49 protein-coding genes (1 of these 49 cut by a window edge) are annotated in these 57,094 nt (G+C 65.4%); 17 read left to right on the top strand and 32 right to left on the bottom strand.

The annotated features are described in order from the left end of the window. The 4 genes from E4634_RS19760 to E4634_RS19745 form a co-directional block, all read left to right on the top strand. Window positions 1-615, top strand: partial view of an amidohydrolase family protein gene (locus tag E4634_RS19760; RefSeq protein ID WP_167855001.1) — the 3' portion only. 282 nt of this gene lie to the left of the window's left edge; the window shows 615 of its 897 coding nt (coding positions 283-897); the start codon falls outside the window, past its left edge; it ends in the stop codon at window positions 613-615. Window positions 616-679: 64 nt separating this feature from the next. Beyond that, complete coding sequence (locus E4634_RS19755; protein WP_135446406.1) at window positions 680-874, top strand: CPXCG motif-containing cysteine-rich protein; 195 nt, start codon at window positions 680-682, stop codon at window positions 872-874. 86 nt (window positions 875-960) lie between these two features. Beyond that, window positions 961-2,238, top strand: coding sequence for a hypothetical protein (locus E4634_RS19750; protein WP_135446405.1), 1,278 nt, complete (start codon window positions 961-963; stop codon window positions 2,236-2,238). A 120-nt stretch (window positions 2,239-2,358) separates the two neighbouring features. Continuing rightward, window positions 2,359-2,613 (top strand): FmdB family zinc ribbon protein, encoded by a 255-nt coding sequence (locus E4634_RS19745; protein ID WP_135446404.1) that lies wholly within the window; start codon window positions 2,359-2,361, stop codon window positions 2,611-2,613. A gap of 111 nt (window positions 2,614-2,724) precedes the next feature. Here E4634_RS19745 and E4634_RS19740 read toward each other — a convergent pair whose 3' ends face one another. From E4634_RS19740 to E4634_RS19720, 5 genes are all read right to left on the bottom strand, one after another. Beyond that, on the bottom strand, window positions 2,725-3,165 hold the full coding sequence (locus E4634_RS19740; protein WP_135446403.1) for an ArsI/CadI family heavy metal resistance metalloenzyme: 441 nt from the start codon (window positions 3,163-3,165) through the stop codon (window positions 2,725-2,727). Window positions 3,166-3,188: 23 nt separating this feature from the next. Then, a complete protein-coding gene (locus E4634_RS19735; protein WP_135446402.1) occupies window positions 3,189-3,542 on the bottom strand; it encodes an ArsR/SmtB family transcription factor in 354 nt (117 codons plus the stop codon). A gap of 188 nt (window positions 3,543-3,730) precedes the next feature. Next, complete coding sequence (locus tag E4634_RS19730) at window positions 3,731-4,678, bottom strand: calcium/sodium antiporter (RefSeq protein ID WP_206046959.1); 948 nt, start codon at window positions 4,676-4,678, stop codon at window positions 3,731-3,733. A 66-nt stretch (window positions 4,679-4,744) separates the two neighbouring features. Beyond that, entirely contained in the window at window positions 4,745-5,671 is a 927-nt protein-coding gene (locus tag E4634_RS19725; protein ID WP_135446401.1) for a D-Ala-D-Ala carboxypeptidase family metallohydrolase, read from the bottom strand. Next, entirely contained in the window at window positions 5,668-7,263 is a 1,596-nt protein-coding gene (locus E4634_RS19720; protein WP_135446400.1) for a L,D-transpeptidase family protein, read from the bottom strand. Before E4634_RS19720 ends, E4634_RS19725 begins: the two co-directional genes overlap by 4 nt. 141 nt (window positions 7,264-7,404) lie before the next feature. Between E4634_RS19720 and E4634_RS19715 the strand changes: the two genes are divergently transcribed. Further along, complete coding sequence (locus E4634_RS19715; protein WP_167855000.1) at window positions 7,405-9,768, top strand: patatin-like phospholipase family protein; 2,364 nt, start codon at window positions 7,405-7,407, stop codon at window positions 9,766-9,768. Between the two features lie 166 nt (window positions 9,769-9,934). Here E4634_RS19715 and E4634_RS19710 read toward each other — a convergent pair whose 3' ends face one another. Further along, the gene (locus E4634_RS19710; RefSeq protein WP_135446398.1) at window positions 9,935-11,887 is read right to left on the bottom strand and encodes an acetoacetate--CoA ligase; all 1,953 of its coding nucleotides are present in this window, start codon (window positions 11,885-11,887) and stop codon (window positions 9,935-9,937) included. Between the two features lie 381 nt (window positions 11,888-12,268). On the opposite strand from E4634_RS19710, the gene E4634_RS19705 reads away from it, so the two are divergent. After that, entirely contained in the window at window positions 12,269-13,105 is an 837-nt protein-coding gene (locus E4634_RS19705) for a TauD/TfdA dioxygenase family protein (protein ID WP_135446397.1), read from the top strand. Window positions 13,106-13,119: 14 nt separating this feature from the next. Continuing rightward, a complete protein-coding gene (locus E4634_RS19700) occupies window positions 13,120-14,274 on the top strand; it encodes an oxidoreductase (protein ID WP_135446396.1) in 1,155 nt (384 codons plus the stop codon). A 29-nt stretch (window positions 14,275-14,303) separates the two neighbouring features. On the opposite strand, the gene E4634_RS19695 is transcribed toward E4634_RS19700, so the two are convergent. Continuing rightward, complete coding sequence (locus E4634_RS19695; protein WP_135446395.1) at window positions 14,304-15,098, bottom strand: GntR family transcriptional regulator; 795 nt, start codon at window positions 15,096-15,098, stop codon at window positions 14,304-14,306. Window positions 15,099-15,319: 221 nt separating this feature from the next. On the opposite strand from E4634_RS19695, the gene E4634_RS19690 reads away from it, so the two are divergent. From E4634_RS19690 to E4634_RS19670, 5 genes are all read left to right on the top strand, one after another. Further along, on the top strand, window positions 15,320-16,684 hold the full coding sequence (locus E4634_RS19690) for an aromatic ring-hydroxylating oxygenase subunit alpha (RefSeq protein WP_135446394.1): 1,365 nt from the start codon (window positions 15,320-15,322) through the stop codon (window positions 16,682-16,684). 136 nt (window positions 16,685-16,820) lie between these two features. After that, window positions 16,821-17,993: a CaiB/BaiF CoA transferase family protein gene (locus E4634_RS19685; protein ID WP_206046958.1), complete on the top strand. Its 1,173-nt coding sequence runs from the start codon at window positions 16,821-16,823 to the stop codon at window positions 17,991-17,993. Window positions 17,994-18,039: 46 nt separating this feature from the next. Then, a complete protein-coding gene (locus tag E4634_RS19680) occupies window positions 18,040-19,206 on the top strand; it encodes an acyl-CoA dehydrogenase family protein (RefSeq protein ID WP_135446393.1) in 1,167 nt (388 codons plus the stop codon). Window positions 19,207-19,229: 23 nt separating this feature from the next. Beyond that, window positions 19,230-19,997: an enoyl-CoA hydratase/isomerase family protein gene (locus tag E4634_RS19675; protein WP_135446392.1), complete on the top strand. Its 768-nt coding sequence runs from the start codon at window positions 19,230-19,232 to the stop codon at window positions 19,995-19,997. A 533-nt stretch (window positions 19,998-20,530) separates the two neighbouring features. Then, window positions 20,531-20,995 (top strand): hypothetical protein, encoded by a 465-nt coding sequence (locus E4634_RS19670; RefSeq protein WP_135446391.1) that lies wholly within the window; start codon window positions 20,531-20,533, stop codon window positions 20,993-20,995. A gap of 149 nt (window positions 20,996-21,144) precedes the next feature. Here E4634_RS19670 and E4634_RS19665 read toward each other — a convergent pair whose 3' ends face one another. The 18 genes from E4634_RS19665 to E4634_RS19580 form a co-directional block, all read right to left on the bottom strand. Further along, window positions 21,145-21,984, bottom strand: a complete 840-nt coding sequence (locus E4634_RS19665; protein WP_135446390.1) for a TauD/TfdA dioxygenase family protein — start codon at window positions 21,982-21,984, stop codon at window positions 21,145-21,147. Between the two features lie 62 nt (window positions 21,985-22,046). Next, a complete protein-coding gene (locus E4634_RS19660) occupies window positions 22,047-23,009 on the bottom strand; it encodes a TauD/TfdA dioxygenase family protein (RefSeq protein ID WP_135446389.1) in 963 nt (320 codons plus the stop codon). A gap of 402 nt (window positions 23,010-23,411) precedes the next feature. Next, a complete protein-coding gene (locus tag E4634_RS19655; RefSeq protein ID WP_135446388.1) occupies window positions 23,412-24,098 on the bottom strand; it encodes a TetR/AcrR family transcriptional regulator in 687 nt (228 codons plus the stop codon). 207 nt (window positions 24,099-24,305) lie between these two features. Further along, window positions 24,306-25,166, bottom strand: coding sequence for an alpha/beta fold hydrolase (locus E4634_RS19650; RefSeq protein WP_135446387.1), 861 nt, complete (start codon window positions 25,164-25,166; stop codon window positions 24,306-24,308). A 54-nt stretch (window positions 25,167-25,220) separates the two neighbouring features. Continuing rightward, entirely contained in the window at window positions 25,221-26,180 is a 960-nt protein-coding gene (locus E4634_RS19645; protein WP_135446386.1) for a TauD/TfdA dioxygenase family protein, read from the bottom strand. A gap of 36 nt (window positions 26,181-26,216) precedes the next feature. After that, entirely contained in the window at window positions 26,217-27,080 is an 864-nt protein-coding gene (locus tag E4634_RS19640; RefSeq protein WP_135446385.1) for an SDR family oxidoreductase, read from the bottom strand. A gap of 199 nt (window positions 27,081-27,279) precedes the next feature. After that, entirely contained in the window at window positions 27,280-27,708 is a 429-nt protein-coding gene (locus tag E4634_RS19635; RefSeq protein ID WP_135446384.1) for a nuclear transport factor 2 family protein, read from the bottom strand. Window positions 27,709-27,718: 10 nt separating this feature from the next. After that, window positions 27,719-28,129, bottom strand: coding sequence for a nuclear transport factor 2 family protein (locus E4634_RS19630; protein WP_135446383.1), 411 nt, complete (start codon window positions 28,127-28,129; stop codon window positions 27,719-27,721). Between the two features lie 61 nt (window positions 28,130-28,190). Next, entirely contained in the window at window positions 28,191-29,888 is a 1,698-nt protein-coding gene (locus E4634_RS19625) for an FAD-binding protein (protein WP_135446382.1), read from the bottom strand. Window positions 29,889-30,025: 137 nt separating this feature from the next. Next, a complete protein-coding gene (locus E4634_RS19620; protein ID WP_135446381.1) occupies window positions 30,026-31,456 on the bottom strand; it encodes an aldehyde dehydrogenase family protein in 1,431 nt (476 codons plus the stop codon). A gap of 123 nt (window positions 31,457-31,579) precedes the next feature. Then, complete coding sequence (locus E4634_RS19615) at window positions 31,580-33,358, bottom strand: thiamine pyrophosphate-binding protein (protein WP_135446380.1); 1,779 nt, start codon at window positions 33,356-33,358, stop codon at window positions 31,580-31,582. An 86-nt stretch (window positions 33,359-33,444) separates the two neighbouring features. Next, window positions 33,445-34,839 (bottom strand): aromatic ring-hydroxylating oxygenase subunit alpha, encoded by a 1,395-nt coding sequence (locus E4634_RS19610; protein WP_135446379.1) that lies wholly within the window; start codon window positions 34,837-34,839, stop codon window positions 33,445-33,447. A 90-nt stretch (window positions 34,840-34,929) separates the two neighbouring features. After that, window positions 34,930-36,789 (bottom strand): flavin-containing monooxygenase, encoded by a 1,860-nt coding sequence (locus tag E4634_RS19605; RefSeq protein WP_135446378.1) that lies wholly within the window; start codon window positions 36,787-36,789, stop codon window positions 34,930-34,932. A 133-nt stretch (window positions 36,790-36,922) separates the two neighbouring features. Then, the gene (locus tag E4634_RS19600; protein ID WP_135446377.1) at window positions 36,923-37,423 is read right to left on the bottom strand and encodes a nuclear transport factor 2 family protein; all 501 of its coding nucleotides are present in this window, start codon (window positions 37,421-37,423) and stop codon (window positions 36,923-36,925) included. Window positions 37,424-37,497: 74 nt separating this feature from the next. Continuing rightward, window positions 37,498-38,877 (bottom strand): aromatic ring-hydroxylating oxygenase subunit alpha, encoded by a 1,380-nt coding sequence (locus E4634_RS19595; RefSeq protein WP_135446376.1) that lies wholly within the window; start codon window positions 38,875-38,877, stop codon window positions 37,498-37,500. Between the two features lie 70 nt (window positions 38,878-38,947). Next, window positions 38,948-40,858 carry a flavin-containing monooxygenase gene (locus E4634_RS19590; protein WP_135446375.1) on the bottom strand — a complete coding sequence of 637 codons (1,911 nt, stop codon included), beginning with the start codon at window positions 40,856-40,858 and terminating at the stop codon, window positions 38,948-38,950. Between the two features lie 168 nt (window positions 40,859-41,026). Beyond that, on the bottom strand, window positions 41,027-41,878 hold the full coding sequence (locus tag E4634_RS19585) for a TauD/TfdA dioxygenase family protein (RefSeq protein WP_135446374.1): 852 nt from the start codon (window positions 41,876-41,878) through the stop codon (window positions 41,027-41,029). A gap of 18 nt (window positions 41,879-41,896) precedes the next feature. Further along, window positions 41,897-43,219 carry an amidohydrolase family protein gene (locus E4634_RS19580; protein ID WP_135446373.1) on the bottom strand — a complete coding sequence of 441 codons (1,323 nt, stop codon included), beginning with the start codon at window positions 43,217-43,219 and terminating at the stop codon, window positions 41,897-41,899. A gap of 232 nt (window positions 43,220-43,451) precedes the next feature. Here E4634_RS19580 and E4634_RS19575 point away from each other — a divergent pair, with 232 nt between their 5' ends. Further along, window positions 43,452-44,858: an aromatic ring-hydroxylating oxygenase subunit alpha gene (locus E4634_RS19575; RefSeq protein WP_167854999.1), complete on the top strand. Its 1,407-nt coding sequence runs from the start codon at window positions 43,452-43,454 to the stop codon at window positions 44,856-44,858. 39 nt (window positions 44,859-44,897) lie between these two features. Here the strand turns inward: E4634_RS19575 and E4634_RS21550 are convergent, their stop codons facing one another. The 4 genes from E4634_RS21550 to E4634_RS19560 form a co-directional block, all read right to left on the bottom strand. Continuing rightward, on the bottom strand, window positions 44,898-45,323 hold the full coding sequence (locus E4634_RS21550; protein ID WP_167854998.1) for a PaaI family thioesterase: 426 nt from the start codon (window positions 45,321-45,323) through the stop codon (window positions 44,898-44,900). Then, window positions 45,317-45,943, bottom strand: a complete 627-nt coding sequence (locus E4634_RS21545; protein ID WP_167854997.1) for a TetR/AcrR family transcriptional regulator — start codon at window positions 45,941-45,943, stop codon at window positions 45,317-45,319. The genes E4634_RS21550 and E4634_RS21545 overlap by 7 nt, the downstream gene beginning before the upstream one ends. Window positions 45,944-46,030: 87 nt before the next feature. Beyond that, complete coding sequence (locus E4634_RS19565) at window positions 46,031-47,737, bottom strand: class I adenylate-forming enzyme family protein (RefSeq protein WP_135446370.1); 1,707 nt, start codon at window positions 47,735-47,737, stop codon at window positions 46,031-46,033. A gap of 44 nt (window positions 47,738-47,781) precedes the next feature. After that, complete coding sequence (locus E4634_RS19560) at window positions 47,782-48,693, bottom strand: SDR family NAD(P)-dependent oxidoreductase (RefSeq protein WP_135446369.1); 912 nt, start codon at window positions 48,691-48,693, stop codon at window positions 47,782-47,784. Window positions 48,694-48,990: 297 nt separating this feature from the next. On the opposite strand from E4634_RS19560, the gene E4634_RS19555 reads away from it, so the two are divergent. Continuing rightward, window positions 48,991-50,583: an SMP-30/gluconolactonase/LRE family protein gene (locus tag E4634_RS19555; RefSeq protein WP_135446368.1), complete on the top strand. Its 1,593-nt coding sequence runs from the start codon at window positions 48,991-48,993 to the stop codon at window positions 50,581-50,583. 118 nt (window positions 50,584-50,701) lie between these two features. Here the strand turns inward: E4634_RS19555 and E4634_RS19550 are convergent, their stop codons facing one another. The 3 genes from E4634_RS19550 to E4634_RS19540 all read right to left on the bottom strand — a co-directional run bounded on the left by E4634_RS19550 (window position 50,702) and on the right by E4634_RS19540 (window position 54,742). Continuing rightward, entirely contained in the window at window positions 50,702-51,913 is a 1,212-nt protein-coding gene (locus E4634_RS19550; RefSeq protein ID WP_135446367.1) for a CaiB/BaiF CoA transferase family protein, read from the bottom strand. Between the two features lie 108 nt (window positions 51,914-52,021). Beyond that, on the bottom strand, window positions 52,022-53,152 hold the full coding sequence (locus E4634_RS19545; protein ID WP_135446366.1) for an FAS1-like dehydratase domain-containing protein: 1,131 nt from the start codon (window positions 53,150-53,152) through the stop codon (window positions 52,022-52,024). An 18-nt stretch (window positions 53,153-53,170) separates the two neighbouring features. Continuing rightward, on the bottom strand, window positions 53,171-54,742 hold the full coding sequence (locus E4634_RS19540) for an acetate--CoA ligase (protein ID WP_135446365.1): 1,572 nt from the start codon (window positions 54,740-54,742) through the stop codon (window positions 53,171-53,173). Window positions 54,743-54,963: 221 nt separating this feature from the next. Between E4634_RS19540 and E4634_RS19535 the strand changes: the two genes are divergently transcribed. From E4634_RS19535 to E4634_RS19525, 3 genes are all read left to right on the top strand, one after another. Continuing rightward, window positions 54,964-55,779, top strand: a complete 816-nt coding sequence (locus E4634_RS19535; protein ID WP_135446364.1) for an IclR family transcriptional regulator — start codon at window positions 54,964-54,966, stop codon at window positions 55,777-55,779. Window positions 55,780-55,930: 151 nt separating this feature from the next. Further along, window positions 55,931-56,332, top strand: a complete 402-nt coding sequence (locus tag E4634_RS19530; RefSeq protein WP_135446363.1) for a hypothetical protein — start codon at window positions 55,931-55,933, stop codon at window positions 56,330-56,332. Between the two features lie 134 nt (window positions 56,333-56,466). After that, window positions 56,467-56,796, top strand: a complete 330-nt coding sequence (locus E4634_RS19525) for a hypothetical protein (protein WP_135446362.1) — start codon at window positions 56,467-56,469, stop codon at window positions 56,794-56,796. Window positions 56,797-57,094: the final 298 nt, after the last annotated feature.

Genomic DNA, 57,094 nt, shown 5'->3' with positions numbered 1-57,094 from the left:
GTGCGCATGGCCGGAGAAGCGCCATATGCCAGGGCCGTGCGAGTGACCCCGGGTATTTCTCAGCTGGAGGCAAGCGCCTTCGCGCAGGGCGAGTACGACGCGGTGTGTGCAGCGTGTCTTGCTGCCGCGCTGCCGCTGTTCGTGTTCGCCCCCGGACAGGCGCAGGCCATAGGCCGTTATGCTTCCAAGTTTCCCGACCTGCGTATCGTCATCGATCACTGCGGCTTGACCAGTCCGGCGATGGCGCGCGCCACCGGGCGGGATTCCTCGGTGCAGGACCCCGCGCAATGGCAGCGGAGCTTCGACGATATCCTGGCGCTGTCGGCCTTTCCCAACGTGGCATTCAAGTGGGCCCACGCACCGGCCATGTTCGAATCGCCCGGCTATCCCAGCGACGCTCTTGGGCCTTACCTGCGACGCGTGCTCGATGCCTTCGGAGCGCAACGCGTCATGTGGGCCAGCGATGTCACCGCCAACCAGACCGGCGAAAGCTGGGCCGAACTGTTGTTCGGGCTGCGCGGCCTGGCCGGCGTTTCCCCGTCGGAAAAGCAGGCGCTGCTTGGTGCAACAGCCCGCACCTGGCTCGATTGGAAAGTGGGGTCTGATACGACTTAAACTGATGGATGCGTGTTTGCGATTTCAGCCACCGAAATCCTCCAAGGTATAGATACTGGAAAGCATGGACCAACTTTCGGAAATTGCCGTCTACTGCCCGTACTGCGCCGAGCGTATTGAAGTGCTCGTGGATGTAGAGGAAATCGGGCAGGAGTACATCGAAGACTGCCAGGTCTGCTGCCGACCCATCACGTTCCGTATCGCCACGGACGAACGCGGCGATGTGGCGGTGACCGTGCACGACGAAAACGAAACCTGAGTCCCGCTTTGCCCCCTGCGCATCACTGCTGGATAATGCGACGCGTTTGACGGTTCGTGATTGTTACGGGGGAGAGCACATTGGCGATGCACTGGGTCAGGGGTGAACAATTCGGTATCGACATTCCGGCCGACGCCGAGACGTTGCTCGCCGGCGGCGCCGGGTTTCTCACCCGGGCTTTTCGCGCCGCAGGTAGCTTGAGCGCGGATAACGCCGTCACCGCAATCGATTCGGCCCGGCCGTTTTCCGGCGGCGGCACCGGACACAAGTTACTGCTGGACGTCACCTACGCTTCGCCCGATACCAGTCTTCCGACGCGCCTGTTCGTCAAGTTCTCGCGCAATTTCGAGGACGAACTGCGCGACAGCGCGCGCTTCATGATGCTCTCCGAGACGCGCTTCGCGGTGCTCTCGCGCGCGCCGGGTTTTCCGGTGGCGGTGCCGTTGTGCCTGTTTGCGGATGTGGAGCCGGAATCCTGCTCGGGGCTGACCATTACCGAATGCCTGGACTTCGGCAATAATGGCCTCGAGCCGCACTACCCCAAGTGCATGGACTACCTCGTCCCCGACCCGCTGGCGCACTACCGCGCCATCGTCACCGCGTTGGGCCGGCTCGCCGGTACCCACCGTGCCGGCGGGCTCCCGCCGGAATTCGACCGCTATTTCGTGTACAACGCCGAGCAGGCCGCCGCCGCGCTGCAGGTGCGCAGCCCGCTGGAAAAACTGTTGCCGCGCGCCCAGCGCATGTTTGACTTCATCGACCGCTATCCGCAACTCTTTCCGGAGAATATTCGGGACAGGGCGTTCCAGCAGCAATTCACGGACGACATTCCCCGCGTGGTTGCGGCGCAGGACGGTATCAGGGCAGTGCTCGGCGGCAACCCGGATTTCATCGCCCTTTGCCACTGGAACGCCAACATCGACAACTGCTGGTTCTGGCGCGATGCCGAAGGCGAGTTGCGGTGCGGGATGCTGGACTGGGCGATGGTCGGCCCGATGAGTGTTGCCCAGTCGATCAGCGGTGCGCTCAGCGGTGCCGAGCAGTTTATCTGGAACGATCACCTCGACGAGATCATCGGTGTGTTCATCGAGTCCTACGCCGCCCATGGCGGTCCCCGTCTGCAGGTGGAGGAAGTGCGCACCCACCTGCTGCTGTTGCTGGCGCTGGCTGGCGTGTCCTATTTCATGAGTGCGCCGCTGGCGATCCAGCGGGAAATCGAGGACCTCGATGCGCTGGAAAGTTACCGGGATGTTGCGTTCCAGCAACACGAGAATGCCCGTATCCAACTGCACATGATGACCAAGATGCTCAATGTCTGGCAGACCCGAGACCTCGGCAAGCTGGTCACGACCATTGGCGGGTAGCAATTAGCCGCCGTTGCCTGCCCCTGTGCAGCGCCCCTCGACCCGGGTAAAATCCATGCCTGCTGTGTGGATTAAAGCGCCGAGGAACCGGCGCGCTTGTGTAAATACCAGGTGACGGCAATGCCCAGTTACGATTATCGCTGTGAAGCGGACCAGCAAGTCTATGAAGTCAGCCACTCCATGTCCCAGCGTCTTGGCACCTGGGGCGAACTGTGCGAGATGCTCGGCATGACGCCGGGCGAGATCGACCCCGCAAGCAAGGTCACCCGCCTGATCAGCGGCGGCGGGGTGGTGAAAAGCTCGGCCCTGAAAAACCCCGAGGCCCCGCCCTGCATGACCGGCGGCGGCTGCTCCGGCGGCGGTTGCGGCATCTGAATGCGGACGGGAAGAGTGGTGTCAGAAACCACTTAAACTGAGGTCTGTTTCAGGGCGTCTTCTGTCGCGAGTATCCGCGCGGGCAGCAAGTAGACTTTTTCTGGCCTGCTTTCAGCCGCAGCAGGACTGTGTGGCGTCGGGCGCCGGTACGCAACAGGCCGCATCATCGGCCGTTTGGTTTTCGCCGAACAACTGTACATCTTCCATGGTCTGGTAGGTCTCCCAGGCGACGCCGGCTGGGTCCCTGACCCAGGATTTTTCCGAGCGGGCGTAGCAGCACACGGTTTCGCCTTCATCGAACAGCGCCATATCCGCCTGCTTCAGGCGTTCGCGCACGGCGTCCAGTTCGGTCGTTTCCTCCACCTGCAGGCCGAGGTGATCCACGCCGGCGCCGACGCGGGTTGAAATGGCGAAGTTGATGCAGGGGTCGTCCAGCATCCACTTGGCGTAGTCATCCTTCACTTTCACCGGTTGGGCGCCGAACAGGGCACTGTAGAACCTGACGCCATCGTCGAGTTGCTCGACGCCGACATGAATGTGCATGCGTTTCATGGTGTTACTCCTTCGGGAGTTGGTTAACAGCAGAAGTCGGACAATTCGATCACGCTGCAGCCTTTGCGCTTGTCGGTACGTACCGTCGCCACGCCTGCGCTGCAGCAGTCCTCGACCATGAATGCGATCAGGTCGCGCACCAGTTCGAAGCTGGCGCTGTAGATGACCGAGCGCCCCTCCTTGCGTGAGGCGACGATTCCCGCCCGGGCCAGGTGGCCCAGGTGGAATGACATCGTGTTGTGCGGGATGCCCAGCGCATCGCTGATGGCGCCGGCGGGCAACCCTTCGGGGCCGGCCTTTACCAGCAGGCGAAACGCCCGCAGGCGGGTTTCCTGGGCCAGGGTGTCAAACAGAGGTACAGCGTCTCTCGTGTCCATATGTCTAGAATAATGGAAATAAATTGCCTGTGTCAACAACCGGGAAGCGAGCCTGTGAAGTTGGGGGCGGAAAGTGGGGTCAGATGCGACTTTAAATGATGAAAGAAATGGTGAACGACCAGGAAAGGCTCGAACGGCAGTCCGTTACTTCATCACCCATCATTTAAAGTCGCATCTGACCCCACTTTTCAGGGGGCGAAGAGTAGCCAGTTGGCGTAGGTGACGAACGCGGTCAGTAGCAGGGCGCCCTCTATTCTTCGCAGTGAACGGCGCAGCCACAGCGTGATTGGCAGCAAAATGGCAAGGGCACACATGATGCCGAGGTCCAGGGTCTCGATCCCGGCGGGGTGGGGCGGCTGGATGGTCGCAGTGATGCCCAGTATCCCCAGGATATTGAATATGTTGCTGCCCACCACGTTTCCAACGGCGATATCGCCCTGTCCCCGCAGGGCGGCGACTGTTGATGTTGCCAGCTCCGGCAGGCTGGTGCCGACAGCCACAACGGTAAGGGCAATGGCGGCACGGCTGACGTTCCACTGCAGTGCAAGTTCAATTGCCGCGTCCACCAGCAGGCGCCCGCCGAGCCCGAGAAGCAACAGGCCGAGCGTGATAAACGCGATGGTCGATGCCGTGCTGCCCGTCGATTGCGGCGTCGCCGCAGCGAGTTCCTCGCGCACGGTCTCCGGCGCCCGCCGTGCCTCCACGAACGTGACGGACAGGTAGCCCGCTAGGCACAGCAGCGCGATCATCCCCTCGAACCGCGACAGCACCGCGTCGCGCAGCGTGAAGACCAGCAACAGGGACGCGCCAATCATCAACGGCGCGTGCACGCTGATGACTCGCGGGTCGACCACTACAGGGCGAATCAAGGCCGTGACGCCGAGTATGAGGGCGATGTTCGCAATGTTTGATCCCACTACGTTGCCCACCGCGATATCGCTGGCGCCTTTGAGCGCGGCATCCAGGGAGACCACAAGTTCAGGTGCGCTGGTACCAAGCGCGACGACGGTGAGGCCGATGACCAGCGGCCGTACACCCAGGCGGGATGCCAGTGCCGAAGCGCCACGTACGAGGTATTCGCCACCATAAAAGAGCGCCGCGAGCGCGGCCACGATTTGTAGAAGCGTGAACATCATAACGTCCCGCCCGCGCTGCGGCGCATTGCAAAGGTGTATGAAAAAGGGAGTGGGGCTTTCCTTTATTCACCAGCGCGCTTTGGTGCCGCGCACGTCGATGTGAACAAACGGGCCGTGCGCGTTGGTGGCGCCGTACACGCCCAAACCGCCGATGCGTGGGCCGAAATCGCCGCGTTGTGCCATACGGTTGATGAAGTCCGCCAGCCAGTTGGCGTCCTCGCGGTCGATCTTGCCGTCGCCGTTGAGATCGTCCATGACGCCATCCTTCGGGTTCTGGTCGACAAACACATCGGCGGCGCCGCCGTACACGTGGCGGCTGTAGGGCACGTTGCCGATAGCGCGATTGTAGTAAGGCGTGCGGTAGCCGCTCATGATGACGAAGTCGTCCACCGGGTGGCCCGCTGACTTCAGCTTGCCGAGAATATTTTCCAGCTTGAGCAGCAACTCTGAACGCAGCACCACGTAACTCGGATCGGCGTAGCCCTGCTTGGCCACGAACTCGCCCAGTGTAAAGTGAGGTGAAATACGCGTGTCGCGGTTGGCCGCGGTGACTTCCACGAACCCTTTGGGCGGAAGGTAGGTGGCGAGTCCGCGCAGGGGTTCGCGGGGGTAGGCGCCAATCTGGTAGCCATTGAGGTGCTGATCACTCCCGACCCGGCTCGCCGGCACCAGGCTGAATACCTCGATGTGACAGGTCTCGCCGGTGGCGCGGTTGCGAATTTCGAGCGTGGTATTCCCGGGTGTTTCCGGGGCGACGACCCCGTCGCTACCCGCGGCCAGCAACTCGCCGCCAAAGCGCAACTCGGCGCCGCCGGTAGCGTCGATGAAGCCGACGGACAGCGCCGTGCCGGGCAGGACGAAAACGGCGAACTCGGTGTAGGGAATCACCTGGCCATTGAGCATGACCGGTTGCGTGAGTGTTGCCGCCACTATCGACCGGGCGCAGCAAAGCCCCAGCAGCGCGAACGCCAGCCAGCGAAAAGAAGGTTTCATGGAGTTTGCAGCGCCCTCAGTGCTTCGATGAGCACACGGTCCCGGCCATAGATATCACGGCGGAAGATTACCTCGCCGTCATCCAGGGAAAAAGCGGTGAAATACACTAAAAATGCCGGAACAGGCTTTTTCAAGTGCAGCGTGCGCGACTCGCCGCTGGCAACCAGTGCTTCGACCTCGCCGCTTAGCGGGTTGCCGTCGTTGGCCAGCAGCCAGCGGGCCAGCTCCAGCGGGTGTTGCAGGCGGATACAGCCGGAGCTGAAGCTGCGTTCCGTCTTCGCGAACAGCTCGCGGCTGGGGGTATCGTGCAGGTAGACGGAGTAGGGGTTGGGCAGCATGAACTTGATCTGGCCGAGGGCATTCATCGGTCCCGGCTTTTGCCGCAGCAGGTGGTTAAAGCCGCGTGGGGTGACTGCGGACCAGTCCACCGCGTCTACCGCGACAAAGCTGTCGCTGCCCTGCCACTTGACCTCATAGCCATTGGCCGCCAGCTCCGCCGGGTTGGCCTTGAGCAGCGGCAGCTTGTCCTTGGTGGCGATGCTGTAGGGCACGTTCCAGTAGGGGTTGATGGTCAGGTAGCGGATCAGTTCGGTAAACACCGGCGTGCGCCGGTAGGGCTTGCCTACCACCACGTTCATGTCCAGTACCGGCTGGCCGTGCTGCATGACGCGCAGGGTGAAGGCGGCGATATTGACCCGCACGTAGACGTCGGGTGTCTCGCGGGGCAGCCAGCGCCAGCGCTCGAGGTTGGCGTCCAGGCGCTCGATCCAGGACACGCGGGTGGCGTTGAGCATCTCCAGCGTGTTGTCGCCGACGATACCGTCCGCCTCCAGCCCCGCACTGCGCTGGAAGGCTTCGACCTCCCGGCGCAGCCCCGCGTCATACTCCGGCGTGTACTCGCCCGGGCCGAGCAACCGCTGCTTGAGCATGATCACGCGGTCGCTGCTCTGGCCGGGCTTGAGCAATGGCCCGGAGGCGATCTGGATGGACACCTCGTCACCGGCGGCGGCGATCTCCGCGCGGCGGCGCAGCAGGCGCGCGTATTCCGGGTCGGTGGGCCACAGCGCGTCCAGGCGGGCGCTCACCGAGGCGTGGACCGCAGCGGTGGCCTGCAGCAGGGCCAGGGCGTCCACTTCGGCCGGCGGCACCTGCCACTCGGCGTCGAGGTTGGGCGGGTAGACGGCGCCCCGACCGCGGTGCAGAGCCTGGCTGAGGAAGGCATCGGTGAGCAGCAGTTCGAGCGCCAGGCGCGAACTGTCGTCCTCGGCGAGCATGAGTTTTTCGATGCTTGAGCGGTGGTAGCGCTCGGCGATAAAGCCGTGGGCCACGGACTCGCCGATCGCCCGCAGCATGTCGTCTGCTTCGTCAGCCAGCGGGGCGCCGGGTTGCCATAGCGGCTGGTGTTCGCGGACGCGGTACAGGCGTGCGAGCAGTTCCGGTTGTCCCAGCAGCTGGCCGGCGACCATCGGCGAGTCGCCCGCGTCCAGTCCCTCCAGGTAGCGGCGAATGGCTTCGCCGCCGGGGTCGAGGTCGGCTGCCGTGCAGGGCAGGGTTAACGCCAGTACCAGTGTCAGCACGATTCTGTTCAGCATACGTCACCTCGCGGGATCCACGGCTCACGATAGCAAAAGCGCTGATGCGAGTAACCGGGAGAAATGGCGGCGATGCGGCTATTATCGGGAGGGGCTTTGGTCGCAGCCAGGGTCGTCGGCAAGTGCAGACGGGGAGCAGGGATGACATCTCAGATTCGACCACCTGGTCATTGGACAATCGGCCTGCTGTTCGCGGTGGCCTGCGGCCTGGCCCAGGCGGCTGTTGCCCGGGAAGCTCGCGTTCAAGGGACCGTTGCTCAAGAGGCCGTCGCTCCAGAGGTCGCGGCTCAAGAAGCCGTCGCGAAACAGGCCGCCGCTACCGGCGCCGTTCCAGCGAACGCCACCGTCCGACGCAAGACCTGCCCCCCGGACCTCGGCCGCCCCTGTATCGGCCTGGTGCTCGGCGGCGGTGGCGCCCGCGGTGGCGCGCACCTCGGAGTTTTGCGCTACCTCGAGGAGCAGGCTATTCCCATCGACCTCGTTGTCGGTACCAGCATCGGGTCCTTCGTCGGCGGACTGTACGCCAGCGGGCTGTCGCTGGGGGAGATCGAGGCGCGCTTTCGCGAGGCGGACTGGGACCTGGGCTACCAGGACAATCTCCCGCGCAGCCATATCCCCGTGCGGCGGCAGAACCAGCTCGACAATTTTCCCATTCACCTCGACCTCGGCGTGGGCGCCGACGGCGTGCGGCTGAAGCGCGGCTTCCTGCAGGGGCAGGGCATGGGCGGGCTGGTGGAGTCCATGCTCGGCGTCTACCCGCGCCTGGACAGCTTCGACGACCTGCCCATCCCGTTTCGCGCGGTGAGTGCGGACATCGAGACCGGCGAGGAAGTTGTCCTCGGTGCGGGCGACCTGGCCTCCGCCATGCAGGCGTCGATGTCGATTCCCGGCGTGGTGCGGCCGATGGAAATCGACGGGCGCATGCTGGTGGATGGCGGCATCGCCAACAACCTGCCGGTGAGCGTGGCCAGGGCGCTGGGCGCCGATATCATCATTGCCGTGGACATCGGCTCGCCGAACCAGACCCGCGAGGAGCTCGACTCGGGGCTGGCTATCGTCAACCAGCTGGCCAGCTTTCTCACCCTGAACAATGTGCGCGAACAGAAGAGCCTGCTCGGCGAGGGCGACGTCCTGCTGCATCCGCAGATTGACGGCGTCAGCATGCTCAGCTTCGACAAACTGCTCGACGCAATCGACCCGGGCTACGCCGAGGCGCAGCGGGTACTCGCCACGCGCGAGTTGCCGCGCGATGCCGCCGCGCTGGCAGCGCGGCACGACGCGGCTCCCCTGGAGACCATTACTCTCGACCAGGTCGTGTTGAGCAACCAGTCGCGGCTGGGCGACGACTACATACGTCACCGCATGGGCTTCGAGCCGGGAGAGGAGTACAGCCTTGAAGATATCCAGGCCGGGATAGGCCGTTTGTATGGCCAGGGCACAATTGCCCGCGTGGACACGGACCTGGAAACTACGGCAGACGGGGATGTACTGAACGTCGACGTGCTGGAAAAAGAGTGGGGGCCGGGTTACCTGGATTTCAAGCTGTCCTTCGAGGATAACTTCCACGATGTCAGTCGCTACCAGGTCGGCGCGTCCTACCGGCTGACCAACCTCTCGCCCTACGGCGCGGAGTGGTACACCGCCGGCGAGTTTGGCACCAACAAGTACCTGTTCACGGATTTCTACTGGCCCCTGCGCACCAGCGGTTTCTACCTGGAGGCGTCGGCCATCAACCAGCACGACGTGTTCGAATACCTGGACGAGCGCGACCGGCCCCAGGGCCAGATCGAGATCGACGAGCTGGGCATTGCCGGCGGGATTGGCTGGAATGCGCTGGACCAGCTCGACGTCCTGCTCGCCGCGCGCTTCAACGATGGCGACATCACCCTGCCCGGGCCGCTTGCCGATGATTTCAACACCAAGAGCGTCAGCTACCGTCAGCGCGGCGGCCTGCTGCGCTTCAATTACGACACCCTGAACGACGCCAACTTTCCCTCCCGCGGCGTCAAAGTGTTGATGAATATCTACCGCAGCGTCGATAAGGCGGAGGGGGAATCGGACACCAACACCCTCGCGGACCTGCGGCTGATCGGGGTTACCTCCCTGGGGCGCAACAGTCTGCGCGGCGAACTGCGCTACGCGGGTGTGGAGGAGGACGGCAACGGCGTTCTCATTGGGCTGCAGTCGCTGGGTGGTTTCCTCAGCCTTTCCGGCAATCCCAAGGATTCCGTGATCGGCGAACAGCTGCGCTTCGGCAGCCTGGTCTACACCTACCAGCTCGCGGCCAACGACTTCGGTGCGCTGCGCCTGCCGCTGTACCTGGGCGCTTCGCTTGAAGCGGGCAACGCCTGGGAGAACAGCAAGGCGGTGGACTACGACGACCTCATCTACAGCGGCAGTGTCTTCCTTGGCTGGGACAGCCCCATCGGCCCCGCCTACTTCGCCTACGGCCGTTCCGACACCGGCCAGAGCAGTTTCTACGCCTTTCTCGGAGTGCTCTTCTAACCACCGTAAAGTGGGGTCAGATACGCCTTTTTCTGATGTGTGCTGGCAGGAAAAAAGTGGGGTCAGGTACGACTTAATTTGATGGATTCTCGTACGGCGTAAGGGACCATGCTTGTGGCGCTAAACGGCAACTACTCATCAAATAAAGTCGTATCTGACCCCACTTTCAGGCGTTGAGGGCGGGGAGGTCGCGGTAGAGGGCCAGGGCTTCCGGGTTGGCGAGGGCTTCGACGTTTTTGACCGGGCGGCCATGCACTACATCGCGCACGGCGAGCTCGGTGATCTTGCCGGACCGGGTGCGCGGGACGTCTGCGACCGCGACGATTTTTGCCGGGACATGGCGCGGTGTCGCGTTGTTGCGGATCTCGCTGCGGATGCGTTGCGCCAGGGCGTCGTCGAGCACCACACCCTCGCGCAGCCGCACGAACAGGACGATACGCACGTCGTTGTCCCACTGCTGGCCGATGACCAGGCCCTCCAGCACTTCCTCGATGCGCTCGACCTGGCGATAGATCTCTGCGGTGCCGATGCGCACGCCGCCGGGGTTGAGGGTGGCGTCGGAGCGACCGAAGAAACGCATGCCGCCCTCGGCGGTCAACTCCACCCAGTCGCCGTGGGTCCATACCCCGGGGAAGCGCTCGAAGTAGGCCTCGCGGTAGCGCTGCCCGTCGGGGTCGTTCCAGAAGCCGGTGGGCTGGGAGGGAAACGGCGCGACACACACGAGCTCGCCGGGAGTATTTGTCACCGCCGCGCCGTCGTCATCGAACACCTGCACATGCATGCCGAGCTGGCGCTTCTGGCACTGGCCGGCGTACACCGGGCTGATCGGGCTGCCGCCGACGAAGCAGCCGAAGATGTCCGTGCCGCCGGCGATCGAGGCCAGGCATACGTCCCGTTTCCAGGCATCGTAGACGTAGCGGAAACCCTCGGCGGACAGTGGCGAGCCGGTGGACAGCACGCAGCGCAGTGCAGCGAAATCGCAGTCGTCGACGGGCCTTACCCCGGCCTTGGCGCAGGCGTCGAGGAACTTGGCGGAGGTGCCGAAGTGGGTGATGCGCTCGCTCTCCACGATACGCGCCAGGTGGCCGGCATCGGGATACGTGGGTGAGCCTTCGTACAGCACCGCCGTCGCTCCCGATGCCAGCCCTGCCACCAGCCAGTTCCACATCATCCAGCCGCAGGTCGTGAAGTAGAAAAGCCGGTCGCCCGGGCGCAGGTCGCTTTGCAGCCTGTGCTCCTTGAGGTTCTGCAGCAGCGAGCCGCCGACACCGTGCACGATGCACTTGGGCAGCCCGGTGGTACCCGAGGAGAACAGGATGAACAGCGGGTCGTTGAAGCCGACCCGGGTGAACGCCAGTTCGCGGGCAGCGTACGGTGCGCAGAATTCCGCCAGCGACACCGCGTTTGCGTCCGCGGCGCCGGCCTCGGCTGCGCCGTCAACCAGGGGCAGCACCACGACCTGTTCGATGCTCGGAATAAGTCGCGCCAGTTCGCCGGCGGTGGCCAGCGAGTCGAAGGTCTTGCCGCTGTAGTTGTAGGCGTCCGCGGTGAACAATACCTTCGGCCCGATCTGGCCGAAGCGGTCGGCCACGCCCTGCGCCCCGAAATCTGGCGAGCAGGAGGACCACACCGCGCCCAGCGAGGCGGTCGCGAGCATCGCGGCCACGCTCTCGGGAATGTTCGGCACGAAGCCGGCGACGCGATCTCCCGGGCCGACGCCGAGCGCGCGTAGGGCCTGCTGCAGGCGTGACACCAGGGCTTCCAGTTCGCTCCAGCCCAGTTCGCTGCGCGCCCCGCACTCGCGGTGCAGCACCAGCGCCGGACCGGGGCCGCGCGGGCCGCACAGCAGGTTCTCGGCGTAGTTGAGGCGCGCCCCGGGAAAGAAGCGGGCGTGCATCATGTGCTCCGCCTCGACCAGCGCCGGGCCCGCGCGCTCACCGATCACCGCGCAGAAATCCCACAGCGCATCCCAGAAGGCGGCGGGGTGGTCCACGGACCATTGCCACAGCGCGTCGTAGCCCGCCTCGATGCTGTGACGCTCGCCCAGCCAGCGCTGGAACTGCGCCAGGGTGCTCGCGGCGGCGCGTTGTGGGGTGGGCGTCCAGAGGGGGGTGGTCATCGGGCTTCGGCTTCCGCGCGCAGGGTGGAGACTGCACCATGATAGCCGTTCAACCCCAGTCTGTGTGTGGCGCATCGCACAGTGCCGCAGCGCGCCCCTATAAAGTCCGTACATATTAGACCATGGCGTCTTGCGGAATATTCAATATAGAGAATTCATCGCTCGTTCAATAGCCAATTAATTATTAAATAACAGATAGTTACATCTTCGATTTTAGATCGAAATGCCATAGGGCCGGCTTGCTGTCACAGCGGTCAGGTGTTAGGATTTTTCACCCAAAATCCGGCGCGGCACACCCAGGTGGCCGTCGCCACTGGCTGTGCCGCACCGTCGTGCCCGACTCGCACCGACCAGCCTCTACCACCCGCAGGAGATACACCCATGGCCCTCGAGACCCGGGACCTCAAGCCGCTGATCGGCACCCAGATTCTCAACAGCAAGAGCGAACTGCTCAGCGGCGAGTACGCCGACGACATCCGCGCGCAACTGGAACAGCGCGGCGTGCTGGTGTTCCCCCAGGTCAACTTTACCGACGAGGAGCAGGTGGCCTTCACCAAGACCCTGGGCAAGTTCGCGCCGGAAATGCGCGACCCGAAAGACGGCCAGGACTCGGTGCACAAGATCACCCTGGACGAATCGCAAAGCGCCAGCGCGGCCTACCTGAAGGGCTCCATGTACTGGCATATCGACGGCACCATGAACGAGGTGCCGATCCTCGGCTCCATCCTCTCCGCCAAGGTGCTCTCGCCCACCGGCGGCCAGACCGAGTTCTGCAACACCTACGCTGCCTACGAGGCCCTGCCTGAGGCGGAAAAGGCCGAGTACGACAAGCTCACCGTGATGCACTCCGCCTGGAACACGCTGTTCTACTACGCGCCGGAGCCGCCGCTGCAGATGCTCAAGCAGATGATGGCGATCGGCGACAGCGAACTGCCCCTGGTGTGGAAGCACGAGTCCGGCCGCAAGTCGCTGGTGCTCGGCTGCACCGCCTACATGGTCAAGGACATGGACTACAAGCAGGGCACGGAGCTGCTGGTCAAGCTGCGCGAGTGGGCTACCGGTCCCGACTTCGTCTACCGCCACGAGTGGACGGTTGGCGACACCATCATGTGGGACAACACCGGCACCATGCACCGCGCGCTGCCCTACGACCCGGCCTCCGGCCGCATGATGCACCGCACCAAGCTCGAGGGTGAAGAGGCCTTCGCCTTCGCCTGACCTGCATTGGCCGCGTGACTGATCTCAGCGGTCTGTTCCAGCCCGTCCGTATCGGCGGGCTGACCCTCCCCAATCGCATTGTCTTCCCGGCCATGGGCCTGTCCATCTGCGCCGACGGCGTGCCCGGTGAGCAGGCCGCCGCCTACTATGCGCGGCGGGCCAGCGGCGGCGCCGGGCTGGTGATGACCGAGGGCGTGTACATCGACCACCCCTCCTCCGGCGACAACCCCATGCTCGGCCGCTTCCACGGCGACGCCGCCCTCGCCGCCTGGGGTCGTGTCGCGGATGCGGTGCATGCCGCCGGTGGCCTCGCCATGCCCGAGCTGTGGCATGTCGGGCTGATCTACTCCGGCAAGGACCTGATGGAAGGCAGGCCGCAGTACCGGCCGGAACTCGGCCAGGTCAGCCCGTCCGGTTACATCGCGCCGGGGGTGAAGGTGTGCGAGGGCATGACAGCGCGCGAGATCGACACGGTCATCGACGCCTACGCGCGCGGTGCCGAACAGGCGGTGGCGCTGGGTTTTGACGGTGTCGAACTGCACGGCGGCCACGGCTACCTCATCGACCAGTTTCTGTGGGCGCAGACCAATCACCGGCGCGACGATTTCGGCGGCAGCCCGCGCGCCCGCGGCCGGTTTGTCGCCGAGGTGGTGCGCGAAATCCGCCGTCGCCTCGGTCCGGAGCTGCCCATCGTGCTGCGCATCTCGCAGTGGAAGATGGTGGACTACGCGGCGCGCATCGCCGACACACCGGAAGAACTGGAGCAATTGCTCGCGCCGGCGGTGGAGGCAGGGGTCGATATGTTCGACTGCTCCCAGCGCCGCTTCTGGGAGCCGGCCTTCGCCGCCGGCGGACCCAACCTGGCGGGCTGGGTGAAGCGCGTCACCGGCGTGCCCAGCATGACCATCGGCTCCGTCGGCCTGGACGCGGACTTCATGGCCAGCCTCGCCGAGGGGCGGGCGGCCGGTTGCGACCTCGCGCGCCTCGAGGAACTTGCGGGGCGCCTGCGGCAGGGGGAGTTCGACCTGGTCGGTGTCGGCCGCGCCATGCTTGCCGAGCCTGACTGGCCTTCGCTGGTGCGTGCTGGGCAGTTGCAACGCCTCAAGCCGTTCACGCCGGATATCATGGCCGAGCTCGCCGCGCTGTTGCCGGCGCGGGAGGGAGCGTGAGTGGTGGATTCGCGTGTTGGGGGGGGCGGTCAGTTGCGCACCCGGCGCATGCTCATTGAATGCTGGAAGCGGGTGCCCGGGTGAATGTTGATGGTGATCTGCGCCACGCTGGCGTCGGCGGTGGTGTAGGTGCGGCGGATCTCCAGCGCGGCTGAGCCTTCCTCCACTTCGAGTACGGCGGCCAGTGGCGGGGGAAGTATCGCCGCTGAAATCTGTTGTTCCACCCGCACGATGTTGATACCGAACAGGTCCTCGATCAGCGGGAAGATGGGGCCTTCGTGACGCTGCAGCAGGCGGCCGACCGCCGCGTACTTGCGGTTGATGAAGTGCTCGGTGCGGCTGGCGGGCGCGTTCTCGCCCTCGTTGAAGCGAAAGCCTTCCACGCGCAGCCACTGCTCGCCGGGTTCCAGCCCGGTATGCGCGGCCAGTTCCGTATCGATGGTCACCGTGTGAATGGCGTCGATGCGAAAGCGCGTGTCCGTGCCCAGGGCGAGCAGGTCGTTGATCGACATGACCTGCTGGATGTCGCTGCCGGAAACCCGCGGCGGGATGACCACGGTGCCGGCGCGCTTGCGCGAGGCGACCAGGCCGTCCTCGCGCAGCAGGCGCAGGGCCTCGCGCACGGTGTAGCGGCTGACCGAGAAACGCTCGCACAGGCCGTCCTCGGTGGGCAGCTTGGAGCCGACCGGGTACACGCCGCTGACGATCTCCTCGCGCAGGGTGCCGGCCACCTGCAGGTACAGCGGGCGCTTGCTCTCGGTCCCGGCGCCGGGCTGGGCCGGCGTGGTTTCCGCGTCGGACTGGGTCTGTCTGCTGCCTGACATGCGTCTCCCCTGGGTGCGGCGGCGTTCGCGCCTCGATGCAACCTGGTCCGCATAAAATATACGGACATTAATCCAGAATTTGGCGCATGATACTGGTTGCAAAGCATGAATTACAATAACATGCCACGTATATAGTCTGGACATTAACCCTAATATGGCAGCCCCGGCACTGCAGGCGCAGGGTCGCGGTGTCTGCCAGCAGCAGCGCGAGCGATATAACCATGAATGATCCCGGCAAGATTATCGAATCCGTTGAAGAACTTACCGACGCGGTCTCCGTCCCCGTCGAGGCCTACATTTCCCCCGACTACGCGCGCGCCGAGCGCGACCTTCTGTGGCGCAAGGTCTGGCTGCAGGCCGGCCGCGTCGAGGAACTGCCGGAGGTGGGCAGCTACATCACCTTCGAGGTGCTGGACGATTCCATTCTCATCGTGCGCGACAGCGAGGACAGCATCCAGGCCTACCACAATGTGTGCCCGCACCGCGGCCGCCGGCTGGTGGATACCCCGCCGGGCAAGCGCAACGCGGTCGGCCGCAAGCCGCAGTTCGTGTGTGCCTACCACGGCTGGCGTTTCGGCCTGGATGGCGAGAACGCCCACGTCCCCCACCAGGAGGACTGGCAGGGCGCCCTTGAAGGCTGCAACGGGCTGGCAAAGGTGAAGACCGATTTCTGGGGCGGCTGGGTGTGGATCAACATGGATCCGGACTGCGAACCCCTGGCCGATTACCTGGCGCCGATCCCGGAGATGCTCGACCCCTTCGAGCTGCAGAACATGCGCGTGCGCTGGCGCAAGTGGGGCGTGTTCGACTGCAACTGGAAGGTCGCCATGGAGGCCTTCAACGAGACCTACCACGTCGCCACCACCCACCCGGAGTTCAACAAGTTCGGCGAGTTCCGCGGCTGGGCGCGGGCCCAGGGCAAGCACAGCCACATCGGCTACGAGGCGCCCAAGGACGTCGACGAAAACCAGAAGGGCAAGCTGCGCCTGGGTACCGGCGACGCGCGCATCTCCACCGCGGAGATGCAGGTGTTTACCTGGGAGAAGGCCAACACCAACACGACACAGACCCTGGTCGACGCCGCCCTGCGCCTGAAGGACGAACTGCCCGAGGGCACGCCCCCCGGCGAGGTGCTGCAGCACTGGCTGAAGACCGCCCGCGCCAACGACGAGGCGCGCGGTGTGTACTGGCCAGTGGTCGACCCGTCGCACGTGGGCAAGACCGGTACCGCCTGGCAGATCTTCCCCAATTTCCAGATCGGCCACGCGGTGAACAACATGCTGTGCTACAGCGCGCGGCCCTACAAGGGCGACCCGGACAAGTGCATTTTCGAGGGCGCGGTGTACGAACTCTACCCAGAGGGCGAAGCGCCGGAGACCGAGTGGGAGTACAGCGAGGCGACCGAAGAGGCCTGGTGCTACGTGCTGGCCCAGGACTTCTCCAACATGGCCGCCGTACAGCAGGGCATGAAGTCCTTCGGCTTCAGCGGCTGCAAGCCCAACCCCTACATGGAACGCAGCACCGCCAACCTGCACCGCAACCTGGCCCGCTACATGGGCAGCGGCGCCCCGCGCAAACTGAAGTAATAGCGTCGTGAGGACGGGACCCGATCGGGGTCAGAGCCCTTTTTTTTAGGTCCGATCGGGGTCAGAGCCCTTTTTTAAAGGGGCAGCGCCCCTTTAAAAAAGGGCTCTGACCCCTGAGTATTAGGAGAATACAAACTTGGAAAAATCCGGCCCCTTGTCCGGCATCCGCGTCATCGACCTCACGTCGATGGTGATGGGGCCCTACAGTACGCAGATCATGGCCGATATGGGCGCCGACGTGATCAAGGTCGAGCCGCCGGCCGGCGACCCGACGCGCTATGTGTCCACCGGTGCCGAGCCGGGCATGAGCGGCGTGTTCCTCAACGTCAACCGCGGCAAGCGCAGCATCGTGCTGGACCTGCGCACCGAGCCGGACAAGGCCACCCTGCGCAAGCTGATCGAGAGCGCGGACGTGTTCATCCACTCGATGCGCGGCAAGGCGGTCGCCAAGCTGGGCTTCGCCTATGACGACGTCGCCGCGATCAACCCGGGTATCGTCTACACCAACTGTTACGGCTACAGCCGCCGCGGTCCTGACGGCGACATGCCCGCCTATGACGACACCATCCAGGCCGAGTGCGGGTTGGTGGCGGCACAGCAGATGCTGACCGGCGACCCGGACTACATCGGCACTATCATGGCCGACAAGGTCGCCGGCCTGACCGTGCTCTACGCCACGGTGATGGCCCTGTTCCACCGCGCCCGTACCGGCGAGGGGCAGGAAGTCGAGGTAGGCATGTTCGAGACCATGGCCTCCTTCCTGTTGGTCGAGCACGCGGACCGCGCGATCTTCGAGCCGCCGCTGGGCCCCGCCGGCTACCACCGCGCGCTGGCGCCGAACCGCAAGCCCTATCGCACGCGCGACGGCTTCATCTCCGCGCTGGTCTACAACGACAAGCACTGGAAGGCCTTCGTCGATGCGGTACAGCCGGAGTGGGCCAGCGACGAACTGGCCACGCTGGAACAGCGCGCCCGGCGCATCAACACCGTGTACGGCCTGCTCGCGGACACCTTCCTCGAGCGCACCACTGGCGAGTGGCAGGAATTGCTGCGCGAGTTGCATATTCCCCATGCGCCGATCCGCACCCTGGACCAGTTGTTCGAGAGTGAGCACCTCAACGCCGTGGGCTTTTTCGAGCGCATCGAAACCAGCGGCGGCACGATTCGCTTTCCCGGTGTGCCTACCTGGTTCTCCGAGTCGCCTGGCAAGGTGCACGGCCCCACGCCGGTGCTCGGCGAACACACCGACGAGATTCTCGCCGACCTGGAAGCGCAGGCCGGCGACGTAAACAGCGGGGCGGCGCTCTAGCCGGCCCCGTCCGACCCGACACCCAAACGCACAGAGGATCAGCAAGGTGGATTACGCCCTGACCGACGACCAGCGCAATATCCGCGAGGCCGTACTCAAGCACTGTTCACAATTCAGCGACGAATACTGGCTGGAGCACGACCGCTCCGGCGAATTCCCCACGGACTTTCACCTGTCGATGGCCGAGGCCGGCTGGCTGGGTATTGCCATGCCCGAGTCCGTCGGCGGCGCTGGCCTGGGCATTTCCGAGGCGGCCATCATGGTACAGGCGGTGGCCGAATCGGGCGGTGGCATGTCCGCGGCCTCGAGCATCCACGGCCCGGTGTTCAGCCTGGAGCCGATCGAGCAGTTCGGCACCGAGGAACAACAGCAGCGCATGATCCCGCCGATCCTCTCCGGCGAGCAGAAGATGTGTTTCGCGGTCACCGAGCCCAACGTCGGCCTGGACACCACGCGCCTGAAAACCCGCGCGGAGAAGGTCGATGGCGGCTACCGCGTCAACGGCGAGAAGATCTGGATCACCAACGCCCACGTCGCCAACAAGATGATGCTGCTGGCGCGCACCACCCCGCTGGAGGAGTGCGAGCGCAAGACCCAGGGCCTGTCGCTGTTCTTCACCGACCTCGACCGCGCGCACATCGAGCACCGCATCATTCCCAAGATGGGCCGCCACGCGGTGGGCTCCAACATGCTCTTCATCTCCGACCTGTTCATCCCGGAGGAGGACCGCATCGGCGCCGAGGGCGAGGGCTTCAAGATCATCCTGCAGGGCCTCAACCCGGAGCGCATCCTGCTCGGCGCGGAGGCGATCGGCCTGGGCCGCGTGGCCATTGACCGCGCCGCACGCTACGCCCGCGAACGCGTGGTGTTCGACCGTCCCATCGGCATGAACCAGGGCATCCAGCACCCGCTGGCCAAGTGCTGGGCGCAGGTGGAGTCCGCCAACCTGATGGTGATGCAGGCGGCGAGCATGTTCGATGCGGGCCAGGACTGCGGCGTGCAGGCCAACGCGGGCAAGTACCTGGCGGCGGAAGCCGGCTTCGAGGCCTGCCATACCGCGATGCTGACCCTGGGTGGCATGGGTTACGCACAGGAGTATCATGTGGAGCGCTACCTGCGGGAGATCCTCATTCCGCGCACCGCGCCGGTGAGCCCGCACATGATCCTCAACTTCATTGCCGAGAAGGTTCTCGAGCTGCCGAAGTCCTACTGAGCTGCCCGCGGAGACAACACCCCATGACCGACGCCGTATTGTTTGACGCGCGTGAGGACGGTATCGCCGTCATCACGCTGAACCGGCCCGATTCCCGCAACTGCCTGAGCCGCGAGATCCGCGACGGCCTGTTTGCGGCCTGGGAGCGGTTCGAGAGCGACCCGGCATTGCGTATCGCCATTCTCACCGGCGCCGGCGAGAAGGCATTTTGTGCCGGGGGTGACCTCAAGGAGATGGTGGAGACCGGGATGAAGGTCCCGCCGCGGGATTTCTTTCCCGTGCCCTACGACAGCATCGAGCTGTCCAAGCCGACCATCGCCGCGGTCAACGGCGTCGCCTTCGCCGGCGGCTGGATGATCGCCCAGGCCTGCGACCTGTGCGTGGCCAGCACCAACGCGAAGTTCGCCGTTACCGAAGTGAAGGTCGGGCGCAGCTCGCCCTGGGCGGCGCCGCTGATCCACATGATCCCGCAGCGCATCATGATGGAGATTCTGCTGACCGGTAAGCCGATCACTGCCCAGCGCGCCTACGAGATCGGCCTGGTCAACCGCCTTGCGGAGCCCGGTGAGGTCATGGACCGCGCCATCGAACTGGCCACCGAAGTGCTCGAGGGGGCGCCCCTGTCGGTGGCCGCCGCGCGCCAGACCGTGATGTTGGCCACCGAATCCGGCCGAGGCTCCGCCCTGGTCGCCGCGCGCCGCGCCTCGGACGTCTGCTACAACTCCAGCGACGCCCAGGAAGGCCCCCGCGCCTTCGCCGAAAAACGCAAACCCGACTGGCAGGGCCGCTAGTAGAAAGTGGGGTCAGAAAGTGGGGTCAGATGAGACTTAACTTGATGCGTGGGGCGAGAATCCCACATTGACCGCATCAGCAATAGTATCAGGCAAAACCTCACCTTCTCCCGCAGGTTCTTCCCCATCTTGCCTGGGTATCGAAACAGAGCCTCCTGCTACGGCGTCGATAGCGTGCAATCGTGGTGTTTCGAGGCTTCCCATCAAATAAAGTCGTATCCGACCCCACTTTCGAGGCCCCGCTCTTGTGGGCGGCTGGCCACTTGGTTTTGGCGACAGATTGAAGCACGTGTGGTATCTTTTTCGCGTGGGGTCGCATCACGCCTGTACCCGGTGACAACAACATTCAGTGAGCACCGGGGTGGCGGTCAAAGCTAAAGCTAATCTCGATCAGGATCGATTCGGGCAAGCCCGTGCAAGCGTGGGCTCCAGCAGGACGTTTGTTTTGAATTTTTGGTGACACAGTCCCTGGGTCGGAACCGCGGGTTCCCGGCCACGGGCGCGTCATGCTTACCACTTTGGGGGAAATTCGCTTGAAAACTGTTATGAATCGCAAGCGCCTGGCTTGCGCGTTGTTTGTTGGTGTTTCCAGTTTCGTGGCCGGCCCTGCGCTGGCCGGCCTGGACCAGGGTGACGCCGTCTGTGTAGGGGAAAACCTCGAGATTGCGCTGGAAATTACGCTCAACAGCAACCTCTATCGCGTCAACGGCACCGGCCCGAACCTGCCCAGCGCCAGTATCGCCTACCCGGGTTCATTCACGTTTGCCATCGACGGCCCGGGCGACTGGTCTGGCATGATTCTCGAGTACAGCTCAGATGGCGGGACCAACTGGTCGGAGAGCTACCGCGAGGTGCTGCCCGATGCGATCTCCTGTGTGGCCGCCGCCCCGGTGCCGCCTGCAGAACCGGTCCCCGCCCTGGGTACGCCGGCCCTGTTGCTGCTGGTTGCCGGCCTGTTCGGCGCCGCCCGCCGTCGGCTGCGCAAGGCGAAAGCGTAGCGTCTGCGAGTACCGTCCCGCATCCGCGGGAACTGTCGAGCGGATCGCTGATCCGGAATTGCGACGCAAAAAAAGGGGCCAGAGTCACCGACTTTGGCCCCTTCCCTTTTCAGCCATCAATTAAAGTCGTATCTGACCCCACTTTTGGGTCAGGCGACGGCGGTGATGGCTTCTTCGCCGTTGAGGGTGAAGCGGTGCAGCTGGCGGCCGCAGTCGGGGTCGTAGGGACGCACGCGGTGCATGGTGCCGGTGTTGTCCCACATCACCACGTCGCCCATCTCCCATTCGTGGCGGTACACGTACTGCTCCTGGGTGGCGTGGCGCATCAGGCGGTCGAGCAGGTCGCGGCTGTCGGCGGGGTGCATGCCGACCACGTGCGAGCCGGAGGTGCTCAGCACCAGGGACTTGCGCCCGCTCTTGTGCTGCCACACCAGCGGGTAGGCCGGCTGCGGGTAGCCCAGCCAGGTGGCGTATTCCTCGGCGCCGGCGTCCGGCACCGCGTGGAACATCGCCGCGTGCATGGTGTGCACCACCTGCAGGGTTTCCAGGTAGGCCTGCTCGTCCGCGGGGAGGTCCTCGAAGGCGGCGTAGGTGTTGGCGAACTCGGTCTGGCCGCCCTCGGGCGAGAGCACACGCGGGCTGAGGGTGGTGGCGAAGGGCGGCAGCGGGTCGTAGGTGCCGTCCATGTGCCAGAAGAAGGTGCCCGGGAAAAACGCCGCGTATTCCGGGTTTTCCTTTTTATCCATGGTGACCTTGAGCAGTCCCTCCTCGCCCTCCTGTTTGAAGGTGCCCAGGCGCAGGTCGCCGAGGCTGCGGGTGAACTCGCGCTGCTCGTGGTCGTCCATGTTGGCGCCGCGCACCAGCAGCACGCCGCGCTCCACTAGCAGCGCGCGTATCTCATCGGCATACTCGCCGCTCACCAGCGCCGTCTTGTCGGCGTGCAGTTGCGCCCCGATGCGGGGTTTGAGTTCGGTGTAGTCCAGGGACATGGTCGGGCCTCCTGTCGAGGGTGTGTCTGTTGTTATGTCGTTATTGCCCGCGGGGGTCGCGCTCAGTAGGCGGACCCCTGTACCGCCGCGCCATCGGCACCGCCCTCGAGGCGGCCCAGGCCGTAGTCGCCCTTGATGGTCGTGCGGTACATGGTGCGCTCGTCCTCGGGGCGGTTGCCGGACACCGCGTGCAGCATGCGCAGGTTGTCCCAGATCAGCATGTCGGTGGGCTTCCACTTGTGCTCATAGCTGCGGGTTTTGCCCAGCTCGTTGATGGCCTTGCACACCTCGTCCAGCAGGGCATCGCCCTCGGCGTCCTCGCTGCCGGCGATACCCTGGGCCATGTACAGCGACACGTGCAATACCTGCTCGCCGGTGGGACGGGTCCACACCGCCGGGTGCAGGGCGCGCGGCATAGCGTCGGCGATTTCCTGGAAGCCCGGCGCCGTCGGTTTGGGGCGGACGATGCGGAAGTTCTCCGGCACGCCGAAACGCAGCGTTTCGTACTGAGTTTCGAGGCGATAGACCACGTCGCTCCCCTCGATTTTCGCCAGCAGTTCCGGCGGGAAATTGTTGTACATGTCGATGCCGTCGAGGAAGCGCGTGATGCCGCCGACCTCCACCAGCTTGACCGCGCGCAGCACGCCGGCACGGTTCAGTTCGTCGGTGTAACAGTGGTCGAAGTGCCAGGGCAGCCAGTGGGACAACTGCATGCCGTCCACTTCCACCACGCCGCCGGAGTTGGCCGGGGTGCGGATTTCCACCACGCCCGGCATGCGTTCGCTATCCACCCGGGTGACGGCCTTCACCGGGTGTTCCTTGAGCGGCCCGAACACCGTGCTCAGTTCCAGTTGCATGGCGTCGGACTGCTCGATGTCCTCGAATACGATCATGCCGCGTTCCACGAACACGTCCTCGATCTGCTGGCGCACGGCGGGGTCGCGCAGATTGTCGAGGGTGACGCCGCCGATGCGAACGCCGAAGGTCAGGTTGTCCTGCAGGGGTTTGATGCTCAGCTCACTCATGGCCCGATTTCCTGTAAAGCGTGGTATCGAAGTGGTGCAGTACGCCGCAAGCCCACACCCGTCCTGCGATGCGGGGGCGAGAGTAAAGTGTAACTCACGCCGTCCGCCGCGCCCGCCGGCCATCTGGCACCACGCGGCGATCAGTATTGTCTGTCGCCGTCACCGTCGCTGGGTTGTGCGGCCAAAATAATAACACCGTGCCCGTTTCATTACTAGATAGTGGCCGGGCCCTGGCAGCTATCGACAGGCCGGTGATGCGGGGTTGGCGAAAGCGTCGTGTGGCGAGGTGGTGACGGCAGGGCAGGAAGACAGCCGGCAGGAACGCAGCCAGCAGGAACGCAGCCAGCAGGAACGGAACCGGGCTGGCGCCGGCCAGTAGAGAAGATCGGCAGGGAAGGCCGGTCAGCCGGCGCCGGCACCCTGCAGCCCGCGCAGGAACAGGCGCACGCAGTAGCGCGTGTGGCGGGCGATCTCGCGGTCCTCCATGGGCACGCCCCACACCGTGGAGCTGGCGGGGCCGCCGACCACCAGGTCGAGGAAGGCGAGGGCGGCATCCTGCGCCTGGCGGCGTTTCATGCCCTGCGCTTTCAGGCGCCGGGTGAACAGCCCGGCCAGATACTCCAGGGTGGGACCGGTGCCCATGGCATAGGTGTAGGCGCCGATCTCCGGCAGGTGGTAGGCCTCGGCGTTGGTGATGCGCAGCAGGCGCAGCCCCTCCGGGGTGAGCATGTTGTCGACCAGGATATTGCCGATTTTCAGCAGGGTTTTCTCGAGGTCGTCGCTCTCCGCCGCGCGCAGCACGTCGATGGGCACGATCCAGTCGTTGATGGCGCGCTCCAGCGAGGCCTTGAACAGGGATTTCTTGTCGCCGTAGAGGGAATACACGGTGCGCTTGGCCATGCCCACCGAGCTGGCGATGCCCTCGATGGTGGTGCGCTCGAAGCCCTTTTCCAGGAACAGGTCCAGCGCCCTGTCCAGCAGTTCGAGGTTGCGCTCCTGGGCCTGCTCGCGCGTCGGTCGCCCGGGCCCGGGCCGGCTCTTTGGCGCGGGTTTGCTCGCGGTCTGGCCGGCGGGCTTGCTTGGCGGCATAGATGGTTCCCCGTGTGTTGCGCGGCTGCTGCCGGGCGGCCCGGCAGTTGCGCCGGGCAGTGATTGCGTACTGGTTATGCGGGCATTCTAGGGCAGTTGGCGGGTGAATCCCATGCCCGCAGGGCGTGCGGCCCCCCGCACGCAACGTCGAAAAAATCGCCGGCGATCCCGCCGCTCTCGGGCGGTCGCTGCGGCAGGGCGCGCCGCTCAGCCGCCGATAAAGTCGATCAGCTGCGGCGCCAGCAGCGGCCAGCGCTCGAAGCGCCCGCGCCCGGGCTCCAGCGGGATCAGCGAGCAGTTGTTCCACTCCTGGTCTGGCCACGGCGGCTCTACCAGTTGGGAACCGGGAATCATCTCGTGCACCCACTCGCTGGTGCGCCGGGTGTGGCTGATGTCGCTCTTGCCACTGCGGAACACCAGGGTTGGCATACTCAGGCGGCCGAATTCAGCCTCGCCCATGCCCGGCACCGGAGAGGTCTCCGAGTAGGCGTAAGCCGCGGCCCACTGCTGCATGCGCGCGATGAACGCGTCCGCGTCCTGGGCCAGGATGATCTCGCGGTTCTTGGGGTTGCGGGCGATCTGCTCGCTCCACCCCGGCAGCGCCGCTACCGCCTCCATACCGCCGCGGGCGGCGGCCATGGCGGAATCGCCGCAGTAGTAGGCGGCCAGTTGCGCCAGTGAGATGGGCCCGCCGCTGATCCACCACACCGCCACGTGCGAAACCAGCTCCGGCGCCGCGGCCGCCGCCAGCAGGGCAATGCGCGAACCGCCAGAGCCGCCCATCATGGCGATGGGGCCGAGGTCCAGGGCGCGCAGCAGCCCGACCAGCGCATCCGCCTGCATACCGGATTCGCTGGGCGCATCGAAGCAGATGTCGGAGCCGCCGCAGTTGGGGCGATCCCACAGCAGGACACGGCGGCCGCTGTCGACCATCAGCTGCGCCAGCTGCGGCAGGCCCTGGGTGTCCCGCGGGAAGCGCCCGCCGGGGGTGAACACCACCGCCGGTGCGCCGGGTTCGCCAAACAGTTCGTAGTCGATGCCGATGCCATCGATGTCGATGCGCGCCATGGGTTCTCCTTGTGTTGTGATGCGTTGCGTTGTGTTGCGTGAGTCAGGGCCGGCCTAAACCGTCATTTCCAGGGCGTCGCCGCTGTGGTCGTGCTCGAAGCAGCCCAGGCCGTAGTCACCCTGGATGGTGGTGCGCTGCATGTGTCGCGGGTGGGCCGGGTCGCTGCCGGAGACCGCGTGCAGGTAGCGCCAGTTGTCCCAGACGAGCATATCGTCGAGCTGCCAGCGGTGGAAGTAGCTGCAGGACTGCGCGGCGTCGTTTGTGTGCCGGCACACGGACTCGAGCAGCGCATCCCCTTCGACGTTTTCACGCCCGGCAATCCCCAGGGCCATCCACGGCGAGACGTGCAGCACCTTCTCGCCGGAGGGGCGCACCCACACCGCGGGGTGCATGGCCCGCGGCATGCGCCGGGCGTCCTCGGCGACCTGCGCCGCGCCGGGTTTGCGCACGGTCTCCACCAGTTGCGCCGGGCGGCCGAAGCGCAGCTTGTCGAGATCGACATCCAGGGAATAGAGGATGCGCTCGCCCTCGATGGCCCGGCGCAGGGTCATGGGCAGGCGTTTGTAGAGCTCGACGCCGTCGACAAACCCGGTCTCGCCGCCGCCGGGTGGCACCTGCAGCGCGCGCAGCACGCCGCCGCGGTTCAGCTCGTCGTTGTAGCAGTGATCGAAGTGCCAGGGCAGCCACTGGGCCAGGGGTCGTCCGGCCAGCTTCACCTGGCCGCCGCTGCCCGGCCGGTAGGCCATGTCGATGACGCCGGGCAGGCGCTGGGCATCGACGCGCGGTGTGGAGGCGCTGGGGTGTTCCTTGAGCGGGCCGAACACCAGGCTGAGGGCCAGGTGTATGTCGCTGCTGGGTTCGACGCCGGTGAACACCAGCAGGCCGTGCTTCTGGAACAGGCGGTTGATCTGCTCGTGAACCACGGCCCGCTGCAGCAGGTCCATGGTCAGGCCCTCGATGCGCACGCCGCTGGCCAGCGTGTCGTTCAGCGCGGTGACCTGCAGCGCACCCATCGGCTTTCTCTCCCTGCGAGCCGGCGGTGGTCGGGACTAGCCCGCCGCCCGCTCGGCCAGGGCGCGATCGAAGCGGTCGACGTCGTCGAAGGCCTGCTGGACGATCTGGTAGTAGCTGTCGTCGAAGGTCTTGCGCATGCGGCCGTCGGTGATCACCATCAGGCGGTTGTTGCGCACCGCCTGCAGGCACAGTTCGGCGACCTCCTCCGGCGGGCGGAACACCAGGTCGTCGTGGGCGACGAATTCTTTCGGTACGCGCACGCCGCCCTCGCCGGGCCCGCCGAAGCGCTCCGGCCGGTAGCGGGCGTTGTTGTCCTTCATGCCGCTCTGCACACCGCCGGGGCACAGCACGGTGCTGCCGATACCGAACTCGGCGGCCTCGACGCTGAGGTTCAGCAGCATGCCGATAATCCCCAGCTTGGCCGCGGAATAGGGCGCGTGGTAGGGCACGAAGGTGGGCATCAGGCCGGCGGTGGAGGCGGTGGCGAAGATGTGCCCGTCGCGGGCGGCGACCATGTCCGGGTAGAACGCCAGCAGGCAGTTGGTCACGCCCATCAGGTTGACCTGGATGATCCAGTCGACGTCGTTCACTTCCATGTCGGTGATGCGCTCGAAAGAGGTGGCACCGGCGTTGGCGAACAACAGGGACACGGGTCCCAGTTCCGCGTTGATCGCGGCCTTCATGGCGAATACGGAATCGCGCTCGCAGACATCGCAGTGCACCGCCATCGCCCTGCCGCCGGCGGCGTTGATCGCCTCGGCCACCGCCTGCGCGTTCTCCAGGATAATGTCGGCTACCGCTACTGCGGCGCCCTCGGCAGCCAGCGCCTCGGCCAGCCCGCGGCCGATGCCGCTGCCGCCGCCGGTGACCACGGCGGTTCTTCCACTGATGTCCGTCATGCTGCTCCCGTGTGTTTAGTATTAGTTGTTGGGGAAGCCAATTATTGTCACCCAAGGTGTTTCAATAGTAAAGCTGGGCGCCCCGCCCACGACTGGTAACCCGGCCGCGGCAGGGTATAGCGCGGTGCGGTGTATTGGAGCTGGGCGCGCCCGGAGCGGGCAGGCCGCGGCGCAGGTGTGGACGGGTGAGGCGTGCGCCTCAGTTATCCGGCGTCCAGGTGCGACTGGCGATCAGCCAGCGCCCGTCCTCGCGGCGGAAGTGGTCGCTGTAGGTGCCGCAGTGCTCGGCGCCGTTGCGGTTGAACTCGATGCAGTAGCTGTGCGCCCGAGCGTGGTCCGCGTCCTCGAGGTCGATGCGGCAGGTGGTGATGTGGTGGCGCATGAAGCCACCGGGCAGCGGCGCCGCACCGCTGGTCACCGCGCTGAACCAGCCGCCGATGAATTCGCCGATCGCCTCGCGGCCCTCCATGCGCAGGTTGCCCATGCCGGGGAAGTCGGTGAAGGCGAGCACCGCATCCGCGGTGAAGCAGCCGAGGAAGGTGTCGGCGTCGAATTCGTCGCCGGCGATCGAGTACACCGACATGGTGTGGCGGATGGCTTCGCGGGCCCTGAGTTCCTCGTCGGTCATGACCGCCCCCTTACACACCGGCCTGCTGTACCAGCGGCCACAGCACGCGGTCCGCGAGGATGGTGCAGAAGTATTCGTTGACCTGGCAGATGCGGCCGTCGCGCAGGGTGAAGACCATGCAGTACTCGTTGCTGTAGTCGTCGCCGTTGACCAGGGTGCCGTTGCCGACGAATTCCACCACCACCTTGTCGCCCTGGGCGATGGTGCTCTTGATCTCGGGCTGCATGCCCGCGGGCATCAGCTGGCGGAAGGCGCCGATGGTCGCCAGGATGGTCTCGCGCTCGCGCACGCCGGCGAAGTTGCCGAAGCCCTTGGCCAGGGTGTAGGCGTCCTCGGTGATCAGGTCCGCCGCCCGCTCCGGGTCGCCGCGGCCCATGGCGTCGATGAAATCCAGTACTACCTGCGTGTTGTTGTCGCTCATCTGCGTGTGCCTCTCGCTTGCCGCGGCGGTCGTGCGCCGCGCGCTTGTTATTGTCCGGTGTTCAGCCCGCCAGACGCCGTGCCTCGGCGTCCAGCAACTCGCTGGGCTGGCCCAGGGCGTGGCGGGCGGCGAGGTAGCCGTGGGTCATGCCGCGGGCGTTGGAGATGCCGCTTTGCATCACCGCGCCGGTTTCCATGCGCGCCATGGAGTTGCCGGCCACGTACAGGCCCTCGATGGGTTTTTCATCCCAGCCCACCGCGCGGCAGTGCTGATCCGCCAGCAGGCCGGCGGCGGGAATCGCCGAGCCGCCCATGCGCCGCAGTTGCACCGCGTAGAACGGCGGTTTGGCCAGGGTGCCGAGGTTGGCGTTGGGTTCGTGGTAGGGGTCGCCGCACATCCACACGCTCCAGGGGTGGGTGCCGCGGCCGAACACCGGGTCCTCGCCGCGCGCGGCGTGGGTGTTGAAGTCCGCCACGGTGGTGGACAGCGCCGCCGCGTCGATACCGGTCTTTTGCGCCAGTTCCTCCAGCGTGTCGGCGACCACGCCCAGGCCATCGGGCCAGTCCTGGCCGGGCATCACTGAACCGAAGGGGTATTTCTCCCGCGCCTGGCTGTCCAGTAGTGCCCAACAGGGGAAGTTCGGGTGGGCCTGGGCGGAGCCGTCGATGCGGTCCACCTGGTAGTAGAAGTCCCGGTAGAAGGCCTCGTTGCCGAAGCGCCTGCCGGCGGCGTTGACCACGATGACGTGCGGCTGGCCGATGAACGGCAGGGTGGGGCGCCACAGGGGCTGGCCCTCGTCGTCCTCCTCGCCGGGCACGTGGAAGCACATGGAGGTGATGTCCGGCACCCGCGCGATGCGCGCCCCCGCCGGGCAGGCCAGGCGGAAATTCGCGCCATCCACCGTGGAGAACACCATGGAGCCGATATCCAGTTGCTGGCTGAGGGTCTTGTTCAGGTCCGGGTTGCGCTCGTAGCTGCTCACCGCGACCACCACGCCCTTGTTGGCGCGGATGAAGATGTCCTTGCCGTCGCGCACCGCGCGCACACCGATGATGCGCTCGCCATCGCCGATCAACTCTTCGGCGCTGGTACTGCTGTGGATGGCGATGCCGCGGTCCAGCGCGCCCTTGACGAAGGCAGCGGCCAGGCCCGGGCCGAGGCAGCGCTCATCCTTGGCCAGCCGGTCACCCATCACGGCGTAGTCCCAGCGCAGCATGTTGGCGGTGCCGCCGCCGGCGCTCATGTCCGCGTGGGTCATGCCGAAGGGCACCTGCGGCGAGACCCGCGTGTGCGACTGCCATTCGCCCAGCGATTCGCCGGGGAATGGCAGCACTTCCAGCATGCGCCCGGCGGCCACCGCGTGGGCGTTGTGGCGGTAGTAGTAGTCCGGGCAGTCCTCGATCACCGCCATGCGCAGGCCGATCTTCTCCTCGAAGTAGCGCAGCGCTACCGGGGAGTGCACGACGAAGTTGAGCATGGCGCGTTCGTCGCCGTAGCCCATGGACAGGGTGCGCAGGTAGTTGAAACCGTTGTCGACGGAATCCTCGATGCCCAGTGCCGCGGCCAGGTGGTTGCCGGCCACCCAGACCTCGCCCATGGACAGCGCCGTGACGCCGCCGAGCTGGCTGGCGCGTTCCAGCACCAGGGCGCTGCCGCCGTGGTCGTGGGCGGTGATGGCCGCGGAGAGGCCGCCGATCCCGGAACCGATGGCGACGACGTCGACCTCAAGGTCCCAGTGTGCAGGGGGGTTGTTCAGCATCGCGGACTCCTGTCCAGCGGGATTATTGTTATGCGGTTTGGCGGTGCGGGCCGCGAGGACCCGCACGCGCTGGAAAAATTGTCACCCGAGTCGTTTCAATAGTCAATGCGTGAACGACCCGGGGAGGGGAAACGCGATCAGCTGGCGGGCTCGTAGCCGACCAGGGCCTTGATCTCGATGTACTCGTGGAAGCCGTACTCGCCCCACTCGCGACCGTTGCCGCTCTTCTTGAAACCGCCGAAGGGCGCGTGGAAGTCGAAGCCGCCGTTGATGTAGATGGCGCCGGTGCGCAGTCGGCGGGCGACATCGCGGGCGGTGTCGAGGTCGACGCCGGAGACGTTGCCGGCGAGGCCGAAATCCGAGTCGTTGGCGATGGCCACCGCGTCGTCGAGGTCGTCGTAGCCGATGATGCACAGCACCGGGCCGAAGATCTCCTCGCGCGCGATGACCATGCCATTGCTGACGTTGGCGAATACCGTGGGCTTCACGTAGAAGCCTTTTTCCAGGCCCTCCGGGCGCCCGGGACCGCCGGCGACCAGGGTGGCGCCCTCGTCGATGCCCTTCTCGATGTAACCCTGGATGGAGTCGAACTGGCTGCGCGACACCACCGGGCCCATGGCCGTGCTCTCGCTGTTGGGATCGCCGACGGTAGTGCCCTCGGCAGCTTCCTTCGCCGCGGCAATGGCCTCGTCCATACGCGCCTTCGGCACCAGCATGCGGGTGGCCGCGCTGCAGGTCTGGCCGGAGTTCATCATCACCCCGGCGACGCCACCGGCCACGTTGGCCGCCAGTTGCTCGTCATCGAGAATGATATGCGCGCTCTTGCCGCCCAGCTCCTGGCACACGCGCTTGACGCTGGTGGCCGCGTTCACTGCCACCTGGATGCCGGCGGATTCGGAGCCGGTGATGGATACCAGATCGACGTCGGGGTGGGAGGAGATCGCCTCGCCGACCACCGAGCCGCGGCCCTGGATCATGTTGAACACGCCCGGCGGCACGCCGGCCGCGTCGAAGATCTCGGCCAGGATCTGCGCCGAGTAGTGCGCCTCCTGGGAGGGCTTGAGCACCACGGTGCAGCCGGTGGCCAGCGCCGGGAACACCTTGACCGTAACCTGGTTGATCGGCCAGTTCCAGGGCGTGATCATGCCGCACACGCCGATCGGGTCCTTGGCGATCATGGTTGTGCCGTGCTGCTCCTCGAAGGGAAAGGTCTTCAGCACTTCGATGGCGGTGGTCAGGTGGCCCCAGCCGAGTTGGATGTGGAAGCCGCCGGCCAGCGCCGCGGGCGCGCCCATTTCCTCGGTGATCGCGGCGCCGAGGTCTGCGCCGCGCTTGTTGTACTCCTCGAGCACGCGCTCCAGTACCGCGATACGCTCCTCGCGGGTGGTCTGCGACCAGCTGGCGAAGGCTTTGCGTGCGGCCTTTACCGCACGGTCCACGTCGGCCTTGCCGCCCAGGGCGATCTTGCCGGAGGGTTCCTCGGTGGCCGGGTTGATGGGCGTGCCCACGGTGTGCTCGATGGGGTCGACCCACTGGCCGTCGATATAGAATTTCAGGTATTCGCGCATGGGTTTTTTATTCCTGTGAAAGAACAAAAGCCTTCCGCGGCGCACTGCCGGGGAAGGCCTTGATGGGTTGTCCGCGGGCCGCTGTGCACGGCCCGCGGGTGGTTGGCTGCAAGGCTGCCCCGCTTACTGCGTGCCCTCTGCGTACCAGGTGCGGAAGCGGTCGTAGTTCGGGGTGTCCAGGTTCTCGTTGCCGCCGTGGTTGACCACCGGGTCGATGGGCACGTGGATCACAGCCGGCTTGCCGCTGGCGAAGGCCTCGGTGATGGCCGGGCCGAGGTCCTCGGCTTTCTCCACATACTTGCCCTGGATGCCGAAGCCCTCGGCGATCTGGTCGAAGCGCACGCTCTTGCTCCAGTGCACGCCCGGCTCGTTGGTGTTGCCGTGGCCGAAGGTGCGCTTGTACACGCCGACCTCGAGGCCCCAGGCGTTGTCCACGGCGACCACGATGACCATCGGCAGGTTGAAGCGCTCGACCACTTCCAGTTCGCCGATGTGGTAGAGGAAGGCGGAATCCGAGGTGGTGAACAGCACCGGGCGCTGGCGGCCGTCGGCGATGGAGGCGCCGACCGCGTAGGGCAGGCCGGTGCCGAGGCAGCCGAAGTTCTGGTTCCAGACCACGTCGTGGGGCTTGGACTGCAGGAAGGTCCAGGTGAAGATCACCGTGCCGCCGCCGTCGCGGGCGTGGATGGCGTTCTTGGGCATGGCCTTGGTCGCCTCGACCACCCACTGGCCGGTGTGCATGCGGCCGCTGGGGGTGGTGAAGTCCTGCGTGGCCAGGGCCGCCAGGCGGTCCTTGTCTTCCTGAATCCAGCGCGCCAGGTCCGGGTGCTCGGCGCGCGGGGAGTCCTTCAGCGCGGCGCTCAGCTGCGGCACCACGGTGCGCAGGTCGCCCACCAGCGGTACGTCGATGGGACGGTTCTGGCCGATGGCCTCGGCGTCCAGCTCGATGGATATCCACTTGCGGTCGGTGTTGCCCTCGGCCCACAGGAAGCCGCGGCCGTAGTGGATCGGCTCGCCGATCTCGGTGCCGATGGACACCACCACGTCGGACTTGGCGACGATCTCATCGCCGACCTCGGCGAACAGGTAGGGGAAGGTGCGCTCCTCGATGCCCTCGATGAACGCGTTGCCGCCGGAGGTCTGCAGCACCGGGCAGCCCATCAGCTCGGCCAGTTCCTTCACCTTGGCGCCGGCGCGCGAGCACTGCACCGCGTGGCCGGTGAGGATGATCGGGCACTCGGCGTTCTTGATCAGCTCGGCGGCTTTGGCCACCATCTCGCCGTCGGCGCCGGGCTCGTACAGGCGGTAGGCGGACGGCGGCAGGGCGGGCGGCACTTCGAGATCAGCCTGGATCACGTGCGAGGGGTACTCGATGTAGACCGGGCCGGGGGTGCCGGACTGGGAGACGCGCAGCGCGTGGCGGATGATCTCGTCGGTCTGGTCCGCGTACTCGATGCTGGTGCTCCATTTCACCGAGTTCTTGAACAGGTCTTCCTGCTGGATGAACTGGATGCGGCCGCGGCGCACGCGGCGCTCGGTGACCCGTGCGCGCTGTCCGCCGAGGAAGATCACCGGGCAGTTCTCCACCAGCGCGTCCATCATGGAACCGGAGGCCAGGGCGATGCCCGGGCCCAGGGTGCAGATGGCCAGTGCCGGCTTGCCCTTCAGGCGCGCCCAGCCCTCGGCCATGAAACCGGTGGCCAGTTCGTGGTGCGGTGTGACGATGTCCCAGCCGCGCTGCTCGGCGGCCACGAACAGGTGCACGAAGTTCGGGTCGGGAATGCCGAATACCGTCTTGATGCCCTCCGCCTCGAACAGCTCGAGGATGCGCTCATAGACCTTGACCGTGCGGCGGTCGGCGGAAGGTGCCTTGGGGGCAGGGCTTTTCTCGTCTGCGTACATAGTTGCGTACCTTGTCCTGGTTGTCTTGTTGGAAATTGACCCGGTGTTGCGCTGCGAGCGCCGGGTGTGCGTGTCGCGTCTACCGCCTACTTGTCGAAGAGCCTGGGGAAACCCCGACCCATGTATTCCGAGAGTACGCGGTGGAAGTTGGTGATCTTCTGCTCCTGGTGCGGGTTGGGCAGGGTGCCGCGGAAACCGCGGGACTTCATGCCCCGTTGTACCCACTCCATGTTGTCGAAGTCCTGGGCCAGCACCGAACCCCATTTTTCCGCAGTGGGTTCGGCGTTCATCCACTCCGGTTTCGGCTCTTCGCCTTCCGGGAAGCGCTCCAGCGCGTAGGACTCGAAGATGCACTTGTTGGGGTCGTCGCCGTAGGGGCGGGTGCGGTAGCACAGGGCGAAGGTCGCCCCCTGCAGGATGGTCTGGTTGGGGAACAGGCTCCAGGCCAGGCCGGCCTCGGCGGCGATCTCCGGCGGAATCTCCGGCCAGGTCACGCCGCGCTTGGCATCGTCCGCCTTGGCGGATTGCATCAGGTGCGCGATCACCTCGTTGCCGGGCGTGCCCTCGGGCAACTCGTCCACCAGGCGCTTCGCCGCGTTCACCAGGGTCTCGGTGGCGGCGGCGTAGTTGACCGTCTCGTAGTTCTCGCGGATCAGCTCGTAGGTGGAGATGCGCGGGTCCTGGTCCTTGCGGCCGACCCGGGTCACCGAGCTGCTCTGGCTGTTCTTGTGCTGCGCATCGCGCTCGTCGAAGCCGCTGACGCCGTGCAGGCCGTAGGGCTTGCTGTAGGCGTAGTACTCGCCGTACTTGAGCAGCTGGGAGTGGGTGCCGGCCACATGGTAGGGCTCCATGAAGGCCTCGATCGCCGTCTTCCAGTTGCACGGGTAGACCGACCACTGGCGCCACTTGTAGCGCATCTTGTCGAATTCGAAATGGTCCAGGATGCGCTTGGCGTCGCCGAGGAATTCCTCCAGCGGGGCGCAGTCCGGGTCCATGTTGATGTACACCCAGCCGCCCCAGGTGTCGCAGTTGAGGCTGGACAGGCAGATGCGCTCGGGGTCGTCGAGCACGCCCTGCCAGTCGGGCTTGTCGAGGATGTAGGTGTTCTCGCCGTCCAGGTTGAAGGTCCAGCCGTGGAAGCCGCAGACGAAATTGGCCTTGCGCCCGCGCACCTGGTTGCAGTCGTCCGGGGTGTTGACCAGCTGGCGACCGCGGTGCGGGCACACGTTGTAGTAGGCCTTGATGGTGTCCGGCGCGGTGCGGATGACGATGATCGACTCGTCGCAGATGTTGTAGGTGAAGTAGTCGCCGACCTGGGGAATGTCCTCTACCCGGCCGGCCATCTGCCACACCCGGGGCCACAGCAGTTCTTTCTCCGCCGCGGCGTATTCCGGCGAGATGAACGCCTCCACCGGGTAGGTGAGCGGCTCGCCGACTTCGTCGATGCTGATGCTGCGGATGATGTCCTCGGGCTTATTCATGCTCTCCTCCTGCCCGGTTGCGGGCATCGGCACGGTTGCTTGCGGTTGTTATTGCTGTCGGGAACACTGTAGTCGCGAAAGCCGCCGGCGTCAGGCCTGCTCGGTGAGCATGCCCTCCAGCGCGCCGTCCTCGCGCCAGTCCGCCAGCAGCTTCTCGAAGGCGTGCCAGCCGGGGCCGTAGCTCTCGCCGAGATACCAGCGGATGCGCTCGTTGCCGTTCTCGTCCACGTCCTTCTCGCCCTCGTTGTTGAAGTAGCTGGGCGTGCATTCCATCTGGAACGCGGAAATGTCGACAGCGGTTTCGCGCATGTGTTCGATCCAGGCCGCCTGCGCCTCGGCGCTGGGTTCGACCACCGCCAGCTCGCTGTCCAGCGCGTGTTTGATGATCCAGGCGATGTGGTGGCCCTGGCGGCCGTACTGTTCGGTGGTGGTGGAGTTCAGGCCGCCCTGGTAGTAGCCGACGAAGAACTGGTTGGGGAAGCCGTGGGCCATCATGCCGTGCAGGGTCTTGTAGCCGTGCGCCCAGTCCTCGTACAGGGAGCGGCCGTCGCGGCCCTCGATGGCCTCGAAGCCCCAGCGCCGCTCGAGGTCGCTGGTGACCTCGAAGCCGCTGGCGAAGATCATGCAGTCGAGGTCGTATTCCTCGCCCTTGTGCACGAAGCCGGTCTCGGTCATCGCCTCCACGCCCTGGGTGTCGGCGACGTCGATCAGGGTGACGTTGGGCAGGTTGAAGGTCTCGAGGTAGGTCTCGTTGGACAGCGGCCGCTTGCACAGGAAGCGGTAGTAGGGCTTGAGCGATTCCGCGGTGGCCGGGTCATCGACCAGGGATTCCACGCGGCGGCGCAGGCGCTCCATCACCCGGTAGTCCATCTCCTCGCGGCGGCGGATGAACTCCTCGGTGGAGAGTTCCGGCCAGCCCTCGGCCTCCAGCTCAGCCTGCATGTTGCGGCTGATCTCGGTCCAGAAGTCGCAGATCAGGTCCGGCTCGCCCGGGGCCAGCCAGGCCTCCATGGCGGCGTGGTGGAAGTTCTCGATGCGCTCTTCCTGCCAGCCGGGCTTGAGCGATGCCTGCCATTGCGGGTCGGTGGGCGGGTTGCGGCGGATGTCCACGCAGGAGGGCGTGCGCTGCAGCACGTACAGGTGCTTGCAGTGACGGCCCAGATGCGGGATGGCCTGGATGGCGGTGGCGCCGGTGCCGACGATAGCCACGTTCTTGTCCGCCAGCTTGTCCAGCACCGGGTTCTCGCAGCTGCCGCCGGTGTAGTCGTACTCCCAGCGGGCGGTGTGGAACATCTTGCCCTTGAACTCGTGGATGCCGGGAATGCCCGGCAGTTTCGGGATATTGAGCAGGCCGTTGGCCATGACCACGAAGCGCGCGCGGATATCGTCGCCGCGGTCGGTGGTGATGCGCCAGCGGCGGATGCTCGCGTCCCAGCGCAGGGTCTTGATCAGGGTGTGGAACAGGGCCTTCTCGTACAGCTCGAAGCGCTCGGCGATGCTCTGGCAGTAGGCGTAGATCTCGGGGCCGTCGGCGAACTTCTGGCTGGGCATGAAGCCCATCTCCTCGAGCATCGGCAGGTAGCAGTAGGCGTCGTTGTCGCACTGGATGCCGGGGTAGCGGTTCCAGTACCAGACCCCGCCGAAGTCGCCGGCGTGGTCGATGTTGCGGAAGTTGGTGACCCCGGCCTTGCGCAGGTGCACACCGGCCATGAGTCCTGACAGCCCGGCGCCGAGCACCGCCACGTCGATGTCCTCGGACAGCGCTTCGCGCGGCTCCACCGGCATGTGCGGGTCGCCCTCGTACTCGTCGGCGAAATCGTCTACCGGGCGCTCGTACTGTTTCTGGCCCTCGCTGCGAATGCGCTTGTCGCGCTCAACCCGGTATTTCGCCTGCATCGCGGGGATGTCGATCTCCTCGATGGCGGGAACGTCGGTGGGCGAGCACTTCATGGGCAACCTCTTTTATAGTTATCGGACGCCGGGGCGCCCTGCGGAAAAGACGCCGATGGTAAACCAGAATCAACACTGTTGTCTATAACGGCCCGGGCGCCCGGCGGGCCCTGCCGGGCGGCGATTTTGCGGCTCAGTCCAGGGGTTCGGTACGGCGTGTCAGGGTCGGTTCGTCCCACTCGGGCATGCCCGGGAAGGGGCCGAATTCCGGCGACTCGACCATCGGCGCGGAGAGGTCCAGCGGCCCGCGGTAGTGCAGGGCGAAGTGCCGCCAGCGGAAACGCCACAGGCCTTCGGACAGTGTGTAGCGGTCGTAGTACACGCCGAGGGTCATCACCGAGCTGCCGTCGGGCAGCTTGGCGATCTCCTGGCCCTGGCAGCGGCCGATGGCGCTGTCGCCGTCGATCTCCAGGATCGGCAGGCCGGGGGTGATCAGCACGCGCTCGTTGAGGCCGAGCAGCTTGGCGAAGGTGGGGCCGATGCTTTCGCGGCCCTTCAGGTGCATGCCGCCGACCTTCCACTCGCCGTCCTCGGTGAAGCACTGGACGAAGGATTCGGCATCCTGGCGCCAGACGGCGTCGATGAAGCGGGCGTGCAGCTGGCGGATGCCTTCGGCGGCGGATACATCGGACATTGCGGGACTCCTGACGTTATCGTTGTCAGGCAATAGTAGTTGCCCCGCCAGGGCAGGGCAACGCGAGCGGGTACTCAGTCGAGCTTTTGCGGCGCCCCGGTGCCCATGTACTCGGCCAGGTTGCGGTGGAAATTGCTCACCTTGCGCTCCTGGTGCGGGTTGGGCAGGTTGCCGCGGAAGCCGCGCGACTTCAGCCCCTCCTGCACCAGTTCCATGTTGGAAAAATCCTGGGCGATGACCATGCGCCAGTTGTCCTCGGTGGGCTCGGCGAAAGTCCACTCGGTGTGCGGTGCCTCGCCCTCCGGGAAGCGCTCGATGGCGATCGCCTCGTAGATGCACTTGTCCGGGTCGGTGCCGTAGGGCCGCGTGCGGTAGTACAGGGCGAAGGTCGGCCCGGGGATCATCGAGAAGTTGGGGAAGATGTGCCAGGCCAGGCCGGCGTCGGCCATCTGCTGGTCGGAGATCTCCGGCCACTCGATGCCCATCGCCGCGTAGTCCGCTTTGCACGAGGCCAGCCAGTGCTCGTGCACCTTGTCCGCCGGCGTGCCCTCGGGCAACTCGTCGACCAGGCGCGCGGCGGCGTTCACCAGCACCTCGGTGGTGCTGGCGCCGACGGTGTCCCAGAATTCCTTCTGCATCTGCGCCATCATCTTGCGCGCATCGTTGCCCTTGCCGGTGCGGTGCACGGTGGTGGCCGCGGCGGTGTCTTCCTCGGCGTGGCTGTGGGTGTCGTAGCCGTCGTTGCCGTGCAGGCCCTGGGCGCGGCTCCAGGCGTAGAAATCGCCGTACTTCTTCAGCTGCGGGTGGGTGGCGGCCACGTGGTAGGGCTCCATGAACGCCTCCAGCGCGACCTTCCAGTTGCAGTCGAACACCACCCACTGGCGGAAGCGGTAGCGCATCTTCTCGAACTGGAAGGGTTCGAGCAGGCTGGCGGCGGGTTCCAGGAATTCGCGCAGGGAGACGCAGTCCGGGTCCATGTTGATCCACAGCCAGCCGCCCCAGGTATCGACGTGCACCGGGGTCAGGCAGGTACGGCTGTCGGTCAGTGCGCCTTTCCAGTCGTCCTTGTCCAGCAGCTCCGTGTTGTTGCCTTCCAGGTCGAAAGCCCAGCCGTGGAAACCGCAGAAGAACTGGCCGGTCTTCGCGTTGCCGCGGGCGCCGTTGCCGCCTTTCGGTACGCGCACCAGGCGCCGGCCGCGGTGCGGGCAGACATTGTGGAAGGCCTTGATGGTATCCGGCGCGGTGCGCACGATGAGCACCGAGTCGTTGGCGATCTCGTAGGTGATGTAGTCGCCGACCTCGGGGATATCCTCGATCCGCCCGGCGTGCTGCCACACCTTCGCCCAAAGGCGGTCTGCCTCGGCCTCGGCGTAGTCGCGCGAGATATAGGCATCGACCGGGAAGATGAGGGGCTCTGCGAGCTCCTCGACGCTGACGTTGGCCTGCTTGTCCATGCTGGTTTCCCTCTCTCTATAATCGTTATCAGGGTCTGGTTGACGCGGGCGGCGTACCGCCCGCGGGTCTTCAGGCCGGCTCGGCGGTGGGAGCCTGGGCGGCGTCGCTGGCCGCGCTGTCCCGTGAACCCTCGAGCACCAGGCCCTCCAGCTTGCCGTCGGCGCGCCAGTCCGCCAGCAGTTTCACGAAGGCATCCCAGCCCGGGCCGTAGACATCGCCCAGGTAGAAGCGGTAGCGCTCGTTGCCGTTCTCGTCGAGGTCCGGCTTGCCCTCGTTGTTGAAGTAGCTCGGGGTGCAGTCGCGAATCCACTCGGTGCGGTCGATCTCGGTATCGCGCAGGTGTTGCACATAGCCGTCCTGCGCCGCCTTGCTCGGCTCGATGGTCGCCGCGCCGCGCTTGATCGCCTCGCCGATGATGTAGGCGACATGCGCGCTCTGTTCCTCGAAGTTCTTGGTCAGGGTGGAGTTGAGGCCGCCCTGGTTGAGGCCGATGATGTACAGGTTGGGGAAGCCGTTGGTCATCACCCCGTGCATGGTTTTCAGGCCGCCGCGCCAGTGGTCGTAGATCGACAGGCCGTCGCGCCCTTCGAAGGTGGCGAAGCCCCAGCGGCGGTCGAGGTCGCTGGTGACCTCGTAGCCGCTGGCGAAGATCATGCAGTCCACCTCGTACTCCACGCCGTCGACCACGAAGCCCTTCTCGGTCATGCGTTCCACGCCGCGGGTCGCGGCAACATCCAGCAGGGTGACGTTGGGCTGGTTGAAGGTGGCGTAGTAGTTGTCGTTGGAGGTCGGGCGCTTGCACTGGTAGCGGTACCAGGGCTTGAGTTTGTCGGCGGTCTCCGGGTCCTTGACGATTTCGTCCACGCGCTGGCGCAGGCGCTCCATGACGCGGAAGTCCATGTCTTCATAGCGTGCGGCGAAATCCTCCGCACTCAGCTCCGGCCAGTCCTGCTCCTCGAGTTCGGCGGCCAGGTTGCGGTTCACCTCGGTCCAGATGTCGCAGATCAGGTCTTTCTCGCGGGGCTGGAAACGCTCGTTGGCGCCGCGGTGGAAGTTGGCGCGGCGCTCCTCCTGCCAGCCCGGCTTGAGGCTCTTCGCCCACTCCGGGTCGGTCTCGGAGTTGCGCCGGGAATCCACGCAGGACGGGGTGCGTTGCAGCACGTAGAAGTGCTCGCTGTACTTGCCGAGGAAGGGCACCAGCTGGATGGCGGTGGCGCCGGTGCCGACGATGGCCACTTTCTTGTCCTTGAGTTTGTCCAGCACCGGGTTCTTCTGGCTGCCGCCGGTGTAGTCGTAGTCCCAGCGTGCGGTGTGGAACATGTGGCCCTGGAACTTGTCGATGCCGGGAATGCCGGGCAGCTTGGGAATGTTGAGCAGGCCGTTGGCCATGATCACGAAGCGCGCGCGGATTTCGTCGCCCTGGGCGGTGGTGATACGCCAGCGCTGGATGTCCTGGTCCCAGCGCAGGCCGTTGACCATGGTGTGGAACAGGGCCTTGTCGTACAGCTTGTAGCGGCGCGCGATGTCCTGGGAGTACTCGAGGATCTCGAAGCCGTCGGTGAATTTCTTGCTCGGCATGAAGCCGGTTTCTTCCAGCATCGGCAGGTAGCAGTAGGCGTCGTTGTCGCACTGCAGGCCGGGGTAGCGGTTCCAGTACCAGACGCCGCCGAAGTCGCCGGCGTGGTCGATGTTGCGGAAATCGTCGAGGCCGGCCCTGCGCAGCTGCACGCCGGCCATGATGCCGGACCAGCCGCCGCCGAGGATGGCGATCTCAAGGTCCTCATCCAGCGCCTCGCGCGGGGTGACCGGGGTATACGGGTCCGCCTCGTAGCTGTCGGCAAACTCGCCGACCGGGCGCACGTACTGGGCCTGGCCCTCCTGGCGCATGCGCTTGTCGCGCTCGGCGCGGTAGCGCGCCTTGAGCGCGGCGATATCGATCTGGTCGCTGGTGGGCAGGTTCGGTGAGCGGGTGTTTATCATTGTGGCGTCTCCCTTGTGCGGTGCGCGGTTGGTGCGAATCTGCGTGCCAGGGTAATAAACAACGATGTTGATTACAATAGGCCGGTGCTGAAAAACCCGCCGCCTTGATGCAAATCAACGCGGCGGGTCGGGGAAGTGAAGGGACCGGCCCGGGGGCCGGCGTCGCGCTCAGGCGATGGGTTCCTCGCCCGCGGTCTTGGTGCGGTGCAGCAGGCGGCCACAGTCCGGGTCGTAGGGCATGGCCCGGTGCATGGTGCCGGTGTTGTCCCACATCACCGCGTCGCCGACGGACCACTCGTGGCTGTAGACGAACTCGGGGCGGGTCGCCCAGTCGCGCAGGCCGTGCAGCAGCCGGGCGCTTTCCATCGGGTCCATGCCGACCACGTAGTGCGCGGTGTTGCCGAGCACCAGCGACTTGCGGCCGGACTTGTGGTTCCACACCAGGGGCAGTTCGATCTGGCCCATGGACATCCACTGCTCCAGGTCTTCGATCTTTGGCTCCGGGTTGTGGTACAGCTGGGTCACCCACATGGCGTGCACCACGCGCAGGTTTTCCACCTCGCGCTTTTTCTCCTCGGGCAGGGCCTCGTAGGCGGCGTAGGTGTTGCAGAACTCGGTGTTGCCGCCCCAGGTGGGCAGTACCTTGCTCGACAGCACGGCAGCGCCGATCGGCACCTTGTTCATGGTGCCGTCGATGTGCCAGTACAACGAGCCCTTGAGGTAGTCGCGATTCGGGTTCTTCTCCTTGTCCAGGGAGATGTTGTAGACCGTCTGGCCTTTCATCTCCGGCAGGAAGGTACCCATGGTCTCGGTGAACGCGACCTGCTCCTCGTCGCTGAAGTTGATCTCGGGGAACACCAGCACCCCGCGCTGTTCCAGCAGGTCGCGCAGGTCGGCGGCGTAGTTGCCGCTGAGCAGGTCGGCCTTGGACAGGCCCACCCGGCTGCCGATGGCCGGCGAGATGTCGCTGGCCTCAAGGCGCGCCAGGATATCCTGCGCGCTTGCGATTGCAGTACTCATATCTGCCTCCTTGCGGCTTCAGCCGACCTTGGCCTGGCGGGTCATCATCTTCATGATGTCGCCGGAGGTGACACGACGCTTCGCCTCGCCTTCCTCCAGCGGTGCGGAACCGCCGGTGGAGATCGGGGTGACGTCGACGTTTTCCGCCTTGGCCTGGGCGCGCAGGGCACCCACGGTCAGTTCCTCGCGCGTGTGGTGCTTGAACAGGTCGAAGTTCAGCCAGCGCGCGGCGTTGGCGTGGGTCACCTTGTCGATCTGTGCGTCGGAGAGGTTGAGGCCCTGGAAGCTCTTCCACAGGAACTCGGGCACTTCCGGCCACAGGGCGTCGGAGTGCGGGTAGTCGCACTCGTAGGCGACCATGTCCTCGCCGACGTCGTCGAGGTTCTTCAGGCCAAAGGCGTCGTCGATGAAGCAGGTCATGAAGTGGCGCTTGAACACGTCGCTGGGCTTCATGCCGGCGTAGTCGGAGTTGGTCCAGGCGGTGTGCCTGGAGTGGCTGAAGTCGGCGCGTTCCATGAAGTAGGGAATCCAGCCGATGCCGCTCTCGGAGAGGAAGATCTTGAGGTCCGGGTAGCGCAGCAGGGCTTCCAGGCTCAGCCAGTCGGCGGCGCCCACGGCCACGGACATGGGCATGGTGGTGATCCAGGCCTCGATCGGGGTCTCGTCGGAGGCGTGGGGCTGCGGGTTGCCGGAACCGATGTGCAGACAGGTGGTGATGTCGTTTTCCACCAGGGCTTTCCACATCGGTTCCCAGTAGGCGTTGTGGATGCTGGGCAGGCCGATCTTGGTCGGGTTCTCGGTCAGCGAGACCGCGGTGCAGCCCATCTCGCGCAGGCGCTTCAATTCAGCGACGGTGGCGTCCATGTCCCAGGTGGGCAGGATGCCGCAGGCGATGAAGCGGCCGGGGTCGGTGGCGCACCAGTCCTGGATGTGCCAGTCGTTGTAGGCGCGCAGGTGCACCAGCGCCTGTTCCTTGTCCGGTGCCATGTGGAAGCAGCGGCTGCCGTCGAAGCCGCCGATGCTGCCGAAGTTCAGGGAGGCGGCGATGCCGTTGATGTCCATGTCTTCCAGGCGCGCTTTCGGGTCGAAGCAGCCCTTGCGCATCTGCGCCAGGGACTGCGGCTCCATGCCGTACTCCTCGGGCACGCGGCCGACTACCGCGTTGAGGCCGACGGAGGCCATGGTCATGCCCTGGTAGGTCCAGTAGTTGGCGCCGCTCTCGGTGGTGTGGAACTGCGGGGCGCTCGCTTTGGCGTCGCCGCTCAGGTGTTTTTCGAAGGTGTCCGGCGGTTCAACAATGTGATCGTCAACGCTGATAATCACCATGTCTTCCATTTTCATCGCGTAGTCTCCAGGTCGTTCTATCGTTTTTAGTACTGCCTCACCGCGGAGCAACCGGAAGCGTTTTCCTGCGGGCGGGGGCTCGAGACTACGATGGACGAAGCTGTAGAACCGGGCATTGACCTAAATCAACGACGATCCCCGAACCCTCGCCCACGATAGTAGGCCTGCATGAAAGCAGCGGCGCCAGCGGTTTGGCGACCGCGTAAAAACATAAATGAGGATCACCACCATGAGCGCAATTCTTCGCCCCGGCGTCGCCGGCGATACCCCCTCAAGCAACGACGACTGGCCCGCCGCCTGGCGCACCCTGGCGCAGGGGCTGGGTGTGGGTCGCTATATCGACCCCGAGTTCGCAAAGCTCGAATTCGAGAAGCTGTGGAGCCGGGTCTGGCAGGTGGCTGCGCGCCTCGACGAGATTCCCGCCGAGGGCGACTTCACCACCTACACCATCGGCGACCAGTCGATCCTGCTGGTGCGCGTGAACGAAGACACGGTGAAGGCCTACTACAACTTCTGTCCCCACCGCGGCACCACCCTCGGCGAGGACTGTGGCCACTTCGACAAGGGCCGCATCATCTGCCCGTTCCACGGCTGGCGCTGGAACCTGGAGGGCGACATCCAGATGGTACTGGCGCGCGAGGAGTTCAACGGCGGCCAGTTGCAGGATGCCGACGTCGCCCTGCGCAGCGTGCACTGCGAGGTCTACGCCGGCTTCGTGTTCATCAACCTCGACCCCGCGCCGCAGCCCTTCGCCGAGTTCATCGCGCCGATGCGCGAGTTCCTCGACGACTTCGTACTCGGTGACATGCACCACGTGTGGTGGAAGCGCGCGCCGATTCCCTGCAACTGGAAGGTCGCCCAGGAGGCGTTCTTCGAGGCCTACCACGTCTCCGCCACCCACCCGCAGCTGGAGAAAGTAGGCAGCGAGGTGGTTTACGGCGACCGCACCGAGGGCGAGATGTTCTTCCAGGACCTCACCTACGAGGCGCGCGACAACGGCCACGGCTGTTTCTACGGCGGTTCCAAGACGCCGATCGCCGGGCACGTACAGGAGCAGATCCAGAGCGTCGCCAGCCTGGTGGACGCCATGGCCGCGCGCATGAACCTCACCGCCGAGGGCCTGGGCGCGATGATCCTCAAGGACGACATCGACCTGCTGCTGACCCTGAAGGACCGGGACCTGCCGGCGGATGCCAATGTCGGCGCCGAGTACGTGAAGCTGCAGTACACCACCGCGGCGGAGCAGGGCCGGCCGATGCCGAAGATGACCGCGGAGAACGTGGGCAAGTGGGGCGGCGTGAACTTCATCTTCCCCAATATCCTGATCCTGCCGCAGGCGGGTAACGCGGCGATCTACCGCGCCCTGCCGCACCCCACGGACCCGGACCAGTGCATATTCGAGATTCGCTCGGTGAAAACCCTGCCGGCTGCGGTACAACCGGAGCGCTCCGTGGTGCAGGATGTGGTCGACCCGGAACAGGACCTGGGGCTGATTCCGCGCCAGGACCTCAGCAACCTGCCGCGCGTGCAGAAAGGGCTTCACGCTCGCGGCATGAAGCAGGCCTGGCTGGCCTCACACCAGGAGAAGATGATTCTCAACATGCACGAGGAGATGGACCGCTACCTGCAGTCCTGACCTGCGCTGGTAGCGCCTGGGCTGCCTGAGCCCGGGCGCTTACTCGCTGTCACCTTCCGGGGTCGCACGCACCACGTTCCAGGTGCCCGTGGCCTCCATCACGCTCTCCCCGTCCACGCGCAGGATGCCCCGCGCGAAGGCGAGGTTGCGCCCCTGGCGCAGGATTTCACCCTCGAGCTCGACGAATACCGGGGGCCGCAGGGCCTTGAGGAAGTGGCTGTCCAGTTGCACGGTGGAGCAGTGGGCGCGACCGGTGGCCTCCCACACCAGCAGTGACAGGGCGTGGTCCAGGAACGTGACCAGCACGCCGCCGTGGATGAAGCCCTGGCCGTTGACGTGGCGCTCGTCCAGCGCCACCGCGTAGTGAAACCCCTGTTCGTCGCGGCGTACGTGCAGCGCCTCCAGCGAGGCCGGGATACCCGGCAGCGCCTTGCGTTTCCACTGCCCCGGCGCTGTCGTCACCACTGCGCCGCGCTGCTGATCAGGGTGCGCACGGCGCGGTCCACCCAGCGCTGGCGCTCGGCGGCGGGCACTTTCTGGTTGGTGAGCATGGCGTCCACGTACCAGCCGCGCAGGGTGAGGATGTAGGTCTCCGCCGCGCCCCTGGCATCCACGCAGGTCTCGCCGCGGGCCTCGGCGCACTCCTCGATGAATTTGGCGATCCGTCCCACGCCCACCTGGGTGCGCTTGGCAGCGGCGGCGCCGAGTTCCGGGAAGCGGTGGGATTCGCTGTAGATGAGGCGGTTGATGCCCAGCAGGTCGCCGCGCAGGCCCAGTTGCAGCACGCGGTTGGCGTAGGCCTTGAGGCCGGCCTCGAGATCCGGGGCGCCCTCGAAGGCCTCCAGGTCGCGGTCCGGTGCGATGCGTTTGATCTGCTGGTACATGATCGCCTGGAACAGTTTTTCCTTGGAGGGAAAGCGCGAGTAGAGCGTGGTCTTGGACACGCCCGCGAGCTGCACGATGCGGGTCATGGAGGTGCCGCCATAACCCTGGTCGAGAAATTCCTTCAGCGCTATTTTCAGCAGCCTGTTTTCAATTCCCGCTACTTCTTCCAGCCGGGGGCGGCCGCGTGATCTTCCTGACATTGTACCTTCCTGTGGTAGCTTGGACCGCACCGGGGAGCCGCTTGTCTTGCGGCGCCTGCAGTCGGCCCAGTGAGTGAGGCGAGCGTGCTAGCCCTGCTGTGCGGACAGGCGCCGGGTGGCCAGGTCCCGAAGTTCGGAACTCTTGACCTTGGCACTTCCGGTGAGTTCCAGCTCGCTCTCGGCAAAAAACAGCACTTCCCTGGGTACCTTGTAACTCGCCAGCTGCTGCTTGGCAAACGCGCGCACGGTTTCCGCGCTGAGCTCGACGCCGTCCTGGGGGACGATGCAGGCGACCACGCGCTCGCCGAGCAGCTCGTCGGGCACGCCGACGGTCTTGGTCACCTTCACCCCGGGACACTTGGCGATGACGATATCGATTTCCACCGGCGAGACGTTGGCGCCGCCGGTCTTGATGATGTCGTTGAGGCGCCCCTCCCAGATCAGCCGGCCCTGCTCGTCGATAAAGCCGCCGTCGCCGGTGTGCAGGTAGCCGTCGTCGTCCAGGCTCTCGTCCAGCGGGATGCCGAGGTAGCCGAGCATCAGGGTGGGGCCCTTGACGGTAATCTCGCCGGGCTCGCCCAGCGGGGTTATCTCGCCGCTGAGCGGGTCGACGATGCGAATCGTGGTGCCGGCGGTGGGCACGCCGTGGGTGCCCGTGCTGATCTCCTTGGGCGTGTTCGCCGGGTACACCGTGACCAGGGTGAAGGTCTCGGTGTTCCCGTAGGCGGCGGCCGGTTCGATCCAGTCGCTGTCGATACTGGGGTGGCCGGCCAGGGGCGAGAACTTGTCGATGTACTTCATGGCCGAGAGGTCTACCTCCAGCCAGTTCTTGGCGTCCATCAGCTGCGCCCACTGGTGCGGCCAGGCGGCGATGAAGTTGACCTTCTCCTCCTCCATCAGGGCCAGGGCCTCCTCGGCCTGGAAGGTCGGCTGCATCACCAGGGTGCCGCCGCCGGAGAGCGAGCCGCCCACCACCCAGGCGAAGTTACCCGCCCAGAAGAAGCCGTTGGCCGGCCAGCCGCGCACGTCGTCGCTGGCGCCCAGCCAGGTGTGCCAGCGCCACAGCTGCAGGCACACGCCGCGGTGGGCGCTGAGAATGCCCTTGGGCACGCCGGTGGAGCCGGAGGAGAAATACAGTACGCCGGGGTCGGCGGGGGTGACGGTGGCGGCGGTGGCGGCCACCAGCGCCGGATCGATGCCCTCGCCGCGGGCCAGGAACGGCGCCCAGCCCTCTACCGCGCCCTGCGCCGGCGCCTCGTCCACCGCGGCGATGTAGCGCAGGAACGGGAATTTCAGCGAGTGGATGGCGCCCGGGGCGCTGCTGCCGACCTGCGGTTCCATCTCGGTGAGCATGGCGGCGAAGTCCTTCTTGAGGACATTGCGCTCCAGCAGCAGGACGCTGCAACCGGACTTCGCCACCAGCACTTCCAGCTCCGCGGCGGTGGAGAAGGTGCTCATGGTGGTGGCCACGCCGCCGGCCATGGCGATGCCGAAGAAGGCCGAGAGGTACTCCAGCCGGTTGGTCATCAGGATGCCCACCCGGGTGCCCTTGCCGACGCCGCAGGCGAGCAGGGCGCGGGCCACGTCCACCGAGCGCGCGTGCAGCTCGTCGTAGGTCCAGCGCACCACGCTGCCATCCGCCGTGCGCATGTTGGCGGCTTCGCGCGGGCCGAAGCGGCCGGCGAGTTCGTCGAGGTAGCCGCCCAGGGTGAGGGCACCGACGGCGGCCTCTTCTTCGAGGGGGATGCCCTTGACCAGGGACAGCGGCTTGCTTGCGGCGGTGGGATTGTTCATGGCTGAGTGGGGTCCTGCAATTCGTTATCGGTATACGCTGGGCGTCAGTTGCCGGAGGCGACGCCGAAGCTGTAGCGGAGGTGGTCTATGTGCCCGCTGGGCGCCGGCGCGAAATGCAGCGGCTCGCCGCCCTCGCGGATCGCGCCCATCTCGGCGTCCACGTCCTCGATGGTCCAGCTCGGCCGGTACACGCCGGGGGACTCGACCACGTAGGCGCGGGCGATGCGCCCGGCCAGGGCGATGAGCATCTCGCCGCTCACCGAGCAGCGCTCGTGAGCCAGCCAGCCCACCGCGGGGGCCACCAGTTCCGGGTCCATGGGCGGGTAGGCGCTGGTGTCCAGGCCGTCCGCCATGCGCGTGACCGCCGCCGGCAGGATGACGTTGCTTTTGATGCCGAACTCGGCGCCCTCGATGGCGGCGACGTTGGACAGGCCGATCAGACCGGCCTTGGACACCGAGTAGTTCACCGCCTTGGCGTTGCCGTAGATGCCGTTGATCGAGCTGGTCAGCACGATGCGCCCGTAGCCGGCATCGCGCATCAGCGGAAAGGCCGGGCGCAGCACGTGGAAACCGCCGCGCAGGTGGACGTCGAGCACACTCTCGAAATCCTCGTAGCTGATCTCGTCGAGGGGCGCGGGACGCACGTTGCCGGCGTTGTGAATGAGGATGTCGACCTGGCCGAAGCTGTCCATGGCGCACTGCACGATGGCCTTGCCGCCCTCGACAGTGGCCACGCTGTCGGTACAGGCCACGGCCTCGCCGCCGGCGGCGCGGATTTCCGCCACCACTTCCTCGGCGGGGCCCAGGTCGGCGCCTTCGCCCTGCACGCTGGAGCCGATGTCGTTGACCACCACCCGCGCCCCGCGCGCGGCCAGCAGCAGCGCGTAACTGCGGCCCAGGCCGCGGCCGGCGCCGGTGATAACGGCGACGCGATTTTCAAAATTCAGTTGCGACATTCAGCGATTCTCCGGTGGTTGCCCGATCTAGTTATGATGTTGGTGGTGATGTGCTTTCAAGCAACACGTTGTTCATTGGCGGCTGTTGCAAACCACTATTTTTTCCGCCATTGTACCGCTGCGCTGGCCCGCCGTGGCGCGGAACCTGATAGGGATGCTGCAAATAATAATTGCTCCCAGCCGCGATTCCAATGATGCGATTTTCCCTGTGCGATTTCCGGATGCCGGAACGCCGACAGGCAAGCGCGAATCGCGACTTCGATAAAATCCGAACAAAAGCCGAGGGAGGAAACCCGAGTGTCATCATTGAGTGGCCGCTACCACGCTGCACATCCCGCCAGCCTCGCCGAGGGCTGGCAGCTCGAACGCCTCACCCGCCCCAGCCGCCTGTTTGGTGCCAACGGCATGCGCACCGGCGCCGACGGCCGTGTCTACGTGGCCCAGGTGGCGGGCAGCCAGGTGAGTGCCATCGATATCGACAGCGGTGAGGTTGAAACCATTAGCCCGCTGGGCGGTGACATCGTCGGCCCCGATGACCTCGCCTTCGACAGCGCCGGCAACCTCTACGCCACCGAGATCACCCGCGGCCTGGTCAGCGTGCGTACGCCGCGCGGCGACTACCGCGTGGTCAACGGTGACATGCCCTGCGCCAACCCGATCACCATGCACAACGACCGGCTGATTGCCGGCGAGTGCCGCGTCGGCGGGCGCATCATGGAACTCGACCGCGACAGCGGCGAGGCGCGCGTGATTCTCGCCGACGTGCCCATGCCCAACGCCTTCGAGGTCGGCCCCGACGGCAAGCTGTATTTCCCGGTGATGGGCGCCAACGAGATCTGGCGCGTGGACCTCGACGGCGGCGCGCCGGAAGTCGTCGCCACCGGTCTCGGTGTACCGGACTCGGTCAAGTTCGATTCCCAGGGCTTTATCGTCTCCACCCAGGTGGCCAGTGGCCAGGTGCTGCGCATCGACCCGCGCACGGGCGAGCAGACCGTGCTCGCCAACATCGCCCCGGGCCTGGACAACTGCACCTTCGTCGGCGACCGCCTGTTCGTCTCCAGTATCTCCGGCGACGTCAACGAGATCGTCGCTCCCGGCGAGTTCCGCCCGCTGGTGCCCGGCGGCCTGCAGTGGCCGCTGGATATCGCGGTCGGTGCCGGCGGCGAGTTGTTCGTGGTCGACGGCGGCTTTACCTACACCCTGCAACCGGGCGGCGAACTGCAGCTGGCCGGCATGCTGTTCTCCCCGGGCTTCCCCGGCTATTGCCGCGGCGCTGTCGCCAGCGGCCCCGGCGAATGGCTGGTGACTACCGCCAACGGCCAGTTGGCGCGTTTCCGCCCGGCCGCCAGCGAAAGTGAATTCCTCGCCGATGGCTTCGACCAGTTGATGGGCGTGGCCCTGACCTCCGGCGGTATCCCGGTGTTCGCCGAATTCGGCACCGGTCGCCTGCTCGCCACGGAAGCCGGCGGCGTGCGCGAACTGGCCGGCGGCCTGGACCAGCCCAAGGGCGTGGCAGTGGACGGCGACGCCTGTTTTGTCGCCGAGGCCGGCGCTGGCCGCGTAGTGCGCATCGCCGGCGGACGCCGCGACACCGTGGTGGACGGCCTCGGCCAGCCCGAGGGCATCGCCTTCGACGGCAAAACGCTGTACGTGTTGGATATCGCCAGCCAGTCGCTGTTCGCGGTAGACCCGGCCAGCGGCGCGCGGCGCGAGCTCGCCAACGGCCTGCCGGTGGGGGCGCCGGAGGGTGTGGTGCGCAAGCAACTCGGCGGGGTCGGCGACATGTGCGGCCCGATGGGCAACTTCACCGGCATCGCCGTGGCGCCGGATGGCGTGATCTACGTGTGCGGCGACGCCGAGGGCAGCGTACTCGCCCTGCACCCCGCCTAGGCGGCAGTTTCTTCCGGATCGCAGCGGCGCATGGATGCGCCCTGCGCGATGTTCCCGTACTACCAACAAACTCTTTCCCGCAACTGCCAAAGCTTTCTGATTCCCAGGGCGGCAGCTCTCAGGAAACAATCCCGTCCGCGCGCAGGCGGGCGATGTCCTCGGCGCTCAGTGACAGCATCTCGTCGAGAATGCTGTCCGTGTGCTCGCCGAGTACCGGCGGCGCCGTGGGCACCGGCTGCGGTGCATCGGCGAACTTGATCGGCCGGTTGACGATGGGGATGCTGCCCAGTTTCGTGTGCTCGGTCTGCACCACCATTTCCCGTACCTGGGCCTGCGGCTGCGTCAGCGCGTCGCCGATGCCGAGGATCGGCGCATTGGGCACCTGGTGTTCGCTGAACAGTTCCACAAGTTCGGCCACCGTGTGTTGCCGGGTGAAGCTCGCGACGATGGCATTGACCTGCTCGCGGTTGTTGCGCCGTTTCTCGATCATGTCGAAGCGCTCGTCGTCGATCAGCTCTGGCTGGCCGATGGCGGTGCAGATGCGCGCCCAGAAGCTGTTGGTCAGGCAGGCGACGATGATCGAGCCGTCGCTGGCCGGGAAGGCGCCGTAGGGCACCAGGTTGGGGTGCTGCGAGCCCTGCGGTTGTGGGTCCTGGCCGGTGAAAAACGCGAGCTGCGCCAGGTAGCCGAGCATACCCAGCATGCCGTCCAGCAGGCTGACGTCGATATGCCTGCCGCGGCCGGTGTGATGGCGCTCGTGCAGGGCGGCGAGAATGCCGATGGGGCCGTTGATGCCGCCGACCAGGTCGCCCAGCGGGATGCCCATCTTGGTGGGCATGGCGCCGGGTTCGCCATTGACGCTGAGCGCGCCGGACAGCGCCTGCAGCACGATATCGAAAGACGGTTTGTGTGACAGCGGCCCTTCCTGGCCAAAGCCGGAGATGGAGCAGTAGATGAGGCCGGGGTTCACTGCGCTGAGTACGTCGTAACCCAGGCCGAAGCGGTCCATGACGCCCGGCCGGTAGTTCTCCACCAGCACGTCGCACTTCGCCGCGAGGTCTTTGACCAGCTGCACGCCCGCCTCGGTCTTGAGGTCGATGACGATGCTCTTCTTGCCGCGGTTGATGCTCAGGAAGTAGTGGCTCTCGCCGTCGCGAAAGGGCGGGAAGGAGCGCGTTTCGTCGCCGCTGCCCGGGGGTTCCACCTTGATGACTTCGGCGCCGAGGTCTGCCAGCGCCAGTGCGGCGGAGGGCCCGGCCAGTACGCGGGTGAGGTCGAGGACGCGGAGGCCCGCGAGGGGTCCGGCCCAGGGGGTGTCGGTGTCCTGCATGTTCTCGTGCCTGTTTACTGTCCGGCTGTTATCGGGTGCGGGATCATACACCGTGAGGCAAAAAAACCACCCTCCCCGGAGAGGGAGGGTGGTTGCTTACTGCGTTGCTCAGCCGCGACTGGGCAGCTGGATGATGGCGGAGCCGGTGGCGGACAGTTCGCCGCGGTGGGTTTCCGCGCGCTGCGCGACTTCCACGTAGAACTTGCCGTCTTCCTCGAACTTGCGGGTCACGCTGCCGTCGATGAAGATCACATCGCCGTCCGGGTTGTGGCGGCGGATCTGGCTCTTGTGCTTGTGCAGGAAGCCGTCGTCGCCCATCCAGTTGGTGCAGTGGTGGGTCAGCCAGGAGGTGCGCTCCGGGCCGTAATCGTAGGCGCCGGGGGTGCCCACTTCCTTGGCGAAGTCGTCATCCCAGTGTACGCGCTCGGGGCAGTCGGGGATGTTGAAGCGGTTCTTGATGGCCAGGCCCGGGTGCGCCTGCTGCATCTTCCACGCCAGCTTGTTGGAGCGGATGTAGAGGCCGCCCCAGCCCTGGGCGTAGCAGATGAAACCGGTGACGGTCATCGGGCCTTTCATCATGCGCTGCAGTTCTTCGCCTTCAGTGACGTCTTCCCAGTAACGGGTGTTGGCGCCGCGGATTTCCTCGTTGGCGTACAGCTTGCCCCACTCGGCCAGCTGCTCGTCGGAGAGCTGCTCGACCTTGCCCTTGACGCTGTCGTACTTGGTGCCGCGCTCGCGAGCTTCGTCGCGGTCGGTGCGGAATACCCAGCTGTCGGCTTCGGTGACCTTGTCGCCGTGCTGGTTGAAGAAGTCCACGTGGTAGATCTGCTGGAAGGAGCGCCCGGCGAAGCGGGTCTGGTGCTCGATCAGGTCCTTCAGGTAGGCCTCGGTGTGGATCTCGTCGTTGCGCATGACCGGCTTGTGCCAGGTCCAGTCGGCGCCGGCCCACATGGCGTGAACGCCGGAGAGGCCGCCGCAGTAGCCGGAAATAATGCGGCTGGTGGTGAACATGAAGCTGGGCAGGGCAACGATGTCGCCGTACTTGGTGCCCTTGGCGTACTCCGGGTCGCACCACAGGGGGTTGTCGTCACCGATGCCGTGGGCGTAGTGACGGATCGCGTCGCGGGTCGCCTCGTAGTTCCACGGCTCGACGGTGTTGGTGATCTTCACACCGATGCGCTCGCGCAGCTCGTTGAGGCCTTCCTCAGTGATTTTCGGGAACTTGTTTGCGGATGTCATGGTAAGTACTCCTGGCTTTTAATTGCTGGCGACGGCCGCGGTTGCCTTGGCGGCTTCGCGGTCGCGCAGAACCTTGCGGTGAACCTTGCCCGCGGGGGTCTTGGGCAATTCACTCACAAATTCGACGATGCGCGGGAACTCGTGCTGGGCGAGGCGCTCGCGCGTGAATTTCTGTAACTCCTCGACCAGTGGGTCCGAGGGGGCTTGCTTGCTGACGACGAAGGCCTTGACCACCTGGCCGCGGGTTTCGTCGGGAACGCCGATCACGGCGACTTCGTCCACCGCGTCGTGCTTGAGCAGGGTGTTCTCGATCTCCACCGCGGACATGGTCCAGCCGGCGGAGATGATCACGTCGTCGGCGCGGCCGCAGTGGTAGAGGTAACCCTCTGCGTCGCGTCGCGCGAGATCCTTGGTGGTCTCCCAGTGGTCGCGCTTCCACAGCATCAATTCGCCCACTTCGTCCGGCCCGGTTTCCGTGCCGTCGGCGCGCTGTACCTGCAGCTTGAGGCCGGGAATCGGCTTGCCCAGGGAGCCGGGCTTTACTTCGTAGTCTTCCGCGCCGGGGAAGTTGACCAACACCACGCCGATCTCCGTTGTGCCGTACATGCTGCAGGCCGGGACGTGGAAAGTCTGGTCGATAAACTCCAGCGTCGCCGGGTCGCAGGGCTCGCCGGTGAAGGAGAGCTTTTTGATGGCGAAGCTGAAATCACCGCCCTTGCCGGAGTTTTTCATCATCCGGTAGTGGGTGGCGGCGGCGGACATGTTGGTGATCTTGTAATCCTGCAGCGCCTGCATCAGGCGCACTGCGTCGAACTTGCCGGCGAAGGTGCCGGTGGTGACGCCCAGCGCCAGCGGCGCGAGGGTGCCGTGCCACAGGCCGTGACCCCAGGCCGGGGACGACGGGCAGAAGTACTCGTCGCCGGGGCGGATGCCGGTGCCGTACAGGGCGGCGAACATCAGGGTGACCAGCGACTTGTGCGTGTGCTTGACCGCCGCGGGCAACTCGCGGGTGGTGCCCGAGGTGTACTGGAACACCGCCATGTCCGTGGCTTTGGTCTTCGCTTCGAAGGTCGTTGGGTATTTGCTGATGGTCTCCAGCAGGGCGTCGTTGGCCACGACGACCTTCAGGCCCTCCACCTGGTGGGCGATGTCGGCTTTCTCTTCATTGGTGACCAACAGGCTGGGCTTGCAGTCATCGACACGCAGGCGCAGACCGTCGAGGCCGAACAGGGTGAACAGTGGCACACTGATCGCACCGGTCATCATCGCGCCGAACAGGCTGGTGTAGAACGGCAGCGAGGGTTCGAGCATGAAGGCGATGCGCTCGCCGGGACCGATACCCTGTTCCACCAGCCAGTGGGCGAACTGCGCCGAGCGCGCGGCGATCTCGTCGAAGCTGAGGATCTCGTCCTGGCCATCGGCGTGTGCGATGCGCACCGCGGTGCGGCCGCTGCCGTCGGCGTGGCGGGTGATGCACTCGTGGGCGATGTTCAGGAACTCGCGGTCGCCGTCGAACAGTTCCCACAGTGCCGCGGAACTGGCGTGGGCCTGGGCGTCGGCGAAGGATGTGTAGTCGGTCAGGCGGGCCATGTTGTGCTCTTGTGCTGGCTGGTCAGGTAAGCGGTGCGCCGGGGCGTGCGGAGCACCGCCGGCGGGAGTGGCACAATGCCACAATCGAAATGTGTTGTAAATATAGAACAGAATTCGATATATTGAAGTCTGCCAGTGGGGCTTGAGTGCCGCAACGCTGAGCGAACGAGTTGTAAGGTGAGTAATAGAAGCAGTACCGGCAGCAACGAAGGTGGTAGTCGATGACCAGCACAGCCAAAGAAGCCCCCGCCAAAGACCGCAAGCTCGCCAAGTCGGTCAAGGACAGTAAAGCCCCCGCCATCTCCCGCGCTGCGGCTATCCTGCGGCTGCTCGGCCGCAGTGACCGGCCGCTGGGCCTGCAGACCATCGCCCGCGAACTGGGCCTGGTGCCGAGCACCTGCCTATATGTGCTGCGCACACTCGTGGCCGAGGAGTTCGTCGCCTTCGACCCGGATACCAAGCGCTACTCGCTGGAGGCCGGCGTACTGACCCTGGCCCGCCAGTGGCTGCGCCGCAACCAGTTCACCGAACTCGCCCAGCCCGTACTGGACCGCATCAGCAGCGAGTTCGACGTGACCATGCTGGGGGTGAACGTGGTCGGCGAGGATCACCTGGTGGTGGTGGCGATCTCCCGCGCCGGCAACAACCTGCAGATCAGTGCCCAGGTGGGTGCGCGCTTCCCCTCGTTGATCAGCGCGACCGGCCGCTGCATTGCAGCCTGCAGTGACTTCAGCGAAGAGGAACTCGCAGAGCGCTTCGCGCAATTGCGCTGGGAGGAGCCTCCGAGCTTTGAGCAGTGGCTGGAGGAGGTACGGCAGACCAAGGTGCAGGGGTATGCCGTGGACCCAGGTAACTATATTGCCGGGGTTACCGTGGTCGCGGCTCCGGTGTGGAAGGCGCCGGGGCAGTTTACCCATGCGCTGGTGGCGCTGGGGCTGGGTAGTTCGCTGGTGCGTTCCGGGCTGGATGAACTGGCGCAGCGGATGGTTGCGGCGGCGGAGGTGTTGTCGGCGCAGTTGGTGGGTGAGGGTGGGTAAGTCGTTTTGGGCTATGTCGCCTTGCCGATGGCGGGCCCCCTTCATCAGGTGACCCGATTTCCGGGAATTGGCCGAAAATAGGTGCCGGCAACGCTAGACGTTGCGCTGGTTTCGTAGGACATTAAACGGGCTTCATTCCCAGGGAGGGGTAATGCGAGTCATCAAAACCATGCAGCCCGCCGATAGCGGCGCGCGAAGATTCCACAGGCGTTACGGCGACCAGCTGTGCGCTGTCCGTTACCGCGAGTCGGATTGCGGTTCCAAATTGTTCACGACCATCGAGATTATTGTTGATGAGCGGGAGCGTCCCAAGAAGAACATTTCAAATGTTTCTCTCCATGCCTGCCGGCGCAATGAAGTTGTGGCGCTGCGCGTTGCTTATGAAGATGTCGAGTTGAGAAAAAAAGTGAAGGCGGCTGGGGCCTGGTGGAGTCGCACAGGGCAGGCCTGGGTGATGCGGCGTGATACAGCGGTGCAGCTTGGGATTGCGCATCGGGTGCAGGAGGGGCTGGTGGATTTGTGTACAGATATAGATACGAGTTTGAGGTTTTGATGCGGGCACCGTTAAACACAAACAACCACATACAGTCTTTTCTAGCTACATGTAGGAAAGGTGCCTACATGTGCACACGCAATATACTTAGCTGTTAAGGCTCGTTCGTGAGCACATGCAAACAAGGGGATAACGTGGAATTTGTATGGCCAGTGATCGTGTCAATCATTATCTTGATGATCTTGGTTGCTTGGATCTCCTCATCTTTAAAGGAACGGCGAAAGAAGAAGGTCCGCGAAAGGTCTATTCCATACGTAGATGAAAATCTGAAAGCCGGCATTCCCTACAGCATTCATATCAACGACGGACGTGTTTTCGAGTCGGTAGTCATTCTTGGAACTACTGAGCCAGGCGAGGGGCAATTTTCCTTTACTGGCTTTGATGAGGCGCTGGTATTGCAGACCCCTGAAGGCAAGAAGGTATTCCTGAAAATGAGTTCAATTCGATTTATACAAGAGCTCTAGTTTGCGCCGCCTTAACAAGTCAAGGCAGCAAGGGCGCTTCGCGCCGGGACCCGCTAACGCGGGCCCCTGCTTGAAGCGTTATGTGGTAGTTGCAAGTGGGGATTAAGTAAATGCGTTCGCTAGCTACCCTGGCATTTTTTGTCTCTCGGCTGCCAACGTCATCTTTCGGTGGCGGGGCTCAGCCTTTCGCCACTCCCTGGTGCGTCAAAGTTGGGTTGTCACATGCAACATCTGGGTTGGGCAGAGTCCGCAACTAAATTGTCAGTTGCCAAGAAGGTTGTGCATGAGGGGTAATATG

It is taken from the genome of Mangrovimicrobium sediminis (assembly GCF_004745945.1).
Lineage (GTDB): Bacteria > Pseudomonadota > Gammaproteobacteria > Pseudomonadales > Halieaceae > Mangrovimicrobium > Mangrovimicrobium sediminis.
Note: the sequence above shows the minus strand (reverse complement) of the source record. Positions and strands in the feature narration are given on the sequence as shown.

What these genes read in the sequence shown, in the direction of transcription:
- E4634_RS19755 (WP_135446406.1), top strand. Translation starts at nt 680, where the DNA reads ATGGACCAACTTTCGGAAATTGCCGTCTACTGCCCGTACTGCGCCGAG.
- E4634_RS19750 (WP_135446405.1), top strand. Translation starts at nt 961, where the DNA reads ATGCACTGGGTCAGGGGTGAACAATTCGGTATCGACATTCCGGCCGAC.
- E4634_RS19745 (WP_135446404.1), top strand. Translation starts at nt 2,359, where the DNA reads ATGCCCAGTTACGATTATCGCTGTGAAGCGGACCAGCAAGTCTATGAA.
- E4634_RS19740 (WP_135446403.1), bottom strand. Translation starts at nt 3,165, where the DNA reads ATGAAACGCATGCACATTCATGTCGGCGTCGAGCAACTCGACGATGGC.
- E4634_RS19735 (WP_135446402.1), bottom strand. Translation starts at nt 3,542, where the DNA reads ATGGACACGAGAGACGCTGTACCTCTGTTTGACACCCTGGCCCAGGAA.
- E4634_RS19730 (WP_206046959.1), bottom strand. Translation starts at nt 4,678, where the DNA reads ATGATGTTCACGCTTCTACAAATCGTGGCCGCGCTCGCGGCGCTCTTT.
- E4634_RS19725 (WP_135446401.1), bottom strand. Translation starts at nt 5,671, where the DNA reads ATGAAACCTTCTTTTCGCTGGCTGGCGTTCGCGCTGCTGGGGCTTTGC.
- E4634_RS19720 (WP_135446400.1), bottom strand. Translation starts at nt 7,263, where the DNA reads ATGCTGAACAGAATCGTGCTGACACTGGTACTGGCGTTAACCCTGCCC.
- E4634_RS19715 (WP_167855000.1), top strand. Translation starts at nt 7,405, where the DNA reads ATGACATCTCAGATTCGACCACCTGGTCATTGGACAATCGGCCTGCTG.
- E4634_RS19710 (WP_135446398.1), bottom strand. Translation starts at nt 11,887, where the DNA reads ATGACCACCCCCCTCTGGACGCCCACCCCACAACGCGCCGCCGCGAGC.
- E4634_RS19705 (WP_135446397.1), top strand. Translation starts at nt 12,269, where the DNA reads ATGGCCCTCGAGACCCGGGACCTCAAGCCGCTGATCGGCACCCAGATT.
- E4634_RS19695 (WP_135446395.1), bottom strand. Translation starts at nt 15,098, where the DNA reads ATGTCAGGCAGCAGACAGACCCAGTCCGACGCGGAAACCACGCCGGCC.
- E4634_RS19690 (WP_135446394.1), top strand. Translation starts at nt 15,320, where the DNA reads ATGAATGATCCCGGCAAGATTATCGAATCCGTTGAAGAACTTACCGAC.
- E4634_RS19675 (WP_135446392.1), top strand. Translation starts at nt 19,230, where the DNA reads ATGACCGACGCCGTATTGTTTGACGCGCGTGAGGACGGTATCGCCGTC.
- E4634_RS19665 (WP_135446390.1), bottom strand. Translation starts at nt 21,984, where the DNA reads ATGTCCCTGGACTACACCGAACTCAAACCCCGCATCGGGGCGCAACTG.
- E4634_RS19660 (WP_135446389.1), bottom strand. Translation starts at nt 23,009, where the DNA reads ATGAGTGAGCTGAGCATCAAACCCCTGCAGGACAACCTGACCTTCGGC.
- E4634_RS19655 (WP_135446388.1), bottom strand. Translation starts at nt 24,098, where the DNA reads ATGCCGCCAAGCAAGCCCGCCGGCCAGACCGCGAGCAAACCCGCGCCA.
- E4634_RS19650 (WP_135446387.1), bottom strand. Translation starts at nt 25,166, where the DNA reads ATGGCGCGCATCGACATCGATGGCATCGGCATCGACTACGAACTGTTT.
- E4634_RS19645 (WP_135446386.1), bottom strand. Translation starts at nt 26,180, where the DNA reads ATGGGTGCGCTGCAGGTCACCGCGCTGAACGACACGCTGGCCAGCGGC.
- E4634_RS19640 (WP_135446385.1), bottom strand. Translation starts at nt 27,080, where the DNA reads ATGACGGACATCAGTGGAAGAACCGCCGTGGTCACCGGCGGCGGCAGC.
- E4634_RS19635 (WP_135446384.1), bottom strand. Translation starts at nt 27,708, where the DNA reads ATGACCGACGAGGAACTCAGGGCCCGCGAAGCCATCCGCCACACCATG.
- E4634_RS19630 (WP_135446383.1), bottom strand. Translation starts at nt 28,129, where the DNA reads ATGAGCGACAACAACACGCAGGTAGTACTGGATTTCATCGACGCCATG.
- E4634_RS19625 (WP_135446382.1), bottom strand. Translation starts at nt 29,888, where the DNA reads ATGCTGAACAACCCCCCTGCACACTGGGACCTTGAGGTCGACGTCGTC.
- E4634_RS19620 (WP_135446381.1), bottom strand. Translation starts at nt 31,456, where the DNA reads ATGCGCGAATACCTGAAATTCTATATCGACGGCCAGTGGGTCGACCCC.
- E4634_RS19615 (WP_135446380.1), bottom strand. Translation starts at nt 33,358, where the DNA reads ATGTACGCAGACGAGAAAAGCCCTGCCCCCAAGGCACCTTCCGCCGAC.
- E4634_RS19610 (WP_135446379.1), bottom strand. Translation starts at nt 34,839, where the DNA reads ATGAATAAGCCCGAGGACATCATCCGCAGCATCAGCATCGACGAAGTC.
- E4634_RS19605 (WP_135446378.1), bottom strand. Translation starts at nt 36,789, where the DNA reads ATGAAGTGCTCGCCCACCGACGTTCCCGCCATCGAGGAGATCGACATC.
- E4634_RS19600 (WP_135446377.1), bottom strand. Translation starts at nt 37,423, where the DNA reads ATGTCCGATGTATCCGCCGCCGAAGGCATCCGCCAGCTGCACGCCCGC.
- E4634_RS19595 (WP_135446376.1), bottom strand. Translation starts at nt 38,877, where the DNA reads ATGGACAAGCAGGCCAACGTCAGCGTCGAGGAGCTCGCAGAGCCCCTC.
- E4634_RS19590 (WP_135446375.1), bottom strand. Translation starts at nt 40,858, where the DNA reads ATGATAAACACCCGCTCACCGAACCTGCCCACCAGCGACCAGATCGAT.
- E4634_RS19585 (WP_135446374.1), bottom strand. Translation starts at nt 41,878, where the DNA reads ATGAGTACTGCAATCGCAAGCGCGCAGGATATCCTGGCGCGCCTTGAG.
- E4634_RS19580 (WP_135446373.1), bottom strand. Translation starts at nt 43,219, where the DNA reads ATGAAAATGGAAGACATGGTGATTATCAGCGTTGACGATCACATTGTT.
- E4634_RS19575 (WP_167854999.1), top strand. Translation starts at nt 43,452, where the DNA reads ATGAGCGCAATTCTTCGCCCCGGCGTCGCCGGCGATACCCCCTCAAGC.
- E4634_RS21545 (WP_167854997.1), bottom strand. Translation starts at nt 45,943, where the DNA reads ATGTCAGGAAGATCACGCGGCCGCCCCCGGCTGGAAGAAGTAGCGGGA.
- E4634_RS19565 (WP_135446370.1), bottom strand. Translation starts at nt 47,737, where the DNA reads ATGAACAATCCCACCGCCGCAAGCAAGCCGCTGTCCCTGGTCAAGGGC.
- E4634_RS19560 (WP_135446369.1), bottom strand. Translation starts at nt 48,693, where the DNA reads ATGTCGCAACTGAATTTTGAAAATCGCGTCGCCGTTATCACCGGCGCC.
- E4634_RS19550 (WP_135446367.1), bottom strand. Translation starts at nt 51,913, where the DNA reads ATGCAGGACACCGACACCCCCTGGGCCGGACCCCTCGCGGGCCTCCGC.
- E4634_RS19545 (WP_135446366.1), bottom strand. Translation starts at nt 53,152, where the DNA reads ATGACATCCGCAAACAAGTTCCCGAAAATCACTGAGGAAGGCCTCAAC.
- E4634_RS19540 (WP_135446365.1), bottom strand. Translation starts at nt 54,742, where the DNA reads ATGGCCCGCCTGACCGACTACACATCCTTCGCCGACGCCCAGGCCCAC.
- E4634_RS19535 (WP_135446364.1), top strand. Translation starts at nt 54,964, where the DNA reads ATGACCAGCACAGCCAAAGAAGCCCCCGCCAAAGACCGCAAGCTCGCC.
- E4634_RS19530 (WP_135446363.1), top strand. Translation starts at nt 55,931, where the DNA reads ATGCGAGTCATCAAAACCATGCAGCCCGCCGATAGCGGCGCGCGAAGA.